The organism is Mesorhizobium sp. Cs1299R1N3, from assembly GCF_037179625.1.
In the GTDB taxonomy this organism is placed as follows: domain Bacteria; phylum Pseudomonadota; class Alphaproteobacteria; order Rhizobiales; family Rhizobiaceae; genus Mesorhizobium; species Mesorhizobium salmacidum.
This window is the reverse complement of the sequence record NZ_JAPYKQ010000002.1, coordinates 566,880-623,321: the sequence shown is the minus strand read 5'-3', so window position 1 is coordinate 623,321 and position 56,442 is coordinate 566,880. Positions and strand designations below refer to the sequence as shown.

General features: G+C 62.6%; 55 protein-coding genes (2 of these 55 running past the window's edge). 18 read left to right on the top strand and 37 right to left on the bottom strand.

The window, feature by feature from the left end; translation table 11 throughout:
- The 4 genes from O7B34_RS08440 to tpiA form a co-directional block, all read right to left on the bottom strand.
- Positions 1-58, bottom strand: the start of a protein-coding gene (locus O7B34_RS08440; protein WP_337145604.1) for a CTP synthase. Its footprint begins 1,580 nt before the window's first position; the window shows 58 of its 1,638 coding nt (coding positions 1-58); its start codon is at positions 56-58; its stop codon lies beyond the left edge, outside the window.
- A 197-nt stretch (positions 59-255) separates the two neighbouring features.
- On the bottom strand, positions 256-1,386 hold the full coding sequence (locus O7B34_RS08435; protein WP_337145603.1) for a L,D-transpeptidase: 1,131 nt from the start codon (positions 1,384-1,386) through the stop codon (positions 256-258).
- A gap of 211 nt (positions 1,387-1,597) precedes the next feature.
- Positions 1,598-2,056, bottom strand: coding sequence for a preprotein translocase subunit SecG (gene secG, locus O7B34_RS08430; RefSeq protein WP_337145602.1), 459 nt, complete (start codon positions 2,054-2,056; stop codon positions 1,598-1,600).
- A gap of 167 nt (positions 2,057-2,223) precedes the next feature.
- Complete coding sequence (gene tpiA / locus O7B34_RS08425; RefSeq protein WP_337145601.1) at positions 2,224-2,994, bottom strand: triose-phosphate isomerase; 771 nt, start codon at positions 2,992-2,994, stop codon at positions 2,224-2,226.
- 143 nt (positions 2,995-3,137) lie between these two features.
- Between tpiA and O7B34_RS08420 the strand changes: the two genes are divergently transcribed.
- The 5 genes from O7B34_RS08420 to O7B34_RS08400 all read left to right on the top strand — a co-directional run bounded on the left by O7B34_RS08420 (position 3,138) and on the right by O7B34_RS08400 (position 8,643).
- On the top strand, positions 3,138-5,030 hold the full coding sequence (locus O7B34_RS08420; RefSeq protein ID WP_337145600.1) for a SurA N-terminal domain-containing protein: 1,893 nt from the start codon (positions 3,138-3,140) through the stop codon (positions 5,028-5,030).
- The gene (gene trpD / locus O7B34_RS08415; protein WP_027142642.1) at positions 5,027-6,037 is read left to right on the top strand and encodes an anthranilate phosphoribosyltransferase; all 1,011 of its coding nucleotides are present in this window, start codon (positions 5,027-5,029) and stop codon (positions 6,035-6,037) included. The genes O7B34_RS08420 and trpD overlap by 4 nt, the downstream gene beginning before the upstream one ends.
- Before the next feature lie 3 nt (positions 6,038-6,040).
- On the top strand, positions 6,041-6,889 hold the full coding sequence (gene trpC / locus O7B34_RS08410) for an indole-3-glycerol phosphate synthase TrpC (RefSeq protein WP_337145599.1): 849 nt from the start codon (positions 6,041-6,043) through the stop codon (positions 6,887-6,889).
- A gap of 66 nt (positions 6,890-6,955) precedes the next feature.
- Positions 6,956-7,438, top strand: a complete 483-nt coding sequence (gene moaC / locus O7B34_RS08405) for a cyclic pyranopterin monophosphate synthase MoaC (RefSeq protein ID WP_337145598.1) — start codon at positions 6,956-6,958, stop codon at positions 7,436-7,438.
- Positions 7,438-8,643, top strand: coding sequence for a molybdopterin molybdotransferase MoeA (locus O7B34_RS08400; RefSeq protein WP_337145597.1), 1,206 nt, complete (start codon positions 7,438-7,440; stop codon positions 8,641-8,643). The genes moaC and O7B34_RS08400 overlap by 1 nt, the downstream gene beginning before the upstream one ends.
- 46 nt (positions 8,644-8,689) lie before the next feature.
- Here the strand turns inward: O7B34_RS08400 and O7B34_RS08395 are convergent, their stop codons facing one another.
- On the bottom strand, positions 8,690-9,520 hold the full coding sequence (locus O7B34_RS08395) for an alpha/beta hydrolase (RefSeq protein ID WP_337145596.1): 831 nt from the start codon (positions 9,518-9,520) through the stop codon (positions 8,690-8,692).
- A gap of 166 nt (positions 9,521-9,686) precedes the next feature.
- Between O7B34_RS08395 and O7B34_RS08390 the strand changes: the two genes are divergently transcribed.
- Together O7B34_RS08390 and kynA are read left to right on the top strand one after the other, a co-directional pair.
- Entirely contained in the window at positions 9,687-11,312 is a 1,626-nt protein-coding gene (locus O7B34_RS08390; RefSeq protein ID WP_027142637.1) for an AMP-binding protein, read from the top strand.
- A complete protein-coding gene (kynA, locus tag O7B34_RS08385; protein ID WP_337145595.1) occupies positions 11,309-12,145 on the top strand; it encodes a tryptophan 2,3-dioxygenase in 837 nt (278 codons plus the stop codon). The genes O7B34_RS08390 and kynA overlap by 4 nt, the downstream gene beginning before the upstream one ends.
- Positions 12,146-12,164: 19 nt before the next feature.
- Here the strand turns inward: kynA and kynU are convergent, their stop codons facing one another.
- The 4 genes from kynU to O7B34_RS08365 are packed head-to-tail and all read right to left on the bottom strand — an operon-like array spanning position 12,165 to position 16,200.
- Positions 12,165-13,412: a kynureninase gene (gene kynU / locus O7B34_RS08380; RefSeq protein WP_337145646.1), complete on the bottom strand. Its 1,248-nt coding sequence runs from the start codon at positions 13,410-13,412 to the stop codon at positions 12,165-12,167.
- Positions 13,413-13,446: 34 nt separating this feature from the next.
- Positions 13,447-14,370, bottom strand: a complete 924-nt coding sequence (locus tag O7B34_RS08375) for an ABC transporter permease (protein ID WP_337145594.1) — start codon at positions 14,368-14,370, stop codon at positions 13,447-13,449.
- A 5-nt stretch (positions 14,371-14,375) separates the two neighbouring features.
- Positions 14,376-15,155 (bottom strand): ABC transporter ATP-binding protein, encoded by a 780-nt coding sequence (locus O7B34_RS08370; RefSeq protein ID WP_337128103.1) that lies wholly within the window; start codon positions 15,153-15,155, stop codon positions 14,376-14,378.
- A 58-nt stretch (positions 15,156-15,213) separates the two neighbouring features.
- A complete protein-coding gene (locus O7B34_RS08365; RefSeq protein ID WP_337145593.1) occupies positions 15,214-16,200 on the bottom strand; it encodes an ABC transporter substrate-binding protein in 987 nt (328 codons plus the stop codon).
- 153 nt (positions 16,201-16,353) lie between these two features.
- Between O7B34_RS08365 and O7B34_RS08360 the strand changes: the two genes are divergently transcribed.
- On the top strand, positions 16,354-17,127 hold the full coding sequence (locus O7B34_RS08360) for a GntR family transcriptional regulator (protein ID WP_337145592.1): 774 nt from the start codon (positions 16,354-16,356) through the stop codon (positions 17,125-17,127).
- A gap of 408 nt (positions 17,128-17,535) precedes the next feature.
- Entirely contained in the window at positions 17,536-18,279 is a 744-nt protein-coding gene (gene lexA, locus O7B34_RS08355; RefSeq protein WP_337145591.1) for a transcriptional repressor LexA, read from the top strand.
- Here lexA and O7B34_RS08350 read toward each other — a convergent pair.
- Complete coding sequence (locus tag O7B34_RS08350) at positions 18,273-20,726, bottom strand: ComEC/Rec2 family competence protein (RefSeq protein WP_337145590.1); 2,454 nt, start codon at positions 20,724-20,726, stop codon at positions 18,273-18,275. The two genes, lexA and O7B34_RS08350, sit on opposite strands and share 7 nt — an antisense overlap.
- 103 nt (positions 20,727-20,829) lie before the next feature.
- Between O7B34_RS08350 and gltX the strand changes: the two genes are divergently transcribed.
- Both gltX and gltA read left to right on the top strand, forming a co-directional pair.
- Positions 20,830-22,254, top strand: a complete 1,425-nt coding sequence (gene gltX / locus O7B34_RS08345; RefSeq protein ID WP_337145589.1) for a glutamate--tRNA ligase — start codon at positions 20,830-20,832, stop codon at positions 22,252-22,254.
- A gap of 182 nt (positions 22,255-22,436) precedes the next feature.
- Positions 22,437-23,759: a citrate synthase gene (gltA, locus tag O7B34_RS08340; RefSeq protein ID WP_337128109.1), complete on the top strand. Its 1,323-nt coding sequence runs from the start codon at positions 22,437-22,439 to the stop codon at positions 23,757-23,759.
- Positions 23,760-23,793: 34 nt separating this feature from the next.
- Here gltA and lpxB read toward each other — a convergent pair whose 3' ends face one another.
- From lpxB to O7B34_RS08270, 14 genes are all read right to left on the bottom strand, one after another.
- Positions 23,794-24,966 carry a lipid-A-disaccharide synthase gene (gene lpxB, locus O7B34_RS08335; protein ID WP_337145588.1) on the bottom strand — a complete coding sequence of 391 codons (1,173 nt, stop codon included), beginning with the start codon at positions 24,964-24,966 and terminating at the stop codon, positions 23,794-23,796.
- Positions 24,959-25,873, bottom strand: a complete 915-nt coding sequence (locus O7B34_RS08330) for an LpxI family protein (protein ID WP_442920951.1) — start codon at positions 25,871-25,873, stop codon at positions 24,959-24,961. The genes lpxB and O7B34_RS08330 overlap by 8 nt, the downstream gene beginning before the upstream one ends.
- On the bottom strand, positions 25,845-26,678 hold the full coding sequence (gene lpxA, locus O7B34_RS08325) for an acyl-ACP--UDP-N-acetylglucosamine O-acyltransferase (protein ID WP_337145586.1): 834 nt from the start codon (positions 26,676-26,678) through the stop codon (positions 25,845-25,847). The genes O7B34_RS08330 and lpxA overlap by 29 nt, the downstream gene beginning before the upstream one ends.
- A gap of 13 nt (positions 26,679-26,691) precedes the next feature.
- On the bottom strand, positions 26,692-27,159 hold the full coding sequence (fabZ, locus tag O7B34_RS08320) for a 3-hydroxyacyl-ACP dehydratase FabZ (RefSeq protein ID WP_015317790.1): 468 nt from the start codon (positions 27,157-27,159) through the stop codon (positions 26,692-26,694).
- Complete coding sequence (gene lpxD / locus O7B34_RS08315; protein ID WP_337145585.1) at positions 27,152-28,207, bottom strand: UDP-3-O-(3-hydroxymyristoyl)glucosamine N-acyltransferase; 1,056 nt, start codon at positions 28,205-28,207, stop codon at positions 27,152-27,154. Before lpxD ends, fabZ begins: the two co-directional genes overlap by 8 nt.
- 72 nt (positions 28,208-28,279) lie before the next feature.
- Positions 28,280-30,652, bottom strand: coding sequence for an outer membrane protein assembly factor BamA (gene bamA / locus O7B34_RS08310; RefSeq protein WP_337106865.1), 2,373 nt, complete (start codon positions 30,650-30,652; stop codon positions 28,280-28,282).
- Positions 30,653-30,869: 217 nt separating this feature from the next.
- On the bottom strand, positions 30,870-32,012 hold the full coding sequence (rseP, locus tag O7B34_RS08305; RefSeq protein WP_337145584.1) for an RIP metalloprotease RseP: 1,143 nt from the start codon (positions 32,010-32,012) through the stop codon (positions 30,870-30,872).
- A 96-nt stretch (positions 32,013-32,108) separates the two neighbouring features.
- A complete protein-coding gene (locus O7B34_RS08300; RefSeq protein ID WP_337145583.1) occupies positions 32,109-32,924 on the bottom strand; it encodes a phosphatidate cytidylyltransferase in 816 nt (271 codons plus the stop codon).
- Complete coding sequence (locus O7B34_RS08295) at positions 32,921-33,655, bottom strand: isoprenyl transferase (RefSeq protein ID WP_027142618.1); 735 nt, start codon at positions 33,653-33,655, stop codon at positions 32,921-32,923. Before O7B34_RS08295 ends, O7B34_RS08300 begins: the two co-directional genes overlap by 4 nt.
- Positions 33,656-33,687: 32 nt before the next feature.
- A complete protein-coding gene (frr, locus tag O7B34_RS08290; RefSeq protein ID WP_027142617.1) occupies positions 33,688-34,242 on the bottom strand; it encodes a ribosome recycling factor in 555 nt (184 codons plus the stop codon).
- A gap of 102 nt (positions 34,243-34,344) precedes the next feature.
- Positions 34,345-35,067, bottom strand: a complete 723-nt coding sequence (pyrH, locus tag O7B34_RS08285; RefSeq protein WP_337140355.1) for a UMP kinase — start codon at positions 35,065-35,067, stop codon at positions 34,345-34,347.
- 152 nt (positions 35,068-35,219) lie between these two features.
- A complete protein-coding gene (locus O7B34_RS08280) occupies positions 35,220-36,329 on the bottom strand; it encodes an aldo/keto reductase (protein ID WP_337106861.1) in 1,110 nt (369 codons plus the stop codon).
- Between the two features lie 35 nt (positions 36,330-36,364).
- Entirely contained in the window at positions 36,365-36,892 is a 528-nt protein-coding gene (locus tag O7B34_RS08275) for a nuclear transport factor 2 family protein (protein WP_337145582.1), read from the bottom strand.
- Between the two features lie 62 nt (positions 36,893-36,954).
- Positions 36,955-37,383 (bottom strand): nuclear transport factor 2 family protein, encoded by a 429-nt coding sequence (locus tag O7B34_RS08270; protein ID WP_337145581.1) that lies wholly within the window; start codon positions 37,381-37,383, stop codon positions 36,955-36,957.
- A 108-nt stretch (positions 37,384-37,491) separates the two neighbouring features.
- On the opposite strand from O7B34_RS08270, the gene O7B34_RS08265 reads away from it, so the two are divergent.
- Positions 37,492-38,427 carry a LysR family transcriptional regulator gene (locus O7B34_RS08265; protein WP_337145580.1) on the top strand — a complete coding sequence of 312 codons (936 nt, stop codon included), beginning with the start codon at positions 37,492-37,494 and terminating at the stop codon, positions 38,425-38,427.
- 13 nt (positions 38,428-38,440) lie between these two features.
- Here the strand turns inward: O7B34_RS08265 and tsf are convergent, their stop codons facing one another.
- The 5 genes from tsf to O7B34_RS08240 all read right to left on the bottom strand — a co-directional run bounded on the left by tsf (position 38,441) and on the right by O7B34_RS08240 (position 42,177).
- Positions 38,441-39,361, bottom strand: a complete 921-nt coding sequence (tsf, locus tag O7B34_RS08260; RefSeq protein WP_027142611.1) for a translation elongation factor Ts — start codon at positions 39,359-39,361, stop codon at positions 38,441-38,443.
- 109 nt (positions 39,362-39,470) lie between these two features.
- A complete protein-coding gene (gene rpsB, locus O7B34_RS08255) occupies positions 39,471-40,253 on the bottom strand; it encodes a 30S ribosomal protein S2 (protein WP_140505484.1) in 783 nt (260 codons plus the stop codon).
- 175 nt (positions 40,254-40,428) lie between these two features.
- Positions 40,429-41,040, bottom strand: a complete 612-nt coding sequence (locus tag O7B34_RS08250; protein ID WP_337145579.1) for a LysE family translocator — start codon at positions 41,038-41,040, stop codon at positions 40,429-40,431.
- A complete protein-coding gene (locus tag O7B34_RS08245) occupies positions 41,037-41,315 on the bottom strand; it encodes a DUF4031 domain-containing protein (protein ID WP_027142608.1) in 279 nt (92 codons plus the stop codon). The genes O7B34_RS08250 and O7B34_RS08245 overlap by 4 nt, the downstream gene beginning before the upstream one ends.
- Before the next feature lie 31 nt (positions 41,316-41,346).
- Entirely contained in the window at positions 41,347-42,177 is an 831-nt protein-coding gene (locus O7B34_RS08240; RefSeq protein ID WP_027142607.1) for a cell envelope integrity EipB family protein, read from the bottom strand.
- A gap of 139 nt (positions 42,178-42,316) precedes the next feature.
- On the opposite strand from O7B34_RS08240, the gene O7B34_RS08235 reads away from it, so the two are divergent.
- The 4 genes from O7B34_RS08235 (at position 42,317) to O7B34_RS08220 (ending at position 45,319) form a co-directional block, all read left to right on the top strand.
- Complete coding sequence (locus O7B34_RS08235; RefSeq protein WP_015317774.1) at positions 42,317-42,781, top strand: RidA family protein; 465 nt, start codon at positions 42,317-42,319, stop codon at positions 42,779-42,781.
- A gap of 14 nt (positions 42,782-42,795) precedes the next feature.
- Positions 42,796-43,524, top strand: a complete 729-nt coding sequence (locus tag O7B34_RS08230; RefSeq protein ID WP_337145645.1) for a glycerophosphodiester phosphodiesterase — start codon at positions 42,796-42,798, stop codon at positions 43,522-43,524.
- Between the two features lie 56 nt (positions 43,525-43,580).
- Complete coding sequence (locus tag O7B34_RS08225) at positions 43,581-44,792, top strand: GNAT family N-acetyltransferase (protein ID WP_337145578.1); 1,212 nt, start codon at positions 43,581-43,583, stop codon at positions 44,790-44,792.
- Between the two features lie 95 nt (positions 44,793-44,887).
- Entirely contained in the window at positions 44,888-45,319 is a 432-nt protein-coding gene (locus tag O7B34_RS08220) for an HIT family protein (RefSeq protein ID WP_337140561.1), read from the top strand.
- A 245-nt stretch (positions 45,320-45,564) separates the two neighbouring features.
- Here O7B34_RS08220 and clpA read toward each other — a convergent pair whose 3' ends face one another.
- The 3 genes from clpA to O7B34_RS08205 all read right to left on the bottom strand — a co-directional run bounded on the left by clpA (position 45,565) and on the right by O7B34_RS08205 (position 48,953).
- Positions 45,565-48,033, bottom strand: coding sequence for an ATP-dependent Clp protease ATP-binding subunit ClpA (gene clpA, locus O7B34_RS08215; RefSeq protein ID WP_140768279.1), 2,469 nt, complete (start codon positions 48,031-48,033; stop codon positions 45,565-45,567).
- A 6-nt stretch (positions 48,034-48,039) separates the two neighbouring features.
- Complete coding sequence (clpS, locus tag O7B34_RS08210) at positions 48,040-48,369, bottom strand: ATP-dependent Clp protease adapter ClpS (protein ID WP_010909565.1); 330 nt, start codon at positions 48,367-48,369, stop codon at positions 48,040-48,042.
- 254 nt (positions 48,370-48,623) lie between these two features.
- On the bottom strand, positions 48,624-48,953 hold the full coding sequence (locus tag O7B34_RS08205) for a phasin family protein (RefSeq protein ID WP_027142601.1): 330 nt from the start codon (positions 48,951-48,953) through the stop codon (positions 48,624-48,626).
- 284 nt (positions 48,954-49,237) lie between these two features.
- Between O7B34_RS08205 and O7B34_RS08200 the strand changes: the two genes are divergently transcribed.
- A complete protein-coding gene (locus O7B34_RS08200; RefSeq protein WP_337145577.1) occupies positions 49,238-50,659 on the top strand; it encodes a D-alanyl-D-alanine carboxypeptidase family protein in 1,422 nt (473 codons plus the stop codon).
- A 46-nt stretch (positions 50,660-50,705) separates the two neighbouring features.
- Here O7B34_RS08200 and O7B34_RS08195 read toward each other — a convergent pair whose 3' ends face one another.
- The 3 genes from O7B34_RS08195 to O7B34_RS08185 all read right to left on the bottom strand — a co-directional run bounded on the left by O7B34_RS08195 (position 50,706) and on the right by O7B34_RS08185 (position 53,671).
- Positions 50,706-51,407 carry a DnaJ domain-containing protein gene (locus O7B34_RS08195; protein ID WP_337145576.1) on the bottom strand — a complete coding sequence of 234 codons (702 nt, stop codon included), beginning with the start codon at positions 51,405-51,407 and terminating at the stop codon, positions 50,706-50,708.
- Positions 51,408-51,753: 346 nt separating this feature from the next.
- On the bottom strand, positions 51,754-52,191 hold the full coding sequence (locus O7B34_RS08190) for a DUF1489 family protein (RefSeq protein WP_337128127.1): 438 nt from the start codon (positions 52,189-52,191) through the stop codon (positions 51,754-51,756).
- Positions 52,192-52,267: 76 nt separating this feature from the next.
- Positions 52,268-53,671, bottom strand: a complete 1,404-nt coding sequence (locus O7B34_RS08185) for an L-serine ammonia-lyase (RefSeq protein ID WP_337145575.1) — start codon at positions 53,669-53,671, stop codon at positions 52,268-52,270.
- A gap of 170 nt (positions 53,672-53,841) precedes the next feature.
- On the opposite strand from O7B34_RS08185, the gene O7B34_RS08180 reads away from it, so the two are divergent.
- Positions 53,842-54,561 (top strand): DUF599 domain-containing protein, encoded by a 720-nt coding sequence (locus O7B34_RS08180; RefSeq protein WP_337145574.1) that lies wholly within the window; start codon positions 53,842-53,844, stop codon positions 54,559-54,561.
- Here the strand turns inward: O7B34_RS08180 and O7B34_RS08175 are convergent.
- A complete protein-coding gene (locus O7B34_RS08175; protein WP_337145573.1) occupies positions 54,534-55,331 on the bottom strand; it encodes a YdcF family protein in 798 nt (265 codons plus the stop codon). The genes O7B34_RS08180 and O7B34_RS08175 overlap by 28 nt on opposite strands.
- Before the next feature lie 101 nt (positions 55,332-55,432).
- A protein-coding gene (locus O7B34_RS08170; RefSeq protein WP_337145572.1) for an amidase crosses the window boundary here: on the bottom strand, positions 55,433-56,442 show its 3' portion. 556 nt of this gene lie beyond the right edge of the window; the window shows 1,010 of its 1,566 coding nt (coding positions 557-1,566); its start codon lies off the right edge, out of view; it ends in the stop codon at positions 55,433-55,435.

Here is a 56,442-nt window from a genome sequence, read left to right as displayed (position 1 = left end):
TTCCAAGTGAGGAAACCACGCCGCCTGTGATGAATACATATCGCGCCATGGGAGTCATCGCTTAACGCGGCCGGATTGATTCCGCCAGAGAAAAAACCGCCGCGAAGGCTTTTTCCCAAAAAGGCGCTCGGACCATGATCCCGAAAAGTGGAATCCGGTTTTTGGACAAGATCACGACCAAACAGGTTTGAGCGGGACCTTAAGCAAAACAAAAGGGCCGGCTGAGCCGGCCCTTTCGGCATGATGACGGAAACGTCAGATGATGACGACTTTGGTGCCGACCCGGACGCGGCTGTAGAGATCCATGACGTGCTCGTTCATCATGCGGAAGCAGCCATTGGAGGCACTGGTGCCGATCGACTGCGGCGCGATGGTGCCGTGGATACGCAGATGCGTGTCCTTCTTGCCGTCATAGAGATAGATGGCGCGCGCGCCGAGCGGGTTCTGGCCGCCGCCGGCCATGCCGTCCTTGTACTGGCCGTAGTGCTTGGGCTCGCGCTTCTGCATGTCGAGCGTCGGGATCCAGCGCGGCCATTCCTGCTTGTCGCCGACCGCGACCGTGCCCTTGAACTGCAGGCCTTCGCGGCCGACCGCGATGGCGTAGCGGCGTGCGGTGGTCGATGATTCGATGAGATAGAGCCGGCGAGCACTGGTGTCGATGACGATCGTGCCGGCATCGTAGCCCGTGAATTCCACGTCCTGAGGCACGAATTCCGGCTTCACCTTGAACGGCTTCTTGGCATTCTTCTGGGCAAGTGCCGAGTCGAGCGCCCGTGTCTCGGGCAGATAGCTGATCGATGAGCCGGATGAGGTTCCACCGAACAGACCGGCGAACAGGCCGCCGCTTGACTGCTTCTGGCCGCCGACCACCTCGCTGCGCAATTCGCCATTGTTACCGGTCAAAGCGACATTCATCACCTCGGCCGGGACAGGCTCGGCCGACTGGATAGGCGTGACCGGTTCAATCGGCTCGATAATCTTGATGGTCTTCTTGGCCGGCTTGGCATCGGCCACTTCGGTTGCCGATGCTTTCTGACCCTTGCTGGCCAGGAATGCCTTCCGGTCCGCGTCAGCCCTGGCTTTGGCTGCCTCGCGCATCGCCAGCTTCCTGGCTTCGAGCGCCTTGGCTTTGGCGTCTTCCTTGCCAGCGGCGATCTTGGCCTCGATCTTCTTGATCTGGGCGAGGTCGTCCGGTGTCGGGGTTTTCTTCTTCTTGAGAAGCTTCAACTGCGCCGCATCGCTCTTGGCCGCGACGGGGATGGCGTCGGTTTTTTCAAGCGACACCGACTGTTGTGCGGCCATATTTGCCGGCATGCCGGCGAAGGCCGGGGAACTCATGCCGATTGCGGCGCAAAGTCCCAGGAAAATGAAGCTGCGAAGCTGCATGGCGAAGATCCGATCGTTCAATGCTTGTTGCCCACGGCGTCGCCCGGCGTCCCCCAAGGACGCCGAAAATGCCGCGTGCAATCTATAGTCGAATAAGCGCGGACGCCTCAAGCGCGAGACCGCACTGCTGCCCGTCGAATCTTCGTGATCGCGCAGCATTTGCCGCGACTGTGTTCAAACGATCACAGATCGCGGTTTGGAAACGTGGAAGTTACTGGTTCGGAACCTGAGGCGCCGCCGGTGCGGTGTTGGTGGTGCCATTGGTCGCCGGCGGCGTCGAGCCGGCGGCGGGTGCCGGGGCCGGAGGCTTTGCCGCGGCGTCGTTTCCGGACGGTGGCGTCGGCGTAGCGTTGCCGGCGGGTGCCGGCGTGGTCTTGCCCGGCAGTTGGTTGAGCACGCCCTTGCCGTCCGAGGTCGTGGGAACCCGATCGAGAATGTCGATCGGTTTCTCGCCGTAGCGGGCGATGATCGACAAGGTCAGCGACGTCACAAAGAACGCAGCCGCCAGGATCGCCGTCGCCCGGGTCAAAGCGTTGGCGGCGCCGCGTGCCGTCATGAAGCCCGATCCGCCACCAATGCCGAGGCCGCCGCCTTCGGAGCGCTGCAGCAGCACCACGCCGACAAGGGCGAGCACGACCATGAGATGGATGACGATCAGTACGGTTTGCATAGTTTATCCTGGCAAGGCCCTGCCCGGCCGCGGACACGACCGGTGAATTGGAGGCGGCTCAATACAATGCTTTCACGGCATTTCCAAGCCCGTGGCCGGAATATGGGAAGCAACGCGCCCTTTGCAACGAATTTGGACGGGACGAGACCCGCCCACCCTCGTGAATCTCAGCCTGCAATGCTGCGATAGGCTTCGGCGATACCCAGGAAATCAGCCGCTTTCAGGCTGGCGCCACCGACCAGCGCGCCATCGACATTCCGGACGCCCAGCAGCTCCACCGCGTTGGACGGCTTGACCGAGCCGCCATAGAGAATACGCATCCTGGCAGCGGCGTTCCCCAGCTTTTCCGACAGCTTTTCACGGATATGCGCATGCGCTTCGGCCACATCGGCCGCGGTTGGCGTCAAGCCGGTGCCGATCGCCCATACCGGCTCATAGGCAATGACGGTGTTGGATGGCGTGGCACTTGGCGGCACCGAGCCGGCCACCTGGCGCGACAGCACCTCCAGCGTGGCTCCAGCCTCACGCTCCTGCCGCGTCTCGCCGATGCAAACGATGGCCACCAGCCCGGCACGCCAGGCCGCGGTGGCCTTGGCCTGGACCGTCGCGTCGTCCTCGCCGCTTTGTTCGCGGCATTCGGAGTGACCGACAATGACATGGCTCGCGCCCGCGTCCTTCAGCATCTCCGCGGAAATGCAGCCGGTATAGGCGCCGCTCTCCTTGCTATGGCAGTCCTCACCGCCGGCATGGACCGGCGTGCGTGACAGGATCTCCGCGGCATGGGAAAGCAGCGTCGCGGGAACACAGACCAGTGCTTCGGTCTCGGCGTCGAGCCCGCTCATGAAACCGTTACCGATCATCCTGAGCTCGTTCAGCGAGGCGCTGGTGCCGTTCATTTTCCAGTTGCCGGCGACAAGCGGGCGAATTCCTGGCGTCATGGTGTGCTTCTCCGGGCGATATCAGGCTCTGGCCCTCACTACCAAAATCGGGCCACAAAGCAATCGACAGTGGACCGGAAGGGCGCTATTGCGCTTGTTTCAAACTCGGCGCATGCGAAAATGCGCATAAATCGGAAGTAACCATGCTTGGTATATTGAGAAGCGCGGCGGGTACCTGGGTCGCGAAGACATTGCTTTCGCTGCTGGTGGTCAGTTTCGCCGCGTGGGGCATCTCCGGACGGCTGATGGGCGGCCTTGCGGGCCACGATTCGGTGATAACGGCCGGCGGCACCAAGGTATCGATCAACGAATACCGCCTTGCTTATGACCGCCAGCTCGCCGTCATGTCGCAGCAGTTCGGTCAGCGCCTCACTCATGAACAGGCAAAGGCGCTCGGCATCGACAACCAGGTGCTGGCGCAACTCGTTTCCGGTGCCGTTCTCGACGAACAGGCACGCAAGCTGGGCCTCGGCCTCTCCAAGGACCGGCTGGCCGAACTCACCCGCGAAGATCCGGCTTTCAAGGGCCCTGGTGGTCAGTTCGACCGAAGGACATTCGACTACATGCTGCACGAGGTCGGCATGCGGCCCGAGGATTACCTGAAGAACCGCGCCCAGGTGGCGGTGCGCCAGCAGATCGTCGAAGCGGTCTCGGACGGCCTCAAGGCGCCGGACACGTTCTTCAGGGCGGTCGCGCTCTACCGCGGTGAAGACCGCACCGTCGACTATTTGACATTGCCAAAGACGCTGGTCGAGCCGATCGAAGCGCCGATCGACAGCGTGCTCCAGGCCTATTTCGAGGCCAACAAGAAAACCTACGCCGCACCTGAATACCGCAAATTCTCGTATGTCCGCCTGGAACCGGTGGACATCATGGACACGACAGCGGTCACCGACCAGCAGGTCAGTGACGACTACAACAAGAACAAGGCACGCTACACCACACCCGAAATGCGCACCATCGAGCAGCTTGTGTTCAAGACGCCGGATGCGGCCAAGGCAGCGCTCGATTCGCTCAAGGCCGGCGCCACCTTCGACAAACTGGTGATCGCCGAAGGCAAGACGCCGGCCGACACGCTGCTTGGCACGCTCGCCAAGGACAAGATCGCCGACAAGGCGGTTGCCGATGCCGCCTTCGCGCTCAACGTCAATGAAGTCAGCCAGGTCGTTCAGGGCACCTTCGGCCCAGTGCTGTTGCGCGTGACCGAGATCAAGCCCGAGGTGGTAAAGCCGCTCGCCGAAGTGTCCGACCAGATCCGCAAGGACCTGGCGCTGGGCGAGGCAAGCCGCATCCTTTTGGATGTACACGACAATTATGAGGACACCCGTGCATCGGGCAGTTCTCTGGCCGACGCGGCCGCCAAATTGAAGCTTAAGGACATCACCGTCGACGCCATCGATCGCAATGGCCTGAGGCCCGATGGCTCCATCGTCAAGGACCTGCCGGAATCACCGTCGCTGATCAAGGCCGTCTTTGATGCGGAACCCAACACCGAAAACGAGGCGCTGACCACCGCGGACAACGGCTTCGTCTTCTATGAGGTCGGTTCGATCACACCGGCCCGCGACCGCACTCTTGACGAGGTGCGCCAGAAAGTTGTCGTCGACTGGACGGCGGCCGAGACCACCAAGCGGCTCGCCGCCAAGGCGGGCGAACTCGAGAAGCGCCTCAAGGCCGGCGCCACGCTCGACGTCATCGCCGGTGACCTCAAGCTGGAAAAGCAGACCAAGCGCGGCTTGAAGCGCGAAGCCGATGATGCCGATTTCGGCAAGGAGGGCGCCGCAGTGATGTTCGGCGTCGGCGAAGGCGGCACCGGCTTGATCCCCTCGCCCACCGGCGACGGCCAGATCCTGTTCAAGGTCGCCGAAGTGTTCGAACCTGCCGGCGCCGACGCCAGCTCGGTGCCGGACGACGCGCAGAAATCATTCACCTCCGGCATGTCCGACGACCTGCTCGACCAATTGGTGGCGCAGTTGCAGACGCAGTACGACGTCCGCATCGACCAGGCCGCCGTTACCCAAGCCTCGACGAGATGAGCGCGCTGAAAACCCATATCGCCAAGGTCGCGACCGGCACTGCCCTGTCCTTCGAGGAGGCCTGCGAGGCCTTCGACATCATCATGTCGGGCGATGCGACCCCAGGGCAGATCGGCGGCTTCCTGATGGCGCTACGCGTGCGCGGCGAGACGGTGAACGAGATTTCGGGCGCTGTCGCCACGATGCGCGCCAAGATGCTTCGCGTCGATGCCCCTGACGGCGCCATCGACATCGTCGGCACCGGCGGCGACAATTCGCACTCGGTCAACATCTCGACGGCCTCTGCCTTTGTCATTGCCGGCAGCGGCGTGCCTGTCGCCAAGCACGGCAATCGTGGCCTGTCCTCGCTGACCGGCGCGGCCGACGTGCTGATTGCCCTCGGCGTCAAGATCGACATCGCGCCGGAGATTATCGGCAAATGCATCCATGAAGCAGGCGTCGGCTTCATGTTCGCGCCGGCGCACCATCCGGCGATGAAGCATGTCGGTCCGGTTCGGGGCGAGCTTGGCACGCGCACCATCTTCAACCTGCTCGGCCCGCTTTCCAACCCGGCCAGCGTCAAGCGGCAGATGGTCGGCGTGTTCATGCCGGAATGGATCATGCCGGTGGCCGAAACGCTGAAGGCGCTCGGCACCGAGCATGCCTGGGTCGCCCATGGCGATGGCTATGACGAGATCACCACAACAGGCGAGACGCAGGTCGCCGAACTGGTTGGCGGCGAAATCCGCAGCTTTACGCTGACCCCGGAAGAGGTTGGACTAAAGCGCCATACCAAGGGTGAGCTGCGCGGCGGTGATGCCGCCTATAATGCCAAGGCCTTGCGCGACATGCTGGGCGGCGCCGCCGGCGCCTACCGCGACACGGTGTTGATGAATGCCGGCGCCGGACTGGTGATTGCGGGCAAGGCGACGACACTCGGCGACGGCATCGCCATCGCCGCGCAGGCGATCGACAGCGGCCGGGCGCTGCAGGTGCTCGACCGGCTGGTCGAAATTTCGAACGGGTGAACCGTGTCTGACATTTTGCGCAAGATCGAAGCCTACAAGCGCGACGAGATAGCCGCCGCCAAGGCACGCCTGCCGCTGGCCGAGATCAAGGCGCGCGCAAAAGACGCCGACGCACCGCGCGGGTTCCTCGCCGCGCTCGAAGCGAAGCGCAGATCGGGCAGCTTTGCACTGATCGCCGAGATCAAGAAGGCAAGTCCGTCCAAAGGGTTGATCCGTGCCGATTTCGATCCGCCGAGTCTGGCCAAGGCTTATGAAAAAGGCGGCGCGGCCTGTCTTTCCGTGCTGACCGATGCGCCCTCCTTTCAGGGCGCACCGGAGTTTCTGACCAAGGCGCGAGCCGCCGTGACGCTGCCCGCCCTGCGCAAGGATTTCCTATTCGACCCCTATCAGGTCTATGAGGCGCGGGCCTGGGGGGCGGACGCCATTTTGATCATCATGGCCAGCATCGATGACGCCATGGCAAGCGAACTCGAATCGACGGCATTCGAGCTCGGCATGGATGCCCTGATCGAGGTGCACGACGAAGCCGAGACGGAGCGCGCGCTGAAACTGTCATCGCAATTGATCGGCATCAACAACCGCAACCTGCGGACATTCGAGACCAGCCTCGATACGTCGGAGCGGCTGCGGGCGATGGTGCCGGGTGGTCATTTTCTGGTCAGCGAAAGCGGCATCTTCTCGCATGACGATTGTCTTAGACTGCAAAGGATGGACATCGGCGCCTTCCTGGTGGGCGAGAGCTTGATGCGCCAACGGGATGTGACCGCTGCAACACGCTCGCTGCTCACGGGCAAGGCGTCCGATGGGTCGGCCCAAAAATCGGAATCGATTTTCGGAGAGCACGATGCATGAAGTCAAAGTGATAGAACGCACTTTGTGCGTCCGAATGGACGCACGTCGCTCTATGGCGATTTGACGATGGCTGCCAACCTCACGCACCTCGGCGCGCAGGGCGAGGCCAACATGGTCGATGTCGGCGACAAGGACGAGACGACGCGCACCGCGATTGCCGAGGGTTTCGTCTCGATGCATCCAGAGACGTTGAAGACCATCCTTACCGGCAATGCCAAGAAAGGCGATGTGCTCGGCACCGCGCGCATCGCCGGCATCATGGCGGCGAAGAAGACGCATGAATTGATCCCGCTCTGCCATCCCCTGCTGCTGACCAAGGTTTCCGTCGACATTGAGCCTGATCATGCGCTGCCAGGCCTGAAGGTCACTGCCCTGGCGCGCGTCACCGGCAAGACCGGGGTCGAAATGGAGGCGCTGACCGCCGCGTCCGTGGCCTGCCTGACCATCTACGACATGGCAAAGGCGGTGGACCGCGCCATGGTCATCTCAGGTATCCGGCTGGTCGAAAAAGCCGGCGGCAAGTCTGGCGACTACAAGGCAGGTGCCTGATGGCGCTGGTTCCGGTCGCCGAGGCGCTCGAACGCCTGCTTGATGGCGCCGTGCCGCTGGAGGGCGAAAGCGTTCCTCTCATCGAGGCTGTCGATCGCGTGCTGGCGGAACCCGTCGTGGCGCTTCGCACCCAGCCACCTTTCAACGCTTCGGCCATGGACGGTTATGCAGTGCGTGCCGCCGACGTGGCGTCGGTGCCGTCGAAACTCGCGGTGATCGGCATGGCGCCGGCCGGGCGTGGCTTTGACGGTACGGTCGGCCAGGCACAGGCCGTGCGCATCTTCACCGGCGCACCGCTGCCTGACGGCGCCGACACCATCGTCATCCAGGAAAATGTCCGGGATATCGGCGGTGGCAATATCGAGGTGATCGAGCCCACCGCAGAGTGGCGTAACATCCGCCGCATCGGCCTCGATTTTTCCAAGGGCGACGTGCTGCTGGAAAAGGGGCGCGTGCTCGACCCGGCGGCACTGTCGCTGGTGGCATCGGCCAATCATCCCCGAGTGAGCGTGGTAAAACGGCCGCTGGTCGCCATCATCGCCACCGGTGACGAGCTGTTGCCGCCCGGAAGCGAACTCGGGCCTGACCAGATTATTTCGTCGAACGCCTATGGCGTCGCCGCGGCAGCACAGTCGGTCGGTGCCCGAGCGCTCGATCTCGGGATCGCCGCCGACCGCAAGGACGCCATCGCCGGCATGGTCAGGAAAGCGGTCGCGGCGGGCGCCGATGTCATCGTCACGCTCGGCGGCGCCTCGGTCGGCGACCACGACCTGATCCATGACGTGTTGACCGGCGAAGGCATGACGCTCGGCTTCTGGAAGATCGCCATGCGTCCCGGCAAGCCGCTGATGTTCGGACGCCTCGGCGATATCAGATGCATCGGCCTGCCCGGCAACCCGGTGGCAAGCCTGGTCTGCTCGCAATTGTTCCTGAAGCCGCTTCTGGCAAGGCTGGGCGGTCGCGCCTACCGTCAGGACATCCGTCAGGCGCGGCTGGGCACCGCAATGCCCGCCAATGACCTGCGCCAGGATTATGTGCGGGCGGTGGTCAGGGAAGACCACGACGAACTGGTGGCAACGCCGTTCGGCATCCAGGATTCCTCGATGCTGAGGATGCTCGCCGACGCCAACGGGCTGGTCGTGCGCGCGCCTTTTGCCCCTGCATCCGCTGCCGGAGACGTTTGCAGCGTTCTGATGTTGCGCTGAAGCATTTTCCTGTAATAAGCTGATAACAAGACAAAAATGATCTCGGCTATTCCGAGATCAAGGTCCGCGTCAACGCATGGGCCGGATCGGCAAGGCCATCGACGACGTCGTAATGATGCCGATCGGGCTCGACCACGGCACTGGTGATGGCGCCAAGCCCGGTCCAGATATTGGCCAGCAATGCATTCTGGCGCAGGAACTCGGAACGCTCCCCGCCGCCAGCCCAGCAGGTGATGCGGACACCATCCAAGGGCCGCAGCAGTGCCGGGCTTTCCGTCAGCGCCTCATGCTCGTCGATTTTCAGCACCGTGTTCATGTCCGTGCGCATCAGCGGACGCAAATCATGCAAGCCTGAAATCGAAACGACATGGCGTATGCGCCGCGAGACATCGGCCGCCAAAGGCGTCGATGTCGTCACCATGCGGCTGGCGAGATGGCCGCCGGCCGAATGTCCGGTCAGCGTCAGTGGTCCCCCGACCATGGCCGCCGCCTTGCCGATCGCCGCCCCGATTTCGCTGACGATGCCGGCGATGCGTATATCGGGGCATTGCGTATAGGACGGCATCGCCACGGCAAAGCCGGTGCCGACCCCGCCACCGGCGAGGTGCGACCACAAGCTCTTGTCGGTCTCCATCCAATAGCCGCCATGGATGAACACCACGAGTCCCCTGGGCGCGACATCGGGAAGGAAAAGATCGAACCGATTGCGCGGCCCGTCGCCATAGGCGATGTCGAGCCGTGCCCGGCCCTGAGCCGACATCGCGTCTCGGAATGCTTGCGCGGGTTCCGCCCAGGCGGCCGGCCAACGGTCGCTGCCGGCGATATTGGCGCCGTTGGCGTAGGCATTGTCCCAGTCGGCAATGCGATGGTCGAGCATCGGCACCCTCCCCGAAATGGCATCGTTTCAACACTAGCAATGGCCGCCGCCATGTCATGCGTCAATGCTCGAGCGAAAAACATTTTAGGCTTGAAACAAATTTCGACTGGTGCGATCCTTCGCTCTGTTCCACCATGGACGTGAGGCAGACAGGGGCAGCCGCAAGATGCTTGGGCCTTCAGCACATACCGACACGTTCACGCGCGATCATTTGCCGCCGCCCGACCAATGGCCCGACTTCCTGCTCGACGGCTTCGACTATCCAGAACACCTCAACGCCGGTGTTGAACTGACCGACAGGCTGGTCGAGAAGGGTCTCGGCGACCACACCGCGCTGATCGGCAACGGCCGCCGCCGCACCTACAAGGAACTGTCCGACTGGACGAACCGGCTCGCCCATGCGCTGGTCGAGAATTATGGCGTCAAGCCGGGCAACCGGGTGCTGATACGCTCCGCCAATAACCCGGCAATGGTCGCCTGCTGGCTGGCCGCCACCAAAGTCGGCGCTGTCGTCGTAAACACCATGCCGATGCTGCGCGCCGGTGAACTCACCAAGATCGTCGACAAGGCGGAAATAACGACCGCGCTCTGCGACACCAGGCTGATGGACGAGATGACCGCCTGCGCCAAGGACAGTGCGTTCCTGAAGCAGGTGATCGGCTTCGACGGCACCGCCAACCATGACGCCGAGCTCGACCGCGCCGCCCTCGACAAGCCGGTCACCTTCACCGCCGTCAGCACCGGCCGCGATGACGTCGCCCTGCTCGGCTTCACCTCGGGCACGACAGGCGTGCCGAAGGCGACGATGCATTTCCACCGCGATCTCCTGATCATCGCCGATGCCTACGCGCGTGAAGTCCTGCAGGTGACGCCGGACGACATCTTCGTCGGCTCGCCGCCGCTCGCCTTCACCTTCGGCCTTGGCGGGTTGGCCATCTTCCCCCTGCGCTTCGGCGCGGCGGCGACCTTGTTGGAGCAGGCGACGCCGCCCAACATGGTCCACATCATCGAGACCTACAAAGCGACCATTTCCTTCACCGCGCCGACCGCCTACCGCGCCATGCTGAAGGCCATGGACGAAGGCGCCGACCTGTCATCGCTGCGTGTTGCCGTTTCCGCCGGCGAGACATTGCCGGCACCGGTCTTCGAAGAGTGGACGCGAAAGACCGGCAAGCCGATCCTCGACGGCATCGGCGCCACCGAAATGCTGCACATCTTCATCTCCAACCGCTTTGACGACAGGAAGCCGGCTTCGACCGGCAAGCCGGTCGGCGGCTATGAGGCCCGCATCGTCGACGGCGACATGCACGAGGTGCCGCGTGGCGAGACCGGACGGCTGGCGGTGCGCGGGCCAACCGGCTGCCGCTACATGGCCGATGACAGGCAGAAGGACTATGTGCGCGACGGCTGGAACCTCACCGGCGACACCTTCACGCAGGATGAGGACGGCTTCTTCCACTTCGCCGCGCGTTCCGACGACATGATCGTCAGCGCCGGCTACAATATCGCCGGACCCGAGGTCGAGGCGGCGCTGCTGTCGCATCCCGATGTCGCCGAATGCGCGGTCATCGGCGCCGACGATGGCGAGCGCGGCCAGATCGTCGAGGCGCATGTCGTTCTGGTGCAAGGTGTCTCGCCAGACGCGATGACCGTCAAGCGCCTGCAGGACCACGTCAAGGCAACCATCGCGCCCTATAAATACCCGCGATCGGTCAAATTCATCGCCGCTCTGCCCAAGACCCAGACCGGCAAGATCCAGCGCTTCCGGCTGCGCACGGAGAAAATCAATTGAGCGAGCCCTACGATCCGGCGTCCGAAGGTGCTGAGATGTCGTTCAAGGAACGCATGTCCTACAGCGACTATCTGCACCTGGAGAAAGTCCTCGACGCGCAGGCGCCGCTGTCATCGGCGCATGACGAAATGCTGTTCATCATCCAGCACCAGACATCGGAATTATGGATGAAGCTCGCCTTGCATGAGATCGGTGCAGCGATCCGTTCGATCCGTGCCGACCGGCTCGAGCCGAGCTTCAAGATGCTGTCGCGCGTCGCCCGCATTTTCGAGCAGTTGAACAATGCCTGGGACGTGCTGCGCACGATGACGCCCAGCGAATACACCGAGTTCCGCGACTCGCTCGGCCAGTCCTCGGGTTTCCAATCCTGGCAGTATCGCGCCATCGAGTTCATGGCCGGCAACCGTAACCTCGCCATGCTCGGGCCGCACAAGCACCGGCCGGACCTCAACGCCAAGCTGGAGGCGATTCTGGCCGAGCCGTCGCTCTACGATGAAGCGCTGCTGCTTCTGGCGCGCAACGGCTTCGACATTGGGGCGGACGCAAAGCGCACGGAATGGCGCGAGACGCGGACGGAAAACGAAGAAGTCCTGGTCGCCTGGCAGACGGTGTACCGCGATCCGCAGCGCTACTGGATGTTCTACGAATTGGCCGAGAAGCTGGTCGACTTCGAGGACTACTTCCGCCGCTGGCGCTTCAACCACGTCACCACGGTGGAACGCATCATCGGCCTGAAGCGTGGCACCGGCGGCACATCGGGCGCCTCCTATCTCAAGAAGATGCTCGAGGTCGTCCTGTTTCCCGAACTCTGGAACGTCCGTACCCGGCTCTGAACCCTTGTTTGACGACTGTTCAGGTCACCGCCGTCTTGACCGCGAAGCGGGCATCCTTCCAGGCGCCGGTGCGCAGGATATCTTCCAGTACCTCGACCGCCTGCCATACATCGGTGTAACCGACATAAAGGGGCGTGAAGCCGAAGCGGATCGTCGACGGCGCACGGAAATCGCCGATCACGCCGCGCTCGATCAGTGCCCGCATCACCTGGTAGCCATTGGGGTGGAGGAATGAAACCTGACTTCCACGCGCATTGCCATCGCGCGGGCTTTCCAGCTCCAGGCCGTAGGCGCCGCATCTGGTCTCGACGAGTTGGATGAACAGATCGGTGAGCGCGATGCTCTTCTTACGCACCACCGCCATGTCGACATCGTCCCAAAGGTCCAGTGCCCCCTTCAGCGCCCGCATCGACAAGACAGGTTGCGTGCCGCACAGGAACCGGCGGATGCCGCTGCCGGCCGCGTAACCCTGTTCGAAGGCAAAGGGCCGCGCATGGCCCCACCAACCGCTGAGCGGCTGCCGGACTTTGTCGTGATGACGCTCGGCGGCGTAGATGAAGGCTGGCGCCCCCGGGCCGCCATTAAGGTATTTGTACGTGCATCCGATGGCAAAATCGGCATTGGCGCTGTCGAGCTCGACCGGCAAGGCGCCGGCCGTATGGCAGAGGTCCCAGACGATCAGCGCACCGACCTGATGGGCCTTGCATGTCAGTGCCGCCATGTCGCGCAGCTGGCCGGATTTGTAGTTGACATGGTTGACCAGGATGACGGCGACACGCTCGTCGATCAGTTCCTCAAGGGTCGGCGCGTCGACGCCCTCGAGCCTCAGCACGGTGCCGGGCCGCGTCGAGGCCACGCCTTCGGCCATGTAGAGATCGGTCGGAAAGCTGTCGCCCTCGGCGACGATGACCGAGCGGTCCGGCCGCATGCCGAGTGCGGCATGCAGCACCTTGTAGATGTTGATCGAGGTCGTATCGCAGACCACCGTCTGGCCGGCCGCCGCACCGATCAGGCGTCCCAGCTGGTCGCCAAGCGCGACCGGCATGTCGAACCATCCGGCTGTGTTCCATGCGCGGATCAGGTCCTGCGCCCACTCCTGCGTCGCTGCCTTCTGCAATTCGTCAAAGACGGCGGGCGCCGCGGCCCCGAGCGAATTGCCGTCGAGGTAGATGACGCCTTCCGGCAAGATGAAGCGGTCGCGCATGGCGCGCAGCGGGTCCGCCGCGTCCATGGCTTCGACGGCTGCGAGATCGAGCGTTGCACGCATCATTTGTGACATTCCCTGATTATTCACGCCCTGGTTATTCACGGATAGCTTCGCGTGCTGGCGCCGGCCCGCGGCTGCGCTTGAGACTGGGCAAGGCGAGCATGGCCAGCACGAACAGGCCCGTGGCAAGCTTCAGGTCGGGCGGCGGCATGCCGGCGGCAAGGCAGAACGACACCAGCTGGTAGTAGATGATCGCGCCGGCGAAAGGCGCCAGCAGCTGCCGCCAGACCGTTTGCTTGCCGACGACGGCCTCGCCGATCATCAGCGCGGCAAGACCGTTGATGAGGATGCCCAGCCCCATATTGACGTCGGCGAACCCCTGCGACTGCACCATCAGCGCGCCGCTTGACGCCGAAAACGCGCTCGCCAGCCCGACACCGCCTATGGTCGCGGCCCAGACATTGATTCCTTGCGCCTCGGCCATGTCAGGATTGGCGCCCACGGCGCGCACGGCCGTGCCCTTCTCGGTCCTGAAGAACATGTAGAGCAGCATGAAGGCGATAAGCGCGAGAAGGCCAGCGACGACGATCTTGCTGGCGGGAAAACCCGGCCGCGCGAACGGCACCCAGTCGAACACCGTCGGCGAGCCGAACACGGAGAGGTTGGACTTGCCCATGATGCGAAGGTTGATGCTGTAGAGCATCGTCATCATCAGGATGCCGGCAAGAAGCGTGTGGATGCGGAAGCGCAGATGGATGAACGCGGTGCAGCAGCCCGCCGCGAAGCCGGCAACGAGGGCGGCGGCGATGCCCATCAGCGGCGATGCGCCGGCGGCAAGGAGAACGCCGCAGACGCAGCCGCCCAGCGGAAAAGCGCCTTCGCTGGTGAGATCGGGAAAATTCAGCATGCGAAACGGGATCATGATCCCGAGCACGACAAAGGCCAGGATCAGGCTCTGCGCCAAGGTGACCGGCATGATAGCGACGAAGCTGGCGAGAACGTCCTGAACAAAACCCATGATGATCAGCTCGCCAGCAACATGCGATCGGTTTTGACGGAGAAATGGCCGATCAGATCGATAACCGTGACCCTCGCCTTCTCCTCGCCGCTAACTTCCAGAAGGACGCGGCCCGCGTCGAGCATGATCACGCGGCTGCCATAGTCGACGGCGTGCTGCATGTTGTGGGTCACCATCAAAGTCGTCAGCTTCAGCGCGCTGACGGCGCGCACCGTCGCCTGCATGACAATCTCGGCCGTGCGCGGATCGAGTGCCGCGGTATGTTCGTCGAGCAGCAGCAAGTCAGGCGATCCGCCGACCGCCATGATCAGCGACAAGGATTGCCGCTGCCCGCCCGAGAGCAGGTCGACGCGTGTGTCGAGGCGGTTTTCAAGGCCGAGACCCAGTATCGACAGGCGTTCCCTGTAGGACGCAAGGCGGGTGGCGTTCAGCCCCTGGCGTAAGGTGCGCTTGCTGCTGCGCAAATCAGCCAGCAGCATGTTTTCAGCAACCGTCATGCTGGCGGCGGTGCCGCGCATTGGATCCTGGAATACGCGAGCCAGTCTCGAGGCGCGCTTGTGCACCGGCATACCAGTCACATCGGCGCCATTGATCAAAATCTGGCCGGAATCGAGGATCAGAGCGCCGGAAATGGCATTAAGCATGCTGCTCTTGCCGGCCCCGTTGGAGCCGATGACGATGCCGAACTCGCCTGTGGCCAGCGACAGGCTGAGACCGTCCAGCGCGATCTTCTCGTCAGCCTGGCCCTTGTAGAATACCTTACGCGCGGATCGGATCTCGAGCATCGTTCCTCCCTGACCTCGGGGTGACAGCGCCCGCGCCGTCACCCTCACAGCGCCGATGTCAGTCGACGATGCAGCCGCAATCGGCCATCGAAGCCGGTATCTCGATGCCGAACGCAGCCATCGCCTTGCGCGAGATCAACGCCATGTGGTCCTTGTAGGCCGGGCGTGACGGCGCGATCGTCTTGGGATCCTTGCCTTTGAGGACTTCGGCTGCGATGTTGCCGGCGTTGATCCCGACCTGCGTATAATTCACCGCGAAGCTCGCCGGCACCGTGCCGTTGCGGACCGCGCTGTCATCGGCGTTGACGATCGGGATACCGGCCTGGCGCGCGGCGGCGGAGACAGCGGCGATCGCCGGCTGGATCAGGTTCGAGGTCGGTCCGTAGATCACATCGGCTTTCCCGGCGAGCGAGGCGATGCGTTGCTGGATATCATTGACGTTGTCGATGCCGACTTCCACGACCTCGAAACCGGCGGCCGGTGCCGCCGCCTTGATCTTCTCGATCAGGGCAACGTCGTTGGCTTCACCGGGATTGTAAGGCACGCCAAAGCGCTTGGCGTTTGGTAACAGCTTCTTGGTGAAGGCCATCACCGCGGCAACATCCTGAAGATCGGTGGCGCCGGTCATGCCTTCATCACCGGAGTCCCACGACGGCACGAGCTTGGCCGCCACCGGATCGGTGACCGCGGCGAAGACGATCGGAATGCCGGAGCCCGCGAGCGCTTTCTTGGCGATCTGCGAGACCGGCGTGGTGATGGTGTAGATCAGCTTGGGCTGCTCGGCCTGCAGCTTTGCGATCATCTGCGGCACCAGCGATGCATCGAAATTGGTATGGCTCTCCGTATAGACGACGTCCTTGCCGTCGACGAAGCCATTGTCCGTCAGCGCCTTCTTGAAGCCGGCTATGGCGGCGTTCAATTGCGGATGCTCGCCAAAATTGGCGATGCCGATGCGGATCTGATCGGCGGCGGCACCGCCGGCGCTCACCATCAATGCGCCGGCCACGAACAAACCCGACAGCCAAGCGGATTTCGACTTCAACATCATTTCCTCCCAGATTTGATCGACGCCGCTTGCACCGCGGCTAGTGCGGCGATCATGGTCAGTCCGCCGGCCCGTGTCAAACATTATATATAATTCTTGCCATGCACCTACATCATATATAATTTTCCTCTGCCAGACGATGGATGGACCGTGATGCAGGATCAAACGATCTCCACAAAGACGGAGGCAGCCTATCAGCTGTTGCGGCGCGATATCCTGACGACGCGCCTCATGCCCGGGGCCCCGCTCAAGCTGAGTGCGCTGCGCGGGACCTATGGTGTCGGCTGGACGCCGTTGCGCGAAGCCTTGTCGCGGCTAGAGGCCGAACGCCTGGTCACCGCCATCAGCAATCGTGGTTTTACCGTCGCTCCGGTATCGCGGGCCGAACTGGAGGACCTGGCACGCGCCAGGATGGTGATCGAGATACCCCTGTTCCTCGAATCGATGGAAAAAGGCGGCAAGGAGTGGGAGGATGCCGTTGTCACCGCCCACTACCGGCTCTCCCGTTGCAAGACCGCGGTCGACGATCCTTCGGATGCGGCCGTCGATAAATGGGACGAGAACCACGAGGCTTTCCATGCGGCGCTGCTGAGCGCGGCGACTTCCAATTGGCTCATGCGATTCCGCTCGACCATCGCCGATCAGCTGCGACGGCATCATCGTTTTCTCGGCCTGGCGCCGACATTGCGGGCCGCGGCTGGCCTGAAGGACGGTTATGAAGAGGCAATGGAGGCATTGTGCGAAGCGATTGCGATCGAACACCATACAGCGATCATGGAAGCTGCACTCGATCGTGACGTCGAGCGGGCCAAGGCGCTGATGACGGCGCATATCGGCTATACCCTGCACGTCTATGTCCATAGCGAAGACAGCGGCGCGACCAAATACTCCGCGCGCGCCGGCAGTTTGAAAGCGGGTTCCGGGTGACTTCAGCGCTTGCGCGACGCCTGTTGGCATGCGCTGGCCGGAGTGGGCCAAACGCCTGGATCCATCGCCGCCCCAGAGCTACCAATCGTTGGCGTTTTGGTTTCGTTTCGTTCCGCGAATAATGGATCCATAAATTGTACAATCCACCCGCGAAGAGCCCTCCGAAAGACTGATGCCAAGGCCCATCAGTGGATAGGCCACAGGCCATTAACCAAAACAATTTCAACGCCTGCCGATCGCGGAAGGGGTCGGCCGCAGTCCGCTGCCGCGGCAAAAAACTTCAGACGCGTTAACAAATTCATTAAACTTTAAACGGTTGCGGAACACAACTGGAACGGATAGTGTTTGTTCTGGGTTTGTTTTTTCGATTCTGGTTCAGACCTTTCGTTCAATGCCTTGGGGGCCGCCATGCTGACACGCAAGCAACATGAACTGCTGATGTTTATCCACGAACGGCTCAAGGAAAGCGGGATACCGCCCTCCTTCGACGAAATGAAGGAAGCGCTCGATCTTGCCTCCAAATCGGGCATCCATCGCCTGATCACGGCGCTGGAGGAACGTGGCTTTATTCGCCGGCTACCCAATCGGGCGCGCGCGCTGGAAGTGCTGCGGCTGCCGGACTCGATCGCGCCGGGCCTCAATGCGGCAAAGAAGTTCTCGCCAAGCGTCATCCAGGGCAGCCTTGGCCAAGGCAGTCTCGGCCGCCAGATCAGGCCGGCGACGGCGCCTTCGCGCCTGCCCGCGGCCGGCAACGACGACGATGCGGTTTCAGCCGTGTCCATCCCGGTCATGGGTCGTATCGCCGCCGGTGTGCCGATCGATGCCATCCAGCATCAGACGCATTCGATTTCGGTGCCGCCGGACATGATCATGGGCGGCGAGCACTATGCGCTGGAGGTCAAGGGCGACTCGATGATCGAGGCCGGTATCTTCGACGGCGACACGGTCATCATCCGCAATGCCGATACAGCAAGTCCGGGCGAAATCATCGTGGCGCTGGTCGACGAGGAGGAAGCAACGCTGAAGCGGTTCCGCCGCAAGGGCGCCTCGATCGCGCTCGAAGCCGCCAATCCAGCCTACGAAACACGCATCTTCGGACCGGATCGGGTCAAGGTGCAGGGCAAGCTTGTCGGGCTGATCAGGCGCTACTGAACTGGCTTGCCATCGGGCTTGTCGGCCTTTTTATAGGGGGGCAGCCCCCTCGCCTCGCGTGAGAATTTTCGCTGCTCGTGCCAAGGCCGGTAAGGTCCGTCGACGGCGAATTCGATCGCAGCCGGGCTCGTGGCCGACAGGGGATCGAAGAAGACGGCGGCACTCCCCTTGCGGGCGAGCTGCCGTTTGGTGATGACGAGAACCAGCGGATTGTGGCAGGCGTCATAGGCGGTCGCGTCATTGACGACGATCAGGTCAGCGAAGGCGCAGGCCTTCCAGGTGTTCTTGCGATCCTCGACATAGGCGATGATCGCGCCGGAAGGGTGCCTGGCAAGGCACAGGCCTTCGCGGCAATAAAACGGCGATCCCAGCGGCAGGTCGGTGGGAGCGGAAATATCGAATTGCCCGTCCGTCTTGTCGAACATTTCCGGTAGGACGATTGTTTCGGAGATCAGAGCGCGTTTCCAGTTGTCGGCTGCGAATTCGTTCGGACGTTCCCGGTTGACGGCCAGTTCGCCATTGCCGATCGACAGAGCCACCAGCCGCGCATCTTCCGAGATCAGCACATCGGGCGCGCGCGTGTGCGACACAGTCAACAGACCGGCAAGCGCGAATGGCACCGCCGTGAGCCGGAGCCAGGTCGTCGCCATCGTCGCGATGACCAGCGCGACAGTGACCAGCAGCACGGATTGCTGCGAAATCAGGCCGACTCCATCGACCGGAGAGCGCTCCGATATCCACGCCGATATGGCGATCATCGCTGTCAGGCCCTTGCCCATGAGGTAGAGAGCCGGCCAATCCAACCCGAACGGCATCAGCAACGCGCTGGCGACGGCCAGGAACATCACGACCGACACGATCGGCATGACGGCCAGATTGGCGAACAGGCTGAGCGGCGACACCCGCTGGAAATGCCAGATGGCAAACAGTGCCGTCGCGCTGCCGGCGATGATGGACGTCATGGCCAATCCACCTGTCGCCAGCAGGAATTTTCGCGTCAGAAACCCGGGTAGGGATCGCTTTGGCGGCGGAGGCCTCGTCTTTCCCGCATGGTGGTCGGCCCAGCCGGCATAGGCGCCAACCAAGGCCGCGGTTGCCGCGAACGACATCTGGAAACTCGGGCCGACGACCTCGTGCGGCGAAACCAGGATAACGGCGATCGCCGAGATCGCCAGATTGCGCATGGTTAGCGCCGCGCGATCGAACAAGACGGCGATCAGCATCACCGCCAGCATGATGAAGCTGCGTTCGGCCGCGACGACGACGCCCGAAATGACGAGATAGGCGGCGATCGAAAACAGTGCGGCGGCGGCGGCGTATTTCTTCACCGGCCGGCGCGCGGAAAAGCCTGGAAACAGCGCGAAGGCACCGCGCAGCAGACCCATGATGGTGCCGGCCACCAGCGCCATATGCAGACCCGAAATGGAGATGATGTGATAGATGCCGGTGCGCCGCATCGCTTCGTTGATTTCATCGGGAATGCCGGCCCGCACGCCGACGATCAGCGCCGCCGCGATCTCGCCTTCGGCGCCGCCAATGCTGCCCCTGATGTGGTCGGCGATGGCTTCGCGGGCATTTTCGATGCCTGAAAACACGCGTGCCGGCAGCGGCATCTCACCGGCTTTGGCGGAGACAACCGTTGGATTGCCGAGAAAGAAGCCGCTGCCGCCGATGCCGGCGAAATAGCTGTCGAAGGAGAAGTCGTAGCTGTCCGGCCGCACCGGGCCGGTCGGCGGCAGCAGTTTGGCATAGCCTGTGATAAGCGAGCCGGCGGTCATTTCGGGCGGTATCTTGCGTGCCGAAAGCCGGACCCTTTCAGGCGCGTAACGCAGTTTCGGCCGGGCGGTCGAAATCACGTCCATGGTCAGCCGGATGCGGCCGCTCTCCATCTCCTCGAGCGAGATCACGCGGCCGGTCAGTTGCGTCGAGATTTCCGAGCCCAGCATCCGGGTTCCGGCTCGCCATGTTTCGACCTTCGCCGCGAGCAGGCCAAGCACAATCAACAGCAGCGCCATGAAACACAGATGGGTTTTCGGCCAGGAGCGCGAGACGAATGCACAGACCGCCGCCAGAACCACGACCGCGACAGGCTTTGCAAAATCGGGCTCGGACGCCAGCGAAAAGTAGGCGATCGCCCCAACGGCCAGGCAGACCGGCACCAGCAGGAAGGCGATGCCCCGGTTGAGTTCCAGCTCCGCCGCCTTGGCGACGCCGTGACGCAGGCGAGGCAAGGATATCGGGCCGATTTGCCGGCGCATGCGCACAATCCGGCGTGCAGCAGGAGATGGAGTTGGCGCTGGGCTATCCGCCTGCAGCGGCTGGGTTGCGGGCGCAGCCACGAGCGGCGATGGCAGCGGGATCGCAGGAGGCGTCGCAAACAGGGATCGCTCGCTGACGCCGACAATGGCGCCCTCGCCCCGATCCGAGCCCCGGCCTCGTCCAGTCATCGGGTCTGCCCCTTGCGCCCTCGACACCCTATGCTACATGAACGCGCGACGCGCGAAAGTCCGCGCACTCCGCACTCAGCTTCAGACGTTTTCCGAGAGTTCCATGCCCGACAAGGTCATCACCCGTTTTGCTCCCTCGCCGACCGGCTATCTGCATATCGGCGGCGCGCGCACGGCGCTGTTCAACTGGCTCTATGCCAGGCACACCGGCGGCATGATGCTGCTGCGCATTGAGGACACCGATCGCGAGCGTTCGACCGACGCGGCCACATCGGCCATTCTCGACGGCCTGACCTGGCTCGGCCTGTCGTGGGATGGCGATGCGGTCTCCCAATTCGAGCGCGCGCCGCGCCACCGGGAGGTGGCCGAGGAGCTGGTGCGCCTGGGCAAGGCCTATTACAGCTACGAGACTTCAGCCGAGCTCGAGGCGATGCGCGAGGCGGCACGCGCCAAGAGCCTGCCGCCACGCTATAACGGCCACTGGCGCGACCGCGCCCCGTCGGAGGCACCCGCCGGCGTCAAGGGTGCCATCCGCATCAAGGCACCGACCGAGGGCGAGACGGTGGTGCAGGACCGGGTCCAGGGCGAGGTGCGTTTCCCCAACAAGGATCTCGACGATTTCATCATCCTGCGTTCGGACGGCAACCCGACCTATATGCATGCCGTCGTCGTCGATGACCACGACATGGGCATCACCCATATCATCCGTGGCGACGATCACCTGACCAACGCCGCCCGCCAGACGGTGATCTACAACGCCATGGGCTGGGACGTGCCGTCGATGTCGCACATCCCGCTGATCCATGGCGCCGACGGCGCCAAGCTGTCGAAACGCCACGGCGCGCTGGGCGTCGAGGCCTACCGCGCCATGGGCTATCTGCCCGAGGCGCTGCTGAACTACCTCGCGCGCCTGGGCTGGAGCCATGGCGACGACGAGGTCATGTCAATCAAGGACATGATCTCCTGGTTCGATATCGGCGACGTCAACAAGGGCGCGGCGCGCTTCGACTTCGCCAAGCTCGAGGCGCTGAACGGCGTCCATATGCGCCGCATGGCCGACACCGAATTGTTCGACATTTTCATCGCCACCTTGCCCTATCTGGAGGGTGGCCCGGCGATGGCGGCGCGCCTCGACGAGAAGAACAAGGCGCAGTTGCTGGCAGCACTTCCGGGCCTGAAGGAGCGCGCCAAGACGCTGGTCGAGCTCGCCGACGGCGCCGGCTTCCTGTTTGCCGCGCGGCCGCTGCCGATCGACGACAAGGCGGCACTCCTGCTCAACGACGATGCCCGCAAGATCCTGCGCGGCGCTCACGAAGCCTTGAACGCCCTGTCCGGCGACTGGACAGCCGCCACGGCCGAGGCCGCGATCCGCGACTATGCGCTGGCTGGCGGCCACAAGCTCGGCGCCGTGGCCCAGCCGCTGCGGGCTGCCTTGACCGGCAAAAGCACATCGCCAGGTGTGTTCGACGTGCTGGCCGTGCTGGGGCGTGAGGAAAGCCTGGCGCGCATAGCGGATCAAATCGATTAGGAGCAAACTGGCCCAAGAAGATTGGCATTGAAAGGCGCGTTTCGCAGTGCAACATTAGGCTTGGCCCAATCTGGCACGCACCTCCTAAAATGCGGTGGCGAATACGCGCATTGCGGTGATTTCGACGTGTCGCTCTGCGGAATTTGCCTTTGCCGGCATGAGGAAACAAGAAGGAGTTTGCAATGACCGAAGCTGCGAAAAAACTGGATGTGGGCGGCCAGGAGGCCACTGCAACGCTGCAATTCGCCGGCAAGACTCACGAATTCAAGGTGCGAAGCGGCTCGGTCGGACCTGACGTCATCGACATCGCCTCGCTCTACAGCACCACCGGCGCCTTCACCTATGATCCCGGCTTCACCTCTACGGCAAGCTGCGAGTCGGAAATCACCTTCATCGATGGTGATGCCGGCATCCTCCTGCATCGGGGCTACCCGATCGACCAGTTGGCCGAACACGGCGACTTCCTCGAGGTCTGTTACCTCCTGCTCTACGGCGAACTGCCGACGAAGGCGCAGAAGGACGATTTCGATTATCGCGTGACGCGCCACACCATGGTGCACGAGCAGATGTCGCGCTTCTTCACCGGCTTCCGCCGCGACGCGCACCCGATGGCGGTGATGTGCGGCGTGGTTGGCGCGCTGTCGGCCTTCTATCACGACTCGACCGACATCTCCGACCCATACCAGCGCATGGTTGCGTCCATGCGCCTGATCGCCAAAATGCCGACGATCGCGGCCATGGCCTACAAGTACCACATCGGCCAGCCCTTTATTTATCCGAAGAACGAGCTGAATTTCGCCGCCAACTTCCTGCACATGTGCTTTGCCGTGCCGTGCGAGGAATACAAGATCAATCCGGTGCTGGCGCGCGCCATGGAGCGCATCTTCATCCTGCACGCCGATCATGAGCAGAACGCTTCGACCTCGACCGTTCGTCTCGCCGGCTCTTCGGGCGCCAACCCCTTCGCCTGCATTGCCGCCGGCATCGCTTGCCTGTGGGGCCCGGCCCATGGCGGCGCCAATGAAGCGGCGCTCAACATGCTGGGCGAGATCGGCCATGTCGATCACATCCCGGAATTCATCGCCCGCGCCAAGGACAAGAACGATCCGTTCCGGCTGATGGGCTTTGGCCATCGCGTCTACAAGAACTACGATCCGCGTGCCAAGATCATGCAGAAGACGGCGCATGAGGTTTTGGGTGAACTCGGCATCAAGGACGATCCGCTGCTCGACATCGCGATGGAACTGGAAAAGATCGCGCTGACCGATCCCTATTTCATCGAGAAGAAGCTCTATCCGAACGTCGATTTCTATTCCGGCATCACGCTGAAGGCGCTGGGCTTCCCCACCACCATGTTCACGGTGCTGTTCGCGGTCGCCCGCACGGTCGGCTGGATCGCGCAGTGGAAGGAAATGATCGAGGATCCGCGCCAGAAGATAGGCCGCCCGCGCCAGCTCTACACCGGCGCGCCGGAGCGCGACTACGTGCCGATCGCCAAGCGCTGAGCGGTGCCGGGCTGATGACCGAAAAAGGCGTCCGTCAGGGCGCCTTTTTTATATGGCGCAGGACCACGCCCGCGGCGATTTCACCGGACGGTTTGTCCGTTGCCATGCGCCGTGAGATCTCGGCAAACCCGTCTTTCTGCCAGGCGCGCATGCCACTGTCGGCCAACAGCGCTTCCAGCTGGCGCGCAAGATTGTTCGGTTTGACGTAGTCGTTGTAGAATTCCGGGATCAACGCGCGATCCGAGATCAGGTTGGGAAGCAGCGCCGACCAGACGGAAACGAGATACGGCGCGACGACGCGTGCGACCGGGTCGAGCCGATAGCAAGAGATCATCGGCACCCCGGACAATGCCAGTTCCAGGGACACCGTGCCGGACGCGATCAACGCGGCGTCGGCCTTGCCGAAGGCCTGCCATTTGCGCTCGGGCTCAAGGATAATCTCGGGTTTCTCGTCCCAGCGCGTGACCGCGGACCGCACGGCATCCGCGACATGTGGCACCGTCGGCAGCATCAGCCGGAGCCGATGCCCGCGAGCCCGCAACATCGACACGGTCTCGCCGAACGGCTCGAGCAGCCGCCGCACCTCGCCGCGCCGCGAGCCGGGCAGGACGAGCAGCGTCTTCACGCGGTCTGGTGATAGATCACGCGGCTGGCCTTGAGCCTTTGCCGCCGAGAGCACACCCGCGTCGTGGGTCAGACGGTGCCCGACATAGGTGCCGGGCGGACCACCCAGCCGATCGAGCTCCTTCACCTCAAACGGCAGGATGCACAGAATGTGGTCGACATAGGGCTTCATCGCCACCGCCCTGCCCGGCCGCCATGCCCAGACGCTCGGGCAGACATAGTGGACGATCGGGATCGACGGGTTGGCCGCGCGCACTTTTTTGGCGACGCGCAGCGAAAAATCGGGACTGTCGATGGTGACGAGGCAATCGGGCTTGGCGTCCGCAACCATCCCCGCCAGCTGGCCGATCCGCCGGATCAGGCGCGGCAGGTCACGCAGGACGGCGCTGAACCCCATCAGAGCGACCTCGCCGGCGTCGAACGGCGAAACCAGCCCAAGCGCCTGCAGGTGGCGGCCGCCGAGTCCAACGAGCTGCACCTCGCGCCCTGTCATCTGGCGGAGCGACCGGACGATGTCGGCGCCAAGGAGGTCGCCTGACTCCTCGCCCGCGACGATCGCGATCTTCAGAGCCCTGTCAGCCATGTCCGGACTCCGCTGCGGCCAGGCCGATGATGAACAGGCCAAGCTCATTGGCACGCGAGAGGGTTGCGGGGCCTTCGAGGATCAGGGAGCGTCCCGCTTCGACGGCAATGCCGGCAAGGCCGGCCGCATGCGCTGCTTCTACCGTCTGTGGTCCCATGGAAGGGAGATCCGCCCGCAACTCCTGGCCAGGCTTGGCGCATTTGACCAGAACGCCGCGCGTCTTGCCGGCGATACGGCCGTGGCCGCGCAGCAGCCTGGCGCGGTCCAGCAATCCGGCCGTGCCCTCGATGCCTTCAAGCGCAATGGTCCGGCCGCCGACCGCGATCGCCGCCTGGCCGATATCCAGCGCCCCAATGGCCTTTGCCGCCGCAAAACCCGCCTCGATGTCGCGCCAGTCCGATTTCAGAGGCTTAGCCCTGGTCAACACCCCTTCGGCGGCGACAAGGTTCGGCACGATCTCGTGGGCACCCACGACCTTAATCCCCCTGGCCTCGAGCCCGCGCGCCACCACCTTGAGCAGCCCGTCATCGCCACGCGCCAACGCCATGACAACAAGGGGCACCACGGCGAGCAGGCTGAGGCTTGGTCGCAGATGTGTCAGCCTTGGCCTGCGCTTTATCTCGCCCGCAAGTACGAGATGGGTAATCCGGTTGCGCTTGAGCAGCGGAACGAGCGATCCTATCGCCTCCAGGGCAAGGGTATCATGCTCGTACCGGCACAACTCCGCCAGGCGGTCAGCCTCACCGTCCATGAGCACGATGAAGGGCGCATGACCCTGTTCGACCAAACCGGCAGCGACTTCGACCGGAAGGCTGCCGCCGCCGGCGATGATGCCGACCTTGGCATCAGGCGGGAGATCAAGACCAGCCGCGGCTGTCTCAGCCTTCGTCATCGGTATCGTCGCCATCGCCGCCCTTGAGCGACGGCACCGCGTAGTGCCGCTTGCCGCGACTGGTGATGAAGTCGATGATCTTCATTGCGGTCGGCGACGAGGCGAACTCCGCCTTGGCGAACTCGATGTTCTCGCCGACGGTGCGGGAGCGGTCGAAGATCGTCTTGTAGGCCTTGCGCAGCAGATAGATTTCGGAACGCGGCAGACCGGCGCGCTTGAGGCCGATGATGTTCAAGCCGCGCAAGCTGGCGCGGTTACCGACCGCGATGGCGTAGGGAATGACATCACCAACAAAAGCCGAGCACCCGCCAAGAAAGGCGTTGTCGCCTACACGCACGAATTGATGAACGGCGCTAAGGCCGCCGATATAGACATTGTTGCCGATCTCGCAGTGGCCGCCCAATGTCGCCCCATTGGCGAAGGTGGCGTTGTTGCCGACGGCGCAATCATGGGCGATATGGGCGTAAGCGAGGAAATTGCCATTGTCGCCCACCGTCGTTTCGCCGCGGCTGGTGTCGGTGCCGACATGCATGGTCACGCCTTCGCGGATGGTGCAGTTGGCGCCGATGACGAGTGTGGTGCGGCCGCCCTTGTGCTTGGTGTTCTGCGGCGGTCCGCCCAGGATCGCCATCGGATAGACCTTGGTCGACGCTCCGACAGTGGTCGCGCCCATGACCGAGACATGGCTAACCAGTTCGACACCGTCACCGATCACAGCATCGGCGCTGACATGGCAGAACGGCCCAATGCGCACATCGTGGCCGATTTGGGCGCCTTCTTCCACGACGGAGGAAGGATGGATTGACGTGTTGATTTTCATAGGTACTCGATCGTCAGTCGCCGGTGACCATCATGGCTGAAATCTCGGCCTCGGCCGCCTTGGTACCTTCGACCAGGGCTTCGCAGGCGAATTTGAGCAGATTGCCGCGCTTCTTGATTTTCTTGACATGGATCTTCAACTGGTCGCCGGGAACGACCGGTTTGCGGAATTTGGCGTTGTCGATGGTCAGGAAATAGACCAGCGAGGGCTTCGACGCCCCGAGGCTGCGGATACAAATGGCGCCCGCCGTCTGCGCCATGGCCTCGACGATCAGCACACCCGGCATCACCGGCTGCTCCGGGAAATGACCCTGAAAATGCGGCTCGTTTATGGTCACGTTCTTGATGCCGATGGCGGAGTCGTCGCCATCGATGTCGACGATGCGGTCGATCATGAGGAAGGGGTAACGGTGCGGCAGGAGCTTCATAAGCCCCAATATGTCGACCGCTTCCAGCGTTGTCGCCGCCACCATGTCAGCCATTGTCCTTGCCCTGCTTGCGTGCCCTGGCCATCGTGCGCAACATGGCTATCTCTCGCATGGCTTCCGCCATCGGCTGCGCCGGATAGCCACCCCATATCTCGCCGGCGGGAACATTGCTCATAAATCCACTTCTGGCGGCAAGCTTGGCACCTGTACCAATCGTCAGATGATCCGCAAGCCCGACGCCGCCGCCCATGGTGACATTGTCCCCCACCACCACGGAACCGGAAATACCCGAAAGGCCGGCTACTATGCAATTGCGACCGATGCGGACGTTATGGGCGATCTGCACGAGATTGTCGATCTTGGTACCTTGCCCGATGATCGTATCGGACATGGCGCCGCGATCGACGGTGGAGTTGGAGCCGATCTCGACATCGTCCTGGATGATGACCCGCCCGATCTGTGGAACACGTTCGGGACCCTTGGCGCCGCCGACAAAGCCAAAGCCGTCCTGGCCGATCCTGGCGCCACCATGGATGATGACCCGATTGCCGATCAATGCGTACTGGATGCTGGCGCCCGGGCCGACATAGCCGTCACGGCCGATCTGGCAGGACTGTCCGATGACGGCGTTTGGCGCAATGACGGTGCCGCTGCCGATCGAGACACCCGGCCCGATGACCACGCCGGCCTCGATGACAGCGCCGGCTTCGACATGCGCTGTCGGATCGATGTGGGCATGGGGCGAAACACCGGTTTCACCGGTCATCGGCCCCGGCGTAGCGGCCGTGGGGAACAGCAGCCGACCGACCAGGGCGAATGCCTGTTGCGGCCGCGGGTGGATCAGGACAGCGACGCTAGCCGGCGCCTTGTTTGCGAATTCCGCCGGGCACAGGACAGCTGCCGCCCGCAACGACGGCATCAGCGCGGAATTGCGCCTGCCGTCGACGAAGACGAGCGCGTTGGCGCCACCTTCATTGGCTGGCGCCAACGCTTCGATCGAAACGTCGGATTGGCCGGAATCGACAAGCACCGAGCCAGTCAGATTCGCGACTTCGGCCGCCGTATACCGGCGTGATGGCGCGAAGAACACCGGATCGGTCATTCCAGAAGCTATATCCAGCTAGGTCGGAACATTTCCCCCGGATGCAAACCCGGGAGCATCGTTGGCCGCCGATCAGAAGCGGGTCGATATGCCGAAGTTGAATTCCTGCACGTCGTCCGTGGCTTCCTTCCTGACCGGGATCGCATAGTCGATACGGATCGGCCCGAACGGCGAGGCCCACATCAGGCCGATACCGACCGAGGCGCGAAGCTTCATGTCGAGAGAAGCCTGATCGACACTCGTGTTGATCTTACTACCATAGAGAGTTGCCGCGTCTGCGAACACAGCGCCGCGCAAACCGAAACTCTCGGGAATAACCGGCAATGGGAACTGCGCTTCTGCCGAGGCGTTGAAATAGGTCACACCCCCCAGATGGTCACCCGTATTCGGGTCCACGGGACCGATGCCATTAAACGCAAAGCCACGGATCATGCGGTCAGTACTCTGGAATTGGTCAAAGATACGCAGATTACCGTCATTGCCATAACTCTCGACATGACCGGCGCCGCCCGAAATCAGCCCGACCAGATCAAGCTGCTCGGAGAGCGTCTGATAGATGCTGCCGCGCCCGGTGATCTTTACGAACTTCGCGTCACCACCAAGACCGGCAAGTTCGACCGTCGTGTTGGCATAAATGCCTTCATGCGGGTTCTTCATGTCGTCAATCGTGTTGTAGACCAGTCCCAAGCTGACCGACGACTTGATCCAAGGACTTTGAGCGATGCCGTCCAGGATGGCCGGTGAGATGTTACAGGTACCGTCGGGATCTACGTCGCTGGTAGGGCCACAGCCATCGTCGACCTTATACTTCTCCTGCGAGATATTATACGCCAACTGGGTCGTGATGCTGTTGGTGATCGGCAGTCCGAAGCGGATCGTCGCGCCGGTGGTGTCGCTGTCGTAGTTGTTGTTGTATTCCCGCGTCGACTTGTAGATGTCGAAGCCGGCGGCGATGCGCCGTCCGAGGAAATAGGGCTCGGTGAAGGACAGGCTGTAGTCGCGCGAGTTCTTGCCGCCACCCGCGGACACTTTGATGAACTGGCCACGGCCGAGGAAGTTGCGCTCCGTGATCGATCCTTCGACGGACGGTCCGGCCGTGTCGCCACCGGTCGAATAGCCGGCACCAACCGAGAATTCACCCGTCGACTTCTCGACCACATCCACCACCAGCACGACCTGATCAGGGGCCGAGCCAGGCACGGTCGAAATGTCGACTTTGTCAAAGTAATTGAGGTCTTCCAGACGCTTCTTCGCGCGCTGGATGAGCACCTGGTTGAACGCGTCGCCTTCGCTGACATCGAATTCGCGGCGAATGACATAGTCACGCGTCCGATCGTTGCCGCGGATCTCGATGCGCTCGACATAGGCCTTGGTGCCCTGGTCGACCGTGTAGACCACCGAAATCGTATGGTTCTCGAAGTTGCGATCGCCACGCGGCGTCACCTGCGCGAATGCGTAGCCGGAACCGGCAACCTTCTCGGTCAAGGCAATGATCGAGTCTTCGACATTCTTGGCGTTGTAGACATCGCCCTTGTGTGTTTCCACCACCGATTCCAGCGACTTGGAGTCCACTTCCGGGATCGTGCTTTCGACGCTGATGTCGCCGAAAGTATAGCGCTCGCCTTCCTGGACGGTGATGGTGACCGTGTATTTGTTGGTCGCATTGTCGAGCTCGCCGACAGCGGACACGACCTGGAAATCAGCATAGCCGTGATTATAGTAGAAGCGGCGCAGCAGTTCCTGGTCGGCGCGCAGCTTGTCTTCATCATAGACGTCGTCGCGCAGGATGAACGAGACCCAGGATGAGCGCTTGGTGTTGATCACGTCCGACAGGCGGCGGCTGGAATAGGCGCTGTTGCCGACGAAATTGATTGCCGCGATCTGCGTGCGATCGCCTTCGGTGACGTGGAACACCACATTCACGCGGTTGTCGCCGAGCTCCATGATCTGCGCGGTCACGCCGGCATCGTCACGGCCGATGCGCCTGTAAGCGGCCTTGACCGCCTCGACGTCCGAATCGAGCGTAGCCTGGGAGAACGTGCCGCGCGGCTTCAGCTGAACCGCTGCCTGAAGCGCGTTGTCCTTGAGCTTCTTGTTGCCCTGGAACAGCACCTGGTTGACGACCTTGTATTCCGAAACCTTGACGACCAGGGTCGAGCCGACCTGGTTGATCTGGACATCGGAGAACAGGCCGGTGCCGAACAGCGCCTTGACCGCGCTATCGACATCGGAGCTGGAGAAGGCCTTGCCGGGCTTGATGGTGATGTAGTTGCGGATGGTATCGGCGTCGACACGCTGGTTGCCGCTCACCTCCACCCTGCTTACGACAGCGGCTTCGGCCGCCGATGTGGCAACGAACTGCACTGCGAGCGCACCGGGTACGACCAGAGCGGCGGACAGTGCCGCCGCTGACGCGGCGTTTAGAAACTTGGATGCTGCCTTCATCGGGCTTAATAACCTTTTCTCGTAGTCCCCACGGCGAGAAAACCGGACGTGCGGTCATTTCCCCTACCGTATTAACCGGATTTTCCCTACACGCAAGGCTTCTGGTTAATTTGTATTTACTTAACCCTGTTGCGTGGCTTTCGCGTCACTCATATCCCCGTGCATGGTAAACGGCGTCTCAACATCGGCCATGCCCAGGCCAAATTCCTTCATGATTTCAGCACCCAAAGAGATCGTTCCAGAACACGAACGCCATGAAGCACAGCACCAGAAGCAGACCGGCCCGATAGGCCATTTCCATCATCCGTTCCGACACCGGCCGGCGGATGACGGCCTCCACCCCGTAGAACAACAGATGGCCGCCGTCGAGGGGGGGAATCGGCAAAAGGTTTAGAATGCCTATCCCGACGGAGAGCAGCGCGACAAGCTGCACCAGCCACTCGAAACCGAGTTTGGCAGCCTTGCCGGCCATGCCGGCGATCTTGACCGGACCACCCAGCTGGCACTTGTCCTCGCGCCCGACGACGAAGCGCTGCAGAAACTGGCCCGTGCGCTCGATGACATGGCCCGTTTCCTCAACGGCCGCCGCAACGGCTCCCACCGGGGTGTATGTGATGAGACGAGGCTGGCCGAGTTCCTTGTTGTTGACGACGCCGATCACCGCAACCTTGATCTTGTTGCCGAGCGCGTCCTCCTGTTCCATCAGGTGCGGCGTCGCGGTCACCGTGACCTCCTTGCCGCCGCGCAGCATGACGAAGGTGATGGTGTCGCCGGCCCGGCCCGAGACCAGCCGCTGCACGTCTCCGAAGGTTTCGACCTTGCTGCCGTCGACGCTGACGAATCGGTCGCCAGGCAAAATGCCGGCTTTGGCCGCGGGACTCTCGGCGGTGACCTCGGCCACCATAGGCTCCGCCACATAACGCCCATAGGAGGCAAACAGCACGGAAAAGACGACGATCGTCAGCAGGAAGTTGAACAGCGGCCCGGCCACCACCGTTGCCGCGCGCTTCCAGATCGCCTGGGTGTGGAAGGCAACCTTGCGTTCCTCGTCGGTCAGCGTTTCGAGCTCGTCCGATGTCGGCTTGCTGGAGGTGGCGCTCATGTCGCCGACAAACTTCACATAACCGCCAAGCGGGATGGCGCAAAGCTTCCAGCGCGTGCCGCGCCTGTCGTTGAAGCCTATGAGCTCCGGGCCGAAGCCAATCGAGAAGGCCCTGACCCCGATGCCGCACCAGCGGCCGACGAGGTAGTGGCCCATCTCGTGAACGAACACCACCACGGTCAGTACGAAGAGAAACGGCACGAGCGTGCCGAGAAAGAGGCCTTCCGTGCTGAAAATCGCGTGAAGAATCTCGTTCAACTCAAGCCCTCAATTCTTCCGCGGTCGCTGCGTGACTGTGACATCAATACAGGCGAATCCAAGGCACGTCCGCGCCAGATCGTGGAATGACACCATTCAAATGGCAAACAGCCCCTGTGCCGGATGATCGGCGCCCGCCGAAATCCAACCGATGACGTATAGGGCAAGAGCGGCCGCGACAAGCCCGTCGACGCGATCCATGATGCCGCCATGGCCAGGAATGAGCACGCCCGAATCCTTGCGGCCGTGCCGCCGTTTGACCCAGGATTCGAACAGGTCGCCAGCCTGGGCGACAACGGACAGCACCAGCGCCACAAGGCCGAGCAACGCCAGGTTGCCGGCCCCGGCAATGGCTGCCAGCAAAAGTCCCGCGACGACGCCACCGACCGCCCCGCCGAACGCGCCGCTACGCGTCTTGCCTGGTGAAATCGACGGCGCCAGTTTGGGCCCGCCGACGGCGCGCCCGACGAAATAGGCGAAGATGTCCGTCGCCCAGACGACCGCGAACAGGAACAGGATGGCGACGAAGCCCGAATGGTCGCCGTCGCGCAGCAGGGCAAGTGACAGACCCGACACGCAGGCATAGGCAAGGCCGCCAGCGTCCCACCGGTCGATCCTGCGAATTCCCGCGGTGGTCGCCGTTATCGCAACCAGAATCACCACGAGCGGCAGCAGCCACAATGCGGGCAGGCCGGCAATCAAGGCACCGACGAAAATGACCATCAGCGCTTCCGGCAGGAAGCCAAGCCCGTCGGCCGCGGCGGGCCGCGACATGCGTGTCCATTCATAAAAGATCATTGCCGCCATGACGGCGCACAGCAGCCGGAAAGGCAGGCCGCCAAGCCAGGTCAGGCCAAGGGCCGCAATAGCGAGCACGACCGCCGAAATCACACGTAGCTGAAGATTGCTCATCCCGCGGCCGGTCGCGACGCGACGTCTTGCGGGTCCAGTCCGCCGAAGCGGCGCTCGCGGCCGGCATATTCGCGCAAGGCCTCGGCGAGGTGCTCGCGATTGAAGTCCGGCCAGTAGCACGGCAGGAAGACGAGTTCGCTGTAGGCGGCCTGCCATAAGAGGAAGTTGGACAGGCGCAGCTCGCCGCTGGTGCGGATGACCAGCTCCGGATCGGGAATGCCTTGCGTGTCGAGAGAGCCGGCAAAGCTTTCGGCGGTGATCGCCTCGCTGTCGATTTCACCGCGCGCCACCGCCTCGGCGAGCTTACGCGCCGTGCGCACGATCTCGTCGCGCCCGCCGTAATTGAAGGCGATCACCAGCGTCAGCGAGGTGTTGTGGATCGTCAGCGATTCGGCTTCCTCGAGCAGCCCCCTGATGTCCGCCTGCAGCCCTGCCCGGTCGCCGATGATCCTGACCCGCACGCCGCTCTGGTGCAGCTCGGCAAGGTCGCGACGGATGAACAGCTTCAACAGCCCCATAAGGTCGCTGACCTCGGACTTCGGCCGTGACCAGTTCTCCGACGAGAAAGCATAGACGGTCAGGAAGGAGATACCGAGACCGGGGGCGGCACGCACAGCCTTGCGCAGCGCCTCGACACCGGCGCGATGACCCGCGAGCCTCGGCATACCGCGCGCCTTGGCCCAGCGTCCATTTCCATCCATGATGATCGCGACATGCGCGGGCGTTGTCATGATCTCGCTTTCGGATCAGCCAAGGGCCAACCCTAAACCTGCATGATTTCAGCTTCCTTGTCGGAAAGCAGATGATCGATGGTGCTGATGGTCTCGTCGGTAAGTTTCTGGACCTGGTCGGAACGCTTGCGCTGATCGTCCTCGCTGATGTCGCCGTCCTTCTCCGCCTTCTTCAGGAAATCCATACCATCGCGACGCACATGGCGCGCGGCGACGCGCGCGTTCTCGGCATAGCCGTGCGAAATCTTGACCAGTTCCTTGCGGCGCTGTTCGTTGAGCTCCGGCAGCGGAATCCTCAGGTTGGTGCCGTCGACGATCGGGTTGAAGCCCAGATTGGATTCCCGGATCGCGCGGTCGACCGCGCCGACCATCGACTTGTCCCAGACCGAGACCGAGATCATGCGCGGCTCAGGCACGGTGACGTTGGCCACCTGATTGATCGGCATGGTGGTGCCATAGGCTTGCACCTGGATCGCGTCGAGCAGGTTGCTTGAGGCGCGACCGGTCCGCAGCGAGGCCAGATCATGCTTGAACGCCGCGATTGCCCCATCCATGCGCCGCTTGAGATCGTCGTACTCACCACTCATTCTAGTCTCCTCGCCCCGTCTGCCGCGGGTTCACTGCTTCGGGGCAAAGGCCCCGTGTTCGAGCCTGATTTCGAAACCCGGTTTCCCGGGATCAGGCCCGGATCACTCGTCCGCGACGACCGTACAGCGGCCGCCGCCCCTCAGGATATCGCCGAAACCACCTTTTTCGTGGATCGAATAGACGATTATCGGAATGTTGTTTTCGCGCGCAAGTGCAATCGCAGCCGTATCCATGATCGACAGGCCGCGATTTATGACTTCGGCATGGCTGATGCGCTCGAAACGTGTCGCGCTTGGGTCCTTTTTCGGGTCGGCCGAATAGACGCCGTCGACCTGCGTGCCCTTGAACAACGCGTCGGCGCCGATTTCGGCAGCACGGAGCGCTGCGGCCGAATCGGTGGTGAAGAACGGATTGCCGGTGCCGCCGGCGAAGATCACCACCTTGCCCTGGTTCATGTAGGCGGTCGCCTGGCGCTGCGAAAAGCTCTCGCAAAGCTCGGGCATGGCAATCGCGGACAGCACGACGGCCTCGACGCCGATCTTGTTCAGCGATGTGCGTAGCGCCAGCGAATTGATGACAGTGGCAAGCATGCCCATATGGTCGCCAGTAACGCGGTCCCCACCCTTGGAGGCAACGGCCACGCCGCGAAAGATATTGCCGCCGCCAATGACGACACCCACCTCTATGCCCAGCGCGCGCGCCTCGGCGATGTCGCCGGCGATGCGGTCCACGACCGAGACGTCGATGCCGAAATGCTGTTCGCCCATCAACGCTTCGCCCGAAGCTTTCAGCAGAACACGTCGGTAGAGGGGCTTCACCGTCATCTGGTTCCTCGAAAATCCCGGCGCGGCAAGCTCTGAAGGCGAAAAAGGCCTCCTGCTTCGCCCGGCGGTGCTGTCATGACGGGTTGACCGGATACACGAAGGGCGCGGCGATGTCACGCCGCGCCCTTGTGCAAAATTCCAGGCTTTTTGGATCAGTTGCTGCTGATGGCAACGGCCTCGCCTTCGACCACGACCGGCAATGCATAACCGGACGGCTTGTCGCCGGTCACGACACCGCCGGCGACACGGACCTGGATCTCGGGACCGAAATAGGAATGCGGGAACGGCGCCGGCGTGCCGCTCACCTTGTCCAGCCGCTGGCGAAGCGCGGGCGGTATCGAGAAATCGAGCGCGGCAAGATTGTCCTGCAACTGCGAAAGTCTCGTTGCCCCAAGGATGACGGTGGCGATTCCTGGCTGTGTCGCCACCCAGTTGAGCGCCACCTGAGCCATGCCGCGGCCGAGTTCGGCGGCGACTTTCTCCAACTCCGCCACAACAGCCCAGTTGTGATCCGTGAATTTCTGGAAGCCGGGATGGGTGGTGTTGCGGAAACCGTCGAGCCGGCCGGCATTGCCCGCTTGCGCCGGGCGGTATTTGCCGCTCAACAGCCCGCTGGCCAGCGGGCTCCAGACCATGATGCCGGCGCCATGACGTGTCCCGAACGGCACGAATTCATGCTCGATGGCACGTTCCGCCAGGGAGTATTCGAGCTGCAACGCCGAGATCGGCTCATAGCCGCGCAGTTCGGCGATCGCCTGAGCCCGCCCGGCATACCAGGCCGGCACGTCGGACAGGCCGATGTGACGTATCTTGCCTGCCCGAACCAGATCGTCGAGCGTACGCAGCACTTCCTCGGCCGGCGTCAGCCTGTCCCAGATATGCATGAGATAGAGATCGATGTAGTCGGTGCCCAGCCGCTTCAGCGAGGCGTCGACGGCACGCATGATATTCTTGCGGCCATTGCCGCCGGCGTTCGGATTGCCGGGGTTCGAGTTCATGGTGAATTTGGTGGCGATCACCGCCTTGTCGCGCAAGCCTCGCTCGGCCACGAATTCACCGAGCCAGGTCTCGGCGGTGCCCCCGGTATAAAGGTCGGCGGTGTCGAAGAAATTGCCGCCGGCCTCGACATAGGCGTCGAACATCGCGCGCGCCGTATCCCGGTCCGCGCCCCAGCCCCATTCCGTGCCGAAGGTCATCGTGCCCAGCGCCAGCCGGCTGACGCGCAGGCCGCTGTTGCCGAGTGTGTAGTAGCTCATCGTCATTGTCTTTTCCGATCCTGATCCGGTTGATGCGGGCGTCATTGGCCCGGGGTCGTCTTGACCCAGGGATTGCCGCGTTCATGCGTCATGCGGAAGGTGAAGCCATCGACCTTCCAGGCGGTGCCAGAACGCGTCAGGTGGTGCTCATAGGTGCCCCAGACTTCCCAGAGTGGATCGCCATTGCCCTCCATCCGGTTCCAGGCATAGCCGTTCGACAGAACAGTCGCCGTGTCCGCCTCGAGGACGACCTGGTGATTGGTGCGCAGGTGCAGGCTGGTCTTGCTGCCCTTGAGATTGCCGGCCCAAGCGCCGATCAGATCGTCGGAGGCAATGTTGGCCGCGGGCTGCCCGGACAGGCTGCTGAAGTCGGCGGTGACCCTATCCGCGAAATAGCTGCGCGCGCGTTTCCAGTCCTGCGCGTCGACGGCGCGGTCGATGGCATCGGCGATACGGATCACGGCGCGTTCATCGGCAAGTGCCTGCCAGCCGGTCGGTTCGGCACCACCGGCATCGACGGGCGCCAAGGCAAGGCCTGCGGCGAAGGTAACGTGTTTCAAGGCATTCATTTCGCTTCTCCTTTGGTGGATAGGTTTGCAAACGGACGGATGATCAGTCGGGAGGTCCGCCTTCAGCCTTTTGACAGCGCGTCGACAACGACCTGGAACCGGCGCGGGTCGAAATAGTCGTGATAGGCGCTGATCAGGCCATTCTCGAAATGGAAGACGGCAATGTTGCTGTTGGTGTATTCGGTGCCGCCCACGAGCACGGCGCGGTTCCGGTATTCGACCACCACGGCTTCGGAGTCCGCGGCGGGATAGATGGCCGTCAGTTGCGATTCGAAGGTTTCGAAATTGCTGAACAGTCCCCTGAAAGCGGCCACGATCGCTGCCTTGCCGTCGATGCTGTCGCCAAATCCCGCCGGCGGATAGAAGACTATGATGCGGCCATCCTCGGCCCAGAGTTCACTCCAACTGTCGATCTCCTTGCGGTGCATCAGGTCAAAGAAGTTGTGTACCGTCTGGAGGTTGCGGGCTTGTCTGGAATGAAGGTCGGACATCGGAGGCTCCTGTCTGATGCTTGCCGTTCGATGCCGTCTTCAATGCCCCGCTTTTGCCTCCTCGATAAGATTGCATGATCTGCATGGACCGTGCGATATGGTTCATGAATGGACCGAGACCTGCTCACCCACCTGCCTGTCATTGTAGCCGTTGCGCGGCGCGGCGGCTTCGCACTTGCCGCGGCGGAACTCGGGATGAGCCCGTCGGCGGTCAGCCACGCGGTGCGGCTCGTCGAGGAGCGTATCGGCCAGCCGCTGTTTGCGCGCACGACGCGCAGCGTTTCGCTCACTGAGGCCGGCAAGGCGCTGGTGGAAACGGCGGCCCCTGCCCTCCAGGATATTGCCGAGCGGATGGACCGCATCCGCAGCGACAAGGGCAGGCCGTCTGGCCTGCTCAGGATCAACGCCTCCAACATCGCGATTCCATTGGCGGTGACGCCGGTCGTCGCCGCGATGGCCGAGCGCTATCCCGACATTACGGTCGAGATTTTTGCCGATCAGGGATTGGTCGACATCGTCGGCGAAGGTTTCGACGCCGGCATCCGGCTCGGCGAGATGATCGCGCAGGACATGGTTGCCATCCGCCTGACGCAGCCCTTCAAAGTCGTCATCGTCGCCTCTCCCGCCTATATCGGGCGACGTGGCCGTCCGCGCCGCGTTGCCGATCTCGCGAACCACAATTGCATAGGGTACCGGCTTGTCCGCTCGGGGGCTCTCTATCGCTGGGATTTGACCGAGAATGGCAAGGACGTGGTCATGGAAACCAGCGGTACGACCATCGTGACGGATTCGCTCGCCGCCATTGATCTGGCGCTCGCTGGCGTCGGCCTCGCCTATATGTTCGAGCCGCTGGCCCGCGCGGATCTGGCAGCCGGGCGCCTGATGCAGGTTCTGCCGCAATCAGCGATCGAGGAACCCGGCCTTTTCCTCTACTTCCCGCGCCGCGCCGCGATGGCGCCGAAGCTCAGGGCGTTTGTCGATACCGCAAACGAAATCGGCCGGGCATCCCTGCGGACACCCGGCCGAAAAACACAGTCGGAATAAAGCGGTAGGACCCTTACTTCTTGACCGCCGCCGCGACTTCCGCGGCGAAATCGGACTCTTCCTTCTCGATGCCCTCGCCAAGTGCGAAGCGCAGGTAGGCCGTGATCTTGGCCGGCGCGCCGATTTCCTTTTCGGCATCCTTCAGCGCCTTCTCGACAGTGATGTCGGGGTTGAGCACGAAGGCCTGCTTCAAGAGCACGACTTCCTCATAGAACTTGCGCAGGCGACCCTCGACCATCTTTTCGATGATGGCTTCCGGCTTGCCTGACTGGCGCGCCTGGTCGGAGAAGATTGCCTTCTCACGCTCGACCGCTGCCGGGTCGATCTGCTCGGCGGTCAGCGCCATCGGGTTGGTGGCGGCGACATGCATGGCGACCTGGCGGCCAAAGGCATTGGCGGCATGCTCGTTGCCGGTAGTCTCGATCGCGACCAGCACGCCGAGCTTGCCAAGGCCATCGGCGACCGAATTGTGGACGTAGGTCGCAACCGCGCCATGCGGCACGGTCAGCTTGGCCGAGCGACGGAAGCCCAGGTTCTCGCCAATGGTGCCTACAGCGTCCTTGATGGTGTCGGTGACCGACTTGTCCGAACCCGGATACTTCGCGGCGGCCACAGCCTCTGTCGTGCCATAGGCAAGCGCCACCTTGGCGACGTTGGCGACGATTTCCTGGAAGGCGGCATTGCGGGCGACGAAATCAGTCTCGGAATTCACCTCGACGACGGCGGCTTCGCGCACGCCGTTGTCGACGCCGATCAGGCCTTCGGCGGCGGTGCGGCCGGCCTTCTTGTCGGCCTTGGAGATGCCCTTCTTGCGCAGCCAGTCAACGGCTTCTTCCATGTTGCCATTGGTCTCGTTCAACGCCGCCTTGCAGTCCATCATGCCCGCGCCGGTCAAGTCGCGGAGTTCTTTGACCTGTGCAGCCGAAATGCTCATTGTCGCCTCTTTGTTTAAATGCACCGACGCACCATCGTTATTTGATGGTGCGTCTGTTTAGCGTGCCAAAATATGAGAAAGATGAAGGCCGCAAACCGGCCTTCGACTATCAAGCCTCTGGGGCTTCCGACGCCGGAGCCGGATCGAGCGCCGGCTCGACCGGAGCTTCGACCGAAGCGCCGATATCCATGCCGAGCGCGCCCTGCTGACGGGCGATGCCGTCAATCGCGGCCTTGGCGATCAGGTCGCAATAAAGCTGGATGGCGCGGGCCGCGTCGTCATTGCCGGGGATCGGGAAATCGATCTTGTCCGGATCGCAGTTCGAATCGATGATGGCAACGACCGGGATGCCCAGGCGCTTGGCCTCGAGGATGGCGATCGCTTCCTTGTTGGTGTCGATCACGAACATCAGGTCGGGCGTCGAGCCCATGTCCTTGATACCGCCGAGCGCCTTGTCGAGCTTCTCGCGCTCGCGGTCGAGGTTCAGGCGTTCCTTCTTGGTCAGGCCTTGAGCCTCGCCGGCCAGCATCTCGTCGAGCTTGCGCAGGCGCTGGATCGAGTTCGAGATCGTCTTCCAGTTGGTCAGCATGCCGCCGAGCCAACGCGAATTGACGTAGTACTGGGCCGAACGCTGCGCGGCATCGGCGACGATGTCGGACGCCTGGCGCTTGGTGCCGACGAACAGCACGCGGCCGCCCTTGGCAACGGTGTCGGAAACCTGCTTCAGCGCCTGGTGCAGCAAAGGCACCGTCTGCGAGAGGTCGATGATGTGGATGTTGTTGCGGGCGCCGTAGATGTAGGGCGCCATCTTCGGGTTCCAGCGGTGGGTCTGGTGTCCGAAGTGAATGCCAGCTTCCAAAAGCTGGCGCATGCTGAAATCAGGCAGTGCCATTCTCATTTCCTTTCCGGTTAGCCTCCACGGACACAGGCATTTTTGGACGAAGTCCTCGAACGCCACCGGAGGTTTCAGCCGGATTTCTCCCGGGCAGACACCAAAGTCCGTGTGTGGAATGAGCGGGCATATAGAGGGGATGTGCCATAAACGCAAGCCGTGTGACGCTTTCCGCTCAGCGTGCGGCAATCAGCGCTCCGGTGCCGATCATGGCACTGCCGGCGAACCTGTTCATCAGCCGCATGCGCCCGGGCGTCCTGAACCAGCCCGAGGCCCGGCCCGCAAGTACCGCATAGACACCCATGGTGAGGATATTGACGCTGACGACGACGGCCACCACCAGCAGGCCATCGACAAACGTCAGCGTGTCGAGATCGAGGATCAGCGGCATGATCGAGGCATGAAACAGGATCGCCTTCGGGTTCCCCAGCGCAATGGACGCGCCAAGGAAGAAGAATCGCGACAATCTCGCCTGTGCCGTCTGCGGCCCGTTCGGTTGCGTGGCCGAGGCCCGCCACATCCTGATACCGAGAAAAATCAGGTAGGCGGCGCCTGCATATTTTAGCAGGAGGAATATCCATTCGAATGTCTGGGCCAGGGCTACCAGTCCGAGCAGTGCCAGAGTGACCAGCACGGCATCGCCGGCGGCGACCCCCACGCCGGCCATGAAGGCGCGAAGGAAACCACGCGACACGCCATTGGTGATGACCGTGAACATCGCTGGCCCCGGTGTGGCGGCGGCGAGTGTGACGGCTGCGCAATACGCGAAAAATGCCGTTGGTGTCATGACCGGGCCTTTCCGTTGGGTACCCGCACGCGCCTGAAGATCGCGACGATCTCCTCGCGGCTGCATTCGATGGCGCCGAGCCGCACCGCGCGGTCGCGCTCGAAACCGGTTATGTCATAGTGTGGCGCCGATGTCCTGGGCGGCCCCTGGTAGGACGAGCGCTTCACGCCAAGCCGGGATGCGAACCGATGCAGCTCTTCGGTGTCGTCGGCCATCAAATGGCACCAGCGATGGCCTGCCCACTTCCAGATCGCCGCATCGACATAGACCGCCATCGAGCCCGGCCAGTTCACTTGCGCATCGCTGCTACTTCGATACGGGACAAGGCTTTGTCTGGTCGAACAGCGACAGGTTGACCAGCTTGCCGGTCATGGAGAAGTCGCCATAGTCCATGACGAGATCACGGGTGATGCCGTTTTCGTGCAGCTTGAAGCTGATCCGGTATTCCGGCACTTCCTCGCCCTTCTGGGCACTGTCGTCGAAATAGGCGATGTCGACCGGCCAATATTTGTCGGTGGCAAGCTTCGCCAGTGCCGGCGCTTCCGGATCGGCCTTGTCTGCTTCGGTCTTCTTGCCGACGACAACGGTGGTCGTCATCACCTTGTTGGCGTCCTCCGACCCGTCGAACAGGTTGGTTTGATAGAAGTTTTCGCCTTTTTCGGCCTTGCCGATCAACTCGACCAGATGCTGGGTCGGAAACTGGGTGGCCGCGAGTTCAAGACTGTTCTTCTCCGGCTTGTCGATATCGACCTTCAGCCCCTTGGCATTCTTTGTCGCGACGCCCTTGACCTCCTTGTCGAGGTTCTGGTCGACGAAGGACTTCGTTACGAAAGAAAACACCTTGCCTTCCGCGTCCTCGAAGGTGGTGGTCTGCTGGTCGGTCAGCTTCGTGTTGTCGCTGGTCGCGATCTGGGTGACGAAACGGAATTTCACCGTGTAGCCTTCGCAGGCCGAGCCGTTGAACTCGTAGACCATACGGCCAGTGATACCGGTGATGCCGGATCGATCATCCGCCTTCTTGAGGGTGAGATCGTAGACGGCGCGATGCGCCTGCAGCGCCGGTACGGCGAAAGCGGAGCCCACAGGGAACAGCGCCGACAACAGAACGGCGTGGAATGCAAGGCGCGCTGCGCGCATGAGGTACTCCAATCGTCGCGGCTGATGGCAGGGCCGCAGGGAAAGATGGTCCAGCTTAAAAAAAGTCGTGGCGGAAGCGAGGCAAAAATAGCAATTTCGGCCCGGCCAGCGCGGCACCTTCCAGCAATAGGGAAAAGCAATGAGTGAAACAATCGAAAAGCGGCTAAGTGATCTCGGCGTGACGCTTCCTGTTGCCGCCGCGCCCGCCGCCAACTACGTGCCCTATTGCAGGACCGGCAACCTGCTGTTCACGGCGGGACAATTGCCGCTCAAGGACGGCAAGCTGCAGGCGAGCGGCCTGCTCGGCCGCGACGTCGACACGGCAAGCGGCAAGGACGCCGCGAAATACTGCGCCATCAACATCCTGGCGCAAGCCAAGGCGGCACTTGGCGACCTCGAGAAGATCCGCCGTCTGGTGAAGATCACCGTCTTCGTGGCGTCGGCCCCCGACTTCGTCGAACAGCATCTGGTCGCCAACGGCGCCTCCGATTTCCTGGTTGCCGCGCTTGGCGAAAGCGGCAAGCATGCACGCTCCGCCGTCGGCACCGCCTCCCTGCCGCTTAATGCCGCGGTGGAAATCGAAGCGATTTTTGAAGTCGAATGAGTGAAGGTGCGGACATGATCAACCTCTCCTGGCTGACTGCCCGGCCGGTTGCCCATCGCGGCTTTCACGACATGAACAAGTCGCGCTGGGAAAACACGCTTTCCGCCTTCGCCGCAGCGGCCGAACGCGGCTACGCGATCGAATGCGACGTGCATCTGTCGTCGGATGGCGTTCCCATCGTCATCCATGATGACGATCTGCAACGGCTGACAGGGCAGGACGGTTTCGTCTGGCAACGCAGCGCGGCCGAACTTGGCGCGCTCAAGGTCGGCGGCACGGCGGATCACGTGCCGACGCTGCAGGAAACGCTCGACCTCGTCGACGGCCGCGTGCCCATGGTCGTCGAGCTGAAAGGAACTCCCGGTCGCGATGAGGGCCTGGTGGCGCGCGTCGGCAAGATGCTGAAGCGCTACAAGGGCAAGGCGGCGATCATGTCGTTCGATCACTGGCTGATCCGCGATTTCCCCAGGCACGCGCCCGGCATTCCGGCTGGATTGACCGCCTATGGCAAGGACGCCAAGTTGATCGAAGCACATTTTTCCATGCTGGCGCACGAACTCTCCTTTACCTCTTATGCCGCCGGCGATCTGCCGAACCCGTTTGTCAGCTTCGTGCGCGAAAAGCTCAAAATGCCTGTCATCACCTGGACGGTGCATGACCAGCCGGCGGTCGACCTGACCTTTAGATATGCCGACCAGATGACGTTCGAAGGTTTCGAGCCCGACCTGGTCAAAGTCGCCTGAGCAGGGGTGCCCGAAACGTGACTTGTAGCGGCCCGAATGGAGCTTAAATAAGCCTCATGGATCAGGGCGACGACTGCGAGGGGCAAACGGCGAATGCGGACTATTCGATCCGCATCGCTGCGGGCATAGGCGCCTTTACCTGCGATGAATGGAACGGCTTTGCCGGGACCACGCGCGGCGACGCGGCCGGATATAACCCGCTCGTTTCATTCGCTTTTTTGAGCGCTCTGGAGGATTCGGGCTGCGCCGTGCGGCGCACTGGCTGGCAAGGCCATCACCTGCGGCTGGAAACCGCGCAAGGCAGGCTGCTCGGCGCTGTTCCCTGCTATCTCAAGTCGCACAGCCAGGGCGAATATGTGTTCGATCACGGCTGGTCGGATGCCTTCGAGCGCGCCGGCGGCCGTTACTATCCAAAATTGCAAAGTGCCGTGCCGTTCACGCCGGTCACCGGCCCTCGCCTGCTGGTCGGCAAGGGCGAGGATCAGGACGCGGTTAAGGCCGGGCTTGCCGCCGGGCTCAAAATGGTGACCGACAAGCTCGGCATATCCTCGGCGCATGTCACCTTCGCGCAGGAAAGCGACGTCGCGATGCTGGAGGCCGCGGGCTTCCTGCATCGCACCGATCAGCAATTCCATTTCTTCAACGAAGGCTTTTCCACCTATGACGACTTCCTCGCCACGCTTGCCTCGCGCAAGCGCAAGGCGATGAAGAAGGAGCGGCGCGAAGCGCTTGCCGACGGCATCTCGATCGACTGGCTGACCGGCAAGGACCTGACCGAAAAGGCCTGGGACGACTTCTTCGCCTTCTATATGGACACCGGCAGCCGCAAATGGGGCCGCCCCTACCTGAACCGCCAGTTCTTCTCGCTGATCGGCGAACGCATGGCGGACGACATCCTGCTGGTGATGGCCAGGCGCAACGGGCGCTACATCGCCGGCGCCATCAACTTCATCGGCTCCGACGCGCTCTATGGCCGCAACTGGGGCTGCATCGAGGATCATCCCTACCTGCATTTCGAGGTCTGCTATCACCAGGCCATCGACTTCGCCATCGAACGCAAGTTGAAGGTGGTCGAAGCAGGCGCGCAAGGCGAGCACAAGCTGGCGCGCGGCTACCGACCGGTGACCATGCATTCGGCGCACTACATTGCCCACCCCGGCCTGCGCAAAGCGGTCGCCGATTATCTCGGCCGCGAGCGGCGCGAGGTGGAGCGGATGGGCGAATATCTGGAAGAACATACCCCGTTCCGCAAAGATCTCGAGGAATAGCGACCGGGCTGCCTGGGCAGTGTCGACTTCGCCCGATCGTCTTGCCGAGTTTCGACGGCTTCGCTACACGAAAGACACAATCCGGAGCGTTCACGATGGCCCAAACCGCCTACGACACCGACAACATCTTCGCGAAGATCCTGCGCGGCGAAATACCCTCGCACCGCATCTATGAGGACGAAGCGGTCGTGGCCTTCATGGATGTGATGCCGCAGGGGCCGGGGCATACACTGGTGATGCCGAAGGTGCCGTCGCGCAACCTGCTCGACGCCGATCCGTCAACGTTCGGCCCGCTTTTCACGGTGGTCCAGAAAGTGGCGCGGGCCGTCCGCAAAGCATTTGACGCCGACGGCGTTACCGTCATGCAGTTCAATGAACCTGCTTCGGGGCAGACCGTCTATCATCTTCACGTGCATGTCATCCCGCGCTTCGACGGCATCCCGCTGAAGCCCCACAGCGGCCAGATGGAGAATCCGGAAGTGCTGGCGCGGAACGCAGACAAGATCCGTGCCGCGCTGGGAAGCTGATTCCGCGCATCATTTCGCGAAGAGAATCGGCCGCTCGCGTGAGCCGTTCGATCGCGCTCGGGCGGGGGCGTTGCATCAGTCCTTAGGCAGAAGCTTCCCCGAGGGCCCCGGCGATGCTCGACTTCCTGAACGCGCCATCTCGTCGTCCCAATGAAAAAAGCCCCGTTGTGAACTGACCCCCGAAGGTTGTGTCCAACTTTCGGGGGTCAGTTCATTGCCGGGGCTCTCTTCAACTTTTGTCAGGCTCAGTTCTTTCTGGGCAGTTGCGGCACAAGGCTGCGCTTGCCGCCGTCCTTGCCCTTGGGCTCGGGCTTCTGCGCCACGACCTTCTTTGCCGCAGGCTTCCTGGCCACGGCCTTGGATGGCTTCGGCGCGTCTTCCGGCTCTTCCTTCTTCGGCTTCACCGGCGCCTCGTCGGCGAGCGATTCGAGCTTGAGGCCGGTCTCGCCGGTTTCCTTCTTCTCGACGGTGACGCGCACCGTGCCGCCCTTCTTCAGCTTGCCGAACAGCACTTCGTCGGCCAGCGGCTTCTTGATGTGCTCCTGGATGACGCGGCCGAGCGGACGCGCGCCCATGCGTTCGTCATAGCCCTTGTCGGCGAGCCAGGCGATCGCGTCCGGCGACAGGTCGAAGGTGACGCCACGCTCGGAAAGCTGGGCTTCCAGCTGCATGACGAACTTCTGCACCACCTGATGGATGACCGGCACCGGCAGCGAGCCGAACGGAATGATCGCATCGAGACGGTTGCGGAATTCCGGCGTGAACAGCCGGTTGATCGCTTCGACATCGTCGCCTTCGCGCTTGGTCGACCCGAAACCGATCGCCGCGCGCTGCGCATCGGATGCGCCCGCATTGGTGGTCATGATCAGGATGACATTGCGGAAGTCGATCTGCTTGCCGTTGTGGTCGGTCAGCTTGCCGTGGTCCATCACCTGCAACAGGATGTTGAACAGGTCAGGATGCGCCTTTTCGACCTCGTCGAGCAGCAGCACGCAGTGCGGATGCTGGTCGACACCGTCGGTCAAAAGGCCGCCCTGGTCGAAACCGACATAGCCGGGAGGCGCGCCGATCAGCCGCGAAACGGTGTGGCGTTCCATATATTCCGACATGTCGAAACGGATCAGTTCGACGCCGAGCGAGGCGGCCAACTGCTTGGCGACTTCGGTCTTACCGACGCCGGTCGGACCTGAGAACAGGTAGGAGCCGATCGGCTTCTCCGGTTCGCGCAGGCCGGCACGCGCCAGCTTGATCGCCGAGGTCAGCGCGGTGATGGCGGTGTCCTGGCCGTAGACGACGCGCTTGAGCTCGATGTCCAGGCCCTGCAGCACCTTCTCGTCATCGGCCGAAACCGTTTTCGGCGGGATGCGCGCCATGGTGGCGATCGTCGCTTCGATCTCCTTGATACCGATCGTCTTCTTGCGCTTGGCTTCGGGCACCAGCATCTGCGAGGCGCCGGTCTCGTCGATCACGTCGATCGCCTTGTCCGGCAGCTTGCGGTCGTTGATGTAGCGCGCCGACAGCTCAACCGAGGCCTTGATCGCCTCGTTGGTGAACTTCACCTTGTGGAATTCCTCATAATAGGGCTTCAGGCCCTTCATGATCTCGATGGCATCCTCGATGGTCGGCTCGTTGACGTCGATCTTCTGGAAGCGCCGCACCAGCGCGCGGTCCTTCTCGAAGAACTGGCGGAACTCCTTGTAGGTGGTCGAACCGATGCAGCGGATCGCACCCGACGACAGAGCCGGCTTCAACAGGTTCGACGCATCCATGGCGCCGCCTGACGTGGCACCCGCACCGATCACGGTGTGGATCTCGTCGATGAACAGCACCGCGCCCGGATAGTCCTCGAGCTCCTTGACGACCTGCTTCAGCCGTTCCTCGAAATCACCGCGATAGCGCGTGCCGGCCAAAAGCGTGCCCATGTCGAGCGCGAATATGGTGGCATTGTGCAGCACTTCCGGCACGTCGCCCTCGACGATGCGCTTGGCCAGGCCTTCGGCGATCGCCGTCTTGCCGACGCCGGGGTCACCAACATAGAGCGGGTTGTTCTTGGAGCGGCGGCACAGCACCTGGATGGTGCGGTTGATCTCGCTCTCGCGGCCGATCAGCGGATCGATCTTGCCGGCCTTGGCCTTGTTGTTGAGATTGACGCAATAGGCGGTCAGCGCGTCCTGCTGCTGCTTCTTCTTGCCGCCTTCCTCCTGGGGCTCGGCACCGTTCTGGCCGCCCTGCTCGTCATCGGCGCCGCGCGGGGTGCGGCTCTCGGACGCGCCCGGACGCTTGGCGATGCCATGCGAGATGTAGTTGACCGCGTCGTAGCGGGTCATCTGCTGTTCCTGCAGGAAATAAGCGGCATGGCTTTCGCGCTCGGCGAAGATGGCGACGAGCACGTTGGCACCCGACACTTCCTCGCGGCCAGATGACTGCACATGGATCACCGCGCGCTGGATGACGCGCTGGAAACCGGCGGTCGGTTTGGAATCCTCATCGTAGCCGGTGACCAGATTGTCGAGCTCGGTGTCGATGTAGGTCAGAACGGTATGCTTCAGCTCGTCGAGATCGACGTTGCAGGCGCGCATGACGGCGGCCGCCTCGGTGTCGTCGATGAGCGCGAGCAGCAGGTGTTCAAGGGTTGCATATTCATGGTGCCGCTCGTTGGCGAGCGTCAGCGCTTGATGAAGCGCCTTTTCCAGGCCTTGGGAGAAAGCCGGCATGTTACCTCACTTCTTCTCCATCACGCATTGCAGCGGATGCTGATTCTGTCGGGCGAAATCCATGACCTGAGACACTTTGGTCTCGGCCACCTCGAATGTATAGACCCCGCACTCGCCCACTCCATGATTGTGAACATGAAGCATGATGCGTGTGGCAGCTTCGCGGTCCTTCTGGAAAAAACGCTCCAGCACGTGAACCACGAACTCCATCGGAGTGTAGTCGTCGTTGAGGATGAGGACCCGGTAAAGGCTGGGCTTCTTGGTCTTGGTTTTGGTGCGCGTGATGACGGCCGTCCCGCGGCCGGCCTCATTGCCGTCGCCGCCGCCGTTTTGCATCCGCGCCACTCGTCTCGTGGCAGTCAAACCGATCGTCACGTATTCCTGCCTCTTCGAATCCTCATGCGAGTTTCACATGTAGGTGTTCGATGGACGATTTTAAGCCCTTCTGGTTAGCTGACAATATGGCTAGGTGACCAACTTGGCGGAATTTCGCGATCGTGAAGCGTTGACATGAAAAAACCCGGCCGCGTTTCCACGACCGGGTTTTGTCCCGCGCCCAAAGGGCCAGATCTGGAATTCTCGGGCGAAAATTATTTCGCCTTGGCAACGATCGATTCGAACGGCTTGTAGGCTTCCTTGGCGAGTTCGGCATAGAGGTCGCCAATCTTGGTGGCCTCGGCAACGAACGCCTCGTAGGACTGCTTGGCATAGTCGGATTGAATCTCGATCGCCTTGTCCAGCGACTTGGCCGAGAACAGCTTCTCGACCGCGGCGCTGCCGGCTTCGAGGCTCTTCTTGGTGTATTCGCCGGCCTCGGTGGCGATCGCCTGCGCGCCCTTGGACAAAGAGGCGAAACTCTTCAATCCGGTGTCAGTGAACTCCTTGCCGTATTTGCTGAAGTCCTCATAGGTCTGGGTCATTTCGTACTCTCCCTGGACGGTTGACGCGCCCTGCCCCGAGCGCCGTTGTGCAATGCATAATATATATTGTGCGACGCACAAAAGTCAAGAATTCAGGGGCTCGCGGCCGCGCTGGCGGCGGCAATGGCTAAAATTCAAATAAAGGAAGGCTCAAACCGCCAGAAAATGGTGAACGCGGCGGTTACCATAAACGGATTGGTAACGCTGCCCCGCTAGCTTGGCCGGAAGTGAGGCAGGATCCCTTTGCCGCCTCCAACGCAACGAGAAATTCAAAGGAACTACCAGTGCGTCAGGCGTTGTCGGGCATCGTTTCCAAATCCGCGTCCCCTCTCAAAACGATCATGATCCTCGCCATGGCGATGACATTCGTCGTCGCGGGTGCCGCCTCGTCGTTCGCGGCAAAATCGGCAGCCATCGTCGTCGACGCCAAGACCGGCAAGGTGCTCTACTCGGCCAATGCCGATGGTCGGCGCTATCCCGCCTCGCTGACCAAGATGATGACGCTCTATCTGACCTTCGAAGCGATGGCGAAGGGCAAGATCAGCAGAAACTCTCCAGTCGTGTTTTCGGCCCATGCATCCGCCGAGGCTCCGACCAAACTCGGCGTGAAGCCGGGCGGATCGGTCGCGGTCGAGACCGCGATCCTGTCGATAGTCACGAAGTCGGCCAACGACTCGGCGACCGCGCTCGGCGAAATGCTCGGCGGCAACGAAACCAACTTCGCCCGCATGATGACGGCCAAGGCGCGGCAGCTCGGCATGAACGGCACCGTCTTCCGCAACGCCAATGGCCTGCCCGACCCGGGGCAATTCACCACCGCGCGCGACATGGCCACGCTCGGCATCGCGCTCCGGGAACATTTTCCCCAGTACTACGGCTATTTCGCGCAGCGCTCCTTTCTCTACGGTCGCCAGCGCATCAATGGGCACAACCGCCTGCTCGGACGCATCAAGGGCGTCGACGGCATCAAGACCGGCTATACCCGCGCCTCCGGCTTCAATCTCGTCTCCTCCGTTAATGACGGCAACCGCCGCCTTGTCGCCGTTGTCATGGGTGGCACGTCGGGCGGCAGCCGCGACAACCAGATGGCTAGTCTGATCAACGCCTATTTGCCGAGGGCATCGACCCGCGGTGGCGGCGATCTGGTCGCGAAGGCGGACAGCAATCCCATCAGCGCACTTGCGAAGGTTCTCCTGCCCAAGCATGACGCGCCGACTCCGGACGAAAAGCCGGTGGCCGTGGCGGAAGCCGATACGGCCGTCGCGGACGACGCGACCGTTGCCCAGGGCGACAGCGAGGACGAGGATACAGCCGAGGCAGAGACACCCAAGCTGGTTGTCCCGGCAAAGAAGGTGAAGACGGTCATCGTCTCCGCCCCCAAGGTCGCCACCGCACAGGTCGTGGCTGCCTATGCAGAGCCCGCCCCGGCCGTTGATCCGGTCAACACGGCGTCGGTTCCGTCAGGCTGGGCCATCCAGGTCGCTTCCTCGCCGAAGCAGTCCGAAGCCCAGGCTTTCCTCGACAACACAACCAAGCAGGCTCGCAAGGTGCTGGCCGACGCTTCCGGCTTCACCGTCGCTTTCGACAAGGACGGCGTCACCTACTACCGCGCCCGTTTCGGCGGCTTTGGGTCGAAGGATGCCGCGTGGAAGGCCTGCACCGCTTTGAAGAAGAAGAAAATCGAGTGCTACGCCGTCCAGCAATAGGACCGCGTGAAAGATATCTCCCGGAAAAATTTTGCGTCGAAGGAGACTAGTTGTGATTGGAGAGCAAGACATCCTTGGCTTCGTTAATCCGCGCCGCCAGGAAAGACGTGCCGCCGATATCGGGGTGCAGGCGCTGCATCAGGCGGCGGTGCGCCTTGCGGACATCCGCCGCGGCGGCCCCCGCTTCAAGACCAAGGACCTTGTAGGCCTCCTCCTTAGTCATGGCGCCCGGACTTGGCGCAACACCCAGCCCTTCGCCACCGTTCGTCTCAGCGTGTTTGCGCCAGACGGGAAATCTGCCGTCAAGATACGTCTCTAGCAACTGCCGGCTCTCCGGATCGCCGGAGAGCTCGCGGTAGAGGTGCTGCAATTCCGCAAGGGTCATCGAGCCGAGCATCTTGCCATCGTGGCGGCCGGCCAGAACCAGCCCTTCAAGCCCGCCCGTATTCTGATCGAGTTCCATCTCGAGTGCCGCTGTCCGCACGGTTGAGCGTTTTGCAGCAACCGGCCTGGCATTTGGCCGGCGCGTACGCGTGGCGCCGTACCAGGCGATCGCCACGAACAGGATGATGCCGCCGACAGCTTGACGCCCGACCAGGAGCACGGCGCCGCCGACCAGCGCCAGCAGGATCGGCCCCAAGGTTTTCATCCCGCTTGCGAGTTGCGCCGGATCCGCGCGGAGAAAGGCCGTAGCTACCCCCAGGAGCACCAGCAACAACGCGACCACAACGATAATTGCGCCTAACATTTCCCATCGCCCCGCAGGTATCCTGTCCGCCTGGACAGCCGCGTGATGTTCTTCAACACTTTTTCTGCGCCAGAATCATGGCCTTTACCCGGGCTGGAAGAGGACCATCGTGCGAACTGGTTCCGCAACGCCGCGGCCTGTGTCGACTTCGACGGTTCTTCATCGCGCATGGATTTGAAGATGTGGCGTTGTCCCCTCGCTTGCAAGTCCAGCACGAGGCAAGATTGAGGGCCAGAAAATGTCTAAAGCGCGTCGCGTCGAAACGGACCTATGCGACGCGCTACAGAGGCTTTGTCTTTATGCATGTCGTTCTCCCAAAACCGAGGTCACTTTTGGGCGACATGCGTTAGAGCAAGCCGAGTTCGGCCAGCTCGCGCCTGAGTTTCGGCGGCATCTCGACCAATCCCGCCTTGCCCTTGCCGAGATCGGCCGGAGCGTCCGCTGGCTTCAGATAGCGCCAGCCCTGGAAGGCGCGGCGCGGCTGCCAGTCGGTGCGCACCACCTCGGGATCGAGCATCAAATGGCAGCGGCCGATGCCCTCGTCATCGATGAACGGCCGTATCTCCGTGATCAATTGGCGGCATTGCACGCTGCCCTTGATCACCCAATAGAGTGAGCCGCCATCGGTGACCTCGTCGCCACGTGTCGGCACCATGCGGGTCGTGTGCCAGTGTTCGGCTGGTTCCCCGGCACGGCGGCGCTCGTCAAGACGGAAGGCGATCCACTCTTCGAGATCCTCGACACTGTCGCAGCCGACGCAAAGCTTTAGGAGATTGAGAGCCATTCGCTAAGGTTAGTCCGGGGCGCCGAGACGTCAACGGCCTGACGGACTTCTCCACAGTGCCGGTTTGGGCCAGTCCTCAACACTCCACGACGTTGACCGCCAGCCCGCCAAGGCTGGTTTCCTTGTACTTTTCGTTCATATCGAGGCCGGTCTGGCGCATGGTCTCGATCGCGGCATCGAGCGGCACGAAATGCACGCCGTCGCCTTTGATGGCCAGTGACGCGGCCGTCACCGCCTTGACGGCACCCAGCGCGTTGCGCTCGATACATGGCACCTGGACCAGCCCGCCGACCGGGTCGCAGGTCATGCCGAGATGATGTTCGAGCGCGATCTCGGCGGCATTCTCGACCTGTTCGGGCGTGCCGCCCATGACGGCGCACAGGCCGGCGGCCGCCATCGCCGAGGCTGAGCCCACCTCGCCCTGGCAGCCGACTTCGGCGCCGGAGATCGACGCATTGGACTTGATGATGCCGCCGACAGCCGCTGCCGTCAGCAGGAAGTCGCGGATGCTCGGCTGGTCGGCCTCGGGATGGAAATGCAGCCAGTAGCGCAGCACCGCCGGCAGCGTGCCGGCCGCTCCGTTGGTCGGCGCGGTGACGACACGCCCGCCGGCCGCATTTTCCTCGTTGACGGCCATCGCATAGATCGACAGCCAGTCATTGGCGAGCAGCGGATTCGGCCGGTTCTGCTGCCACTGCTCCTGCAGCTTGTCATGCAGTTGCCTGGCACGCCGCCGCACCTTCAGCCCACCCGGCATGATGCCGTCCTGCGACAGGCCACGGTCGATGCAGCCCTTCATCGCGTCCCAGATAGCGTCGAGACCGGCGTCGAGCGTCTCGCGCGACATCTGCGTTTCCTCATTGGCGCGCTTCATGTCGGCGATGGAAAGGCCGCTCTTGGCCGCCATCTTCAGCATCTCGACCGCGTTCTTGAAGGGATACGGCACCTTCTTGCCCTCGGTCGTCACCGAGCCTTTTGCCTTCATCCGCTGCAGCTCTTCTTCGGAAACCACGAAGCCACCGCCGATCGAATAGTAGATGCGCTTGAGCAGCAACCGGCCGCCGGCGTCGTAGGCGTAGAACGCCATGCCGTTGGCGTGACCGGTGAGCGGCGTCTTGCGGTCGAGCACCAGATCGGTGGCCGGGTCGAAATGGTAGGATGGGTGGCCGGGCGGTGAAATCAGCTTGTCGGCGGTGATGCGGCTGATGATGCCGTCGGCCTGGTCGGGGTCGACCGTTTGCGGCGTCTGGCCGGCAAGGCCGAGAATGACGGCACGGTCGCTGCCATGGCCGATGCCGGTATAGGCGAGCGAGCCATGCAGGCTGGCGCCGATGCGGTCGACCTTGGCGCCGGCCGGCCGCGGCCAGTCGTCGCCCGCGACCTCGTCGAGGAAACGGCGCGCAGCCGTCATCGGCCCCATCGTGTGCGAGCTCGAGGGGCCGATGCCGATCTTGAACAGGTCGAAAACCGAAAGGAACACGCTGTCTCCTGGATCACGTCGAGGACTACATATAGGAATTCCCGAGATGTTTCCGCTCTTTTGACAATCGCGGCGCAGCACCTGCCGACCTTGTTTGCTCCGGCAGCGACATTGATTGCCCGACGCTGCATGCGGCGATCGAAGCAATCAAGATGTGATAAATTCACCCTATGGGCGATTCCTCCTATCTTTCGACGGCCGATCTCGCGGCGCTGGGCTTTTTCCTCCTCGCATGGGTGCTGCACACGCTTGCTTCCGACGGCAAGCTGGTTAGCCGCATGTCGCTGACGACTGCCATGAATGCGCAACGCGAGGCCTGGATGCGCACCATGGCCGAGCGTGAGATCCGCATCGTCGATACCGCCATCATGAGCGGCCTGCAGCAGGGAACCGCCTTCTTCGCCTCCAGTTCACTGATCGCGCTCGGCGGCTGTTTCGCCCTGCTTGGTGCGTCCGACCGGGTGCTTGAGGTGCTGAGCACCCTGCCCTTAAGCGGCGCGCCGTCGCGCTCGGCCTTTCAGATCAAGGTGCTGGGACTGGTGCTGATCCTGGCTTTTTCCTTCTTCAAATTCGGCTGGGCCTACAGGCTGTTCAATTACTGCTCGATCCTGATCGGCGCGGTGCCGATCCCGCATGGCGAAGCCTCGCGCAATCCCGTCACGCAAACGGCTGTGTGGCGCGCGACGCAAATGAATATGCTGGCCGGCAAGCATTTCAATTCGGGCTTACGCGGCGTGTTCTTCTCGATCGGCTATCTCGGCTGGTTCGTCGATCCGGTGGTGTTCGTGCTGTCGACGCTTCTGCTGCTGGCCGTCCTGATACGGCGCCAGTTCTTCTCGGCGGCGCGGCGCGCCGTGATCGGTCAGCCGCCCGGCGCCGGAAACGGCTGATCGATACGCCCGGAAAGCCAATAGGCGAAAAGTCCGATCCACTCGCGGATGGCCATGGTCGTGTTCTGCACTGAATCGGCCGCATTGTCGCGAAACAGCCCGATGCCTTCCCGACCGGAGGTGCGATAGTCGACCGGCCAGGGAACGGTTGAAAAACCGGCCTTGTCGAACAGCGCCTTGGAGCGTGGCATGTGAAAGGCTGATGTCACCAGCAACCATGTCTCGCCCGGTTTGGGTTTGACCAGTTCGTGGCTGAAGACCGCATTCTCGTAGGTGTTGCGGGATTTGTCTTCGAGGATCAGCCGATCGGCCGGGACACCCAGCGCCTCGAGCAGGCGCGGCGCGGTGTCGGCATCACCTTCGCCGTCGAAGAACAGTGAGCCGTTTCCTCCGGAGACGACCACCTTTGCCTGCGGGAAACGCCGGGCGAGGATTGCGGTCTCGACCATGCGATCGCCGCTGCTGTTCAACTCATAGCCGCCACGCGCGAGGTTGATGGCGCCTTCGAAGCCGCCGCCGAGCACGACGATGCCGTCCACCTTCTCCGGTAGCGGCGGCTTGGGAAAGCGTTCCTCCAGCGGATTGAGCATCATGGCGCCGAGCGACGTCCAGGCCGACAGCGCAAGGATCAGAAACGCCAGCACGCTGCCGGTGACGGCAAGTCGCCGCCGGCCGATCGTCCCGGCGATCAGCCCCGCCAAAAGCAGGAAGATCGTCAGGTTGAGTGGCTGGATGAAGAACCAGAAGATCTTGGAAAGATAATAGAACATCGCTCACTCATTACAGCGCCGCAACGACGCTGCAATGCTTTAGTTTGCGTATGATTCTGTCCGAAATCGATCCGGGGGCGTGCGTCAGGCGAGCGATACCCTTACCACCACTTCTCCGGCTGGAATGAGCCGGCCGCCTGCTCGATGACGGCGGCGGTCTGGAATAATGTCTCTTCCTCGAACGGCCTGCCGATCAGTTGCAGGCCGAGCGGCAATCCCTTGGGATCGAGGCCGGCAGGCACGGCAATGCCCGGCAGACCGGCCATGTTCACGGTGACCGTGAAAATGTCGTTGAGATACATCTTGACCGGATCGGCGGCCATGTCCTCGTCTGCAATGCCGAAGGCGGCGGACGGTGTAGCCGGTGTCAGGATGACATCGACGCCGGCGGCGAAGACGTTTTCGAAATCGCGCTTGATCAGATTGCGCACCTTCTGAGCCTGCAGATAGTAGGCGTCGTAGTAGCCGGCCGACAGCACATAGGTACCGATCATGATGCGGCGCTTGACCTCGCGGCCGAAGCCGGCGGCGCGGGTCTTCTCGTACATCTCGACGATGTCCTTGCCCGGCACGCGCAAGCCGTAGCGGACGCCGTCATAGCGGGCGAGGTTGGAAGAAGCCTCGGCGGGCGCCACGATGTAATAGGCGGGAAGCGCATACTTGGTGTGCGGCAGGGAGATGTCGACGATCTCGGCACCGGCATCCCTGAGCCAGGCAATACCCTTCTGCCACAGCGCCTCGATCTCCTCCGGCATGCCGTCGACGCGGTATTCCTTGGGAATGCCGACCTTCATGCCCTTGATCGGCTTGCCGATCGCAGCCTCATAGTCCGGCACCGGCCTGTCGACGGACGTCGTGTCCTTCGGATCGACCGAGGCCATCGACTTGAGCAAGATCGCGGCATCGCGCACGTCGCGGGCGATCGGCCCGGCCTGGTCGAGCGACGAGGCAAAGGCGACGATGCCCCAGCGCGAGCAGCGGCCATAGGTCGGCTTGATGCCGACCGTGCCGGTGAAGGCGGCCGGCTGGCGGATCGAACCGCCGGTGTCGGTCGCCGTCGCACCGGCGCACAGGAAGGCCGATACAGCGGTCGCCGAACCGCCGGAAGAGC

Bases quoted from the DNA above. Each gene is read 5' to 3' on its own strand.
- O7B34_RS08435 (WP_337145603.1), bottom strand. From the start codon at position 1,386: ATGCAGCTTCGCAGCTTCATTTTCCTGGGACTTTGCGCCGCAATCGGC.
- secG (WP_337145602.1), bottom strand. From the start codon at position 2,056: ATGCAAACCGTACTGATCGTCATCCATCTCATGGTCGTGCTCGCCCTT.
- tpiA (WP_337145601.1), bottom strand. From the start codon at position 2,994: ATGACGCCAGGAATTCGCCCGCTTGTCGCCGGCAACTGGAAAATGAAC.
- O7B34_RS08420 (WP_337145600.1), top strand. From the start codon at position 3,138: ATGCTTGGTATATTGAGAAGCGCGGCGGGTACCTGGGTCGCGAAGACA.
- trpD (WP_027142642.1), top strand. From the start codon at position 5,027: ATGAGCGCGCTGAAAACCCATATCGCCAAGGTCGCGACCGGCACTGCC.
- moaC (WP_337145598.1), top strand. From the start codon at position 6,956: ATGGCTGCCAACCTCACGCACCTCGGCGCGCAGGGCGAGGCCAACATG.
- O7B34_RS08400 (WP_337145597.1), top strand. From the start codon at position 7,438: ATGGCGCTGGTTCCGGTCGCCGAGGCGCTCGAACGCCTGCTTGATGGC.
- O7B34_RS08395 (WP_337145596.1), bottom strand. From the start codon at position 9,520: ATGCTCGACCATCGCATTGCCGACTGGGACAATGCCTACGCCAACGGC.
- O7B34_RS08390 (WP_027142637.1), top strand. From the start codon at position 9,687: ATGCTTGGGCCTTCAGCACATACCGACACGTTCACGCGCGATCATTTG.
- kynU (WP_337145646.1), bottom strand. From the start codon at position 13,412: ATGCGTGCAACGCTCGATCTCGCAGCCGTCGAAGCCATGGACGCGGCG.
- O7B34_RS08375 (WP_337145594.1), bottom strand. From the start codon at position 14,370: ATGGGTTTTGTTCAGGACGTTCTCGCCAGCTTCGTCGCTATCATGCCG.
- O7B34_RS08370 (WP_337128103.1), bottom strand. From the start codon at position 15,155: ATGCTCGAGATCCGATCCGCGCGTAAGGTATTCTACAAGGGCCAGGCT.
- O7B34_RS08365 (WP_337145593.1), bottom strand. From the start codon at position 16,200: ATGTTGAAGTCGAAATCCGCTTGGCTGTCGGGTTTGTTCGTGGCCGGC.
- O7B34_RS08360 (WP_337145592.1), top strand. From the start codon at position 16,354: ATGCAGGATCAAACGATCTCCACAAAGACGGAGGCAGCCTATCAGCTG.
- lexA (WP_337145591.1), top strand. From the start codon at position 17,536: ATGCTGACACGCAAGCAACATGAACTGCTGATGTTTATCCACGAACGG.
- O7B34_RS08350 (WP_337145590.1), bottom strand. From the start codon at position 20,726: ATGACTGGACGAGGCCGGGGCTCGGATCGGGGCGAGGGCGCCATTGTC.
- gltX (WP_337145589.1), top strand. From the start codon at position 20,830: ATGCCCGACAAGGTCATCACCCGTTTTGCTCCCTCGCCGACCGGCTAT.
- gltA (WP_337128109.1), top strand. From the start codon at position 22,437: ATGACCGAAGCTGCGAAAAAACTGGATGTGGGCGGCCAGGAGGCCACT.
- lpxB (WP_337145588.1), bottom strand. From the start codon at position 24,966: ATGGCTGACAGGGCTCTGAAGATCGCGATCGTCGCGGGCGAGGAGTCA.
- O7B34_RS08330 (WP_442920951.1), bottom strand. From the start codon at position 25,873: ATGGCGACGATACCGATGACGAAGGCTGAGACAGCCGCGGCTGGTCTT.
- lpxA (WP_337145586.1), bottom strand. From the start codon at position 26,678: ATGAAAATCAACACGTCAATCCATCCTTCCTCCGTCGTGGAAGAAGGC.
- fabZ (WP_015317790.1), bottom strand. From the start codon at position 27,159: ATGGCTGACATGGTGGCGGCGACAACGCTGGAAGCGGTCGACATATTG.
- lpxD (WP_337145585.1), bottom strand. From the start codon at position 28,207: ATGACCGATCCGGTGTTCTTCGCGCCATCACGCCGGTATACGGCGGCC.
- bamA (WP_337106865.1), bottom strand. From the start codon at position 30,652: ATGAAGGCAGCATCCAAGTTTCTAAACGCCGCGTCAGCGGCGGCACTG.
- O7B34_RS08300 (WP_337145583.1), bottom strand. From the start codon at position 32,924: ATGAGCAATCTTCAGCTACGTGTGATTTCGGCGGTCGTGCTCGCTATT.
- O7B34_RS08295 (WP_027142618.1), bottom strand. From the start codon at position 33,655: ATGACAACGCCCGCGCATGTCGCGATCATCATGGATGGAAATGGACGC.
- frr (WP_027142617.1), bottom strand. From the start codon at position 34,242: ATGAGTGGTGAGTACGACGATCTCAAGCGGCGCATGGATGGGGCAATC.
- pyrH (WP_337140355.1), bottom strand. From the start codon at position 35,067: ATGACGGTGAAGCCCCTCTACCGACGTGTTCTGCTGAAAGCTTCGGGC.
- O7B34_RS08280 (WP_337106861.1), bottom strand. From the start codon at position 36,329: ATGACGATGAGCTACTACACACTCGGCAACAGCGGCCTGCGCGTCAGC.
- O7B34_RS08275 (WP_337145582.1), bottom strand. From the start codon at position 36,892: ATGAATGCCTTGAAACACGTTACCTTCGCCGCAGGCCTTGCCTTGGCG.
- O7B34_RS08270 (WP_337145581.1), bottom strand. From the start codon at position 37,383: ATGTCCGACCTTCATTCCAGACAAGCCCGCAACCTCCAGACGGTACAC.
- O7B34_RS08265 (WP_337145580.1), top strand. From the start codon at position 37,492: ATGGACCGAGACCTGCTCACCCACCTGCCTGTCATTGTAGCCGTTGCG.
- tsf (WP_027142611.1), bottom strand. From the start codon at position 39,361: ATGAGCATTTCGGCTGCACAGGTCAAAGAACTCCGCGACTTGACCGGC.
- rpsB (WP_140505484.1), bottom strand. From the start codon at position 40,253: ATGGCACTGCCTGATTTCAGCATGCGCCAGCTTTTGGAAGCTGGCATT.
- O7B34_RS08250 (WP_337145579.1), bottom strand. From the start codon at position 41,040: ATGACACCAACGGCATTTTTCGCGTATTGCGCAGCCGTCACACTCGCC.
- O7B34_RS08245 (WP_027142608.1), bottom strand. From the start codon at position 41,315: ATGGCGGTCTATGTCGATGCGGCGATCTGGAAGTGGGCAGGCCATCGC.
- O7B34_RS08240 (WP_027142607.1), bottom strand. From the start codon at position 42,177: ATGCGCGCAGCGCGCCTTGCATTCCACGCCGTTCTGTTGTCGGCGCTG.
- O7B34_RS08235 (WP_015317774.1), top strand. From the start codon at position 42,317: ATGAGTGAAACAATCGAAAAGCGGCTAAGTGATCTCGGCGTGACGCTT.
- O7B34_RS08230 (WP_337145645.1), top strand. From the start codon at position 42,796: ATGATCAACCTCTCCTGGCTGACTGCCCGGCCGGTTGCCCATCGCGGC.
- O7B34_RS08225 (WP_337145578.1), top strand. From the start codon at position 43,581: ATGGATCAGGGCGACGACTGCGAGGGGCAAACGGCGAATGCGGACTAT.
- O7B34_RS08220 (WP_337140561.1), top strand. From the start codon at position 44,888: ATGGCCCAAACCGCCTACGACACCGACAACATCTTCGCGAAGATCCTG.
- clpA (WP_140768279.1), bottom strand. From the start codon at position 48,033: ATGCCGGCTTTCTCCCAAGGCCTGGAAAAGGCGCTTCATCAAGCGCTG.
- clpS (WP_010909565.1), bottom strand. From the start codon at position 48,369: ATGCAAAACGGCGGCGGCGACGGCAATGAGGCCGGCCGCGGGACGGCC.
- O7B34_RS08205 (WP_027142601.1), bottom strand. From the start codon at position 48,953: ATGACCCAGACCTATGAGGACTTCAGCAAATACGGCAAGGAGTTCACT.
- O7B34_RS08195 (WP_337145576.1), bottom strand. From the start codon at position 51,407: ATGTTAGGCGCAATTATCGTTGTGGTCGCGTTGTTGCTGGTGCTCCTG.
- O7B34_RS08190 (WP_337128127.1), bottom strand. From the start codon at position 52,191: ATGGCTCTCAATCTCCTAAAGCTTTGCGTCGGCTGCGACAGTGTCGAG.
- O7B34_RS08180 (WP_337145574.1), top strand. From the start codon at position 53,842: ATGGGCGATTCCTCCTATCTTTCGACGGCCGATCTCGCGGCGCTGGGC.
- O7B34_RS08175 (WP_337145573.1), bottom strand. From the start codon at position 55,331: ATGTTCTATTATCTTTCCAAGATCTTCTGGTTCTTCATCCAGCCACTC.